The organism is Aeromicrobium phragmitis, from assembly GCF_003674095.1.
Taxonomy (GTDB): Bacteria; Actinomycetota; Actinomycetes; order Propionibacteriales; family Nocardioidaceae; genus Aeromicrobium; species Aeromicrobium phragmitis.
Genome location: NZ_RDBF01000008.1, coordinates 111,556 through 167,076, shown reverse-complemented (window position 1 = coordinate 167,076; position 55,521 = coordinate 111,556). Strand labels below are relative to the sequence as shown.

Annotated in this window: 58 protein-coding genes and 1 riboswitch (1 of these 59 only partly in view); of the genes, 2 read left to right on the top strand and 56 right to left on the bottom strand. The window is 70.1% G+C overall.

The features are described from left to right. Window positions 1–255 precede the first annotated feature (255 nt). Together tyrS and D9V41_RS11965 are read right to left on the bottom strand one after the other, a co-directional pair. Window positions 256–1,518 carry a tyrosine--tRNA ligase gene (gene tyrS, locus D9V41_RS11970; RefSeq protein ID WP_424922800.1) on the bottom strand — a complete coding sequence of 421 codons (1,263 nt, stop codon included), beginning with the start codon at window positions 1,516–1,518 and terminating at the stop codon, window positions 256–258. A gap of 32 nt (window positions 1,519–1,550) precedes the next feature. Then, on the bottom strand, window positions 1,551–1,931 hold the full coding sequence (locus D9V41_RS11965) for a universal stress protein (protein WP_121794801.1): 381 nt from the start codon (window positions 1,929–1,931) through the stop codon (window positions 1,551–1,553). Between the two features lie 62 nt (window positions 1,932–1,993). On the opposite strand from D9V41_RS11965, the gene D9V41_RS11960 reads away from it, so the two are divergent. Further along, a complete protein-coding gene (locus D9V41_RS11960; RefSeq protein WP_121794800.1) occupies window positions 1,994–2,641 on the top strand; it encodes a DsbA family oxidoreductase in 648 nt (215 codons plus the stop codon). Between the two features lie 70 nt (window positions 2,642–2,711). Here D9V41_RS11960 and D9V41_RS11955 read toward each other — a convergent pair whose 3' ends face one another. From D9V41_RS11955 to argG, 9 genes are read right to left on the bottom strand one after another with little or no spacing between them, the layout of a single operon-like run. Further along, window positions 2,712–3,287 (bottom strand): DNA-3-methyladenine glycosylase, encoded by a 576-nt coding sequence (locus D9V41_RS11955; RefSeq protein WP_121794799.1) that lies wholly within the window; start codon window positions 3,285–3,287, stop codon window positions 2,712–2,714. 25 nt (window positions 3,288–3,312) lie between these two features. Next, window positions 3,313–4,713 (bottom strand): argininosuccinate lyase, encoded by a 1,401-nt coding sequence (gene argH, locus D9V41_RS11950; protein ID WP_121794798.1) that lies wholly within the window; start codon window positions 4,711–4,713, stop codon window positions 3,313–3,315. 32 nt (window positions 4,714–4,745) lie between these two features. After that, entirely contained in the window at window positions 4,746–5,249 is a 504-nt protein-coding gene (locus D9V41_RS11945; protein ID WP_121794797.1) for an arginine repressor, read from the bottom strand. 1 nt (window position 5,250) lies between these two features. Next, on the bottom strand, window positions 5,251–6,192 hold the full coding sequence (gene argF / locus D9V41_RS11940; protein ID WP_121794796.1) for an ornithine carbamoyltransferase: 942 nt from the start codon (window positions 6,190–6,192) through the stop codon (window positions 5,251–5,253). After that, entirely contained in the window at window positions 6,189–7,343 is a 1,155-nt protein-coding gene (locus D9V41_RS11935; RefSeq protein WP_121794813.1) for an acetylornithine transaminase, read from the bottom strand. Before D9V41_RS11935 ends, argF begins: the two co-directional genes overlap by 4 nt. A gap of 47 nt (window positions 7,344–7,390) precedes the next feature. Then, window positions 7,391–8,371: an acetylglutamate kinase gene (argB, locus tag D9V41_RS11930; protein ID WP_121794795.1), complete on the bottom strand. Its 981-nt coding sequence runs from the start codon at window positions 8,369–8,371 to the stop codon at window positions 7,391–7,393. Further along, on the bottom strand, window positions 8,368–9,519 hold the full coding sequence (argJ, locus tag D9V41_RS11925; protein WP_121794794.1) for a bifunctional glutamate N-acetyltransferase/amino-acid acetyltransferase ArgJ: 1,152 nt from the start codon (window positions 9,517–9,519) through the stop codon (window positions 8,368–8,370). Before argJ ends, argB begins: the two co-directional genes overlap by 4 nt. Continuing rightward, window positions 9,516–10,541 carry an N-acetyl-gamma-glutamyl-phosphate reductase gene (gene argC, locus D9V41_RS11920; RefSeq protein WP_121794793.1) on the bottom strand — a complete coding sequence of 342 codons (1,026 nt, stop codon included), beginning with the start codon at window positions 10,539–10,541 and terminating at the stop codon, window positions 9,516–9,518. The genes argJ and argC overlap by 4 nt, the downstream gene beginning before the upstream one ends. Further along, window positions 10,541–11,968 (bottom strand): argininosuccinate synthase, encoded by a 1,428-nt coding sequence (gene argG / locus D9V41_RS11915; protein WP_121794792.1) that lies wholly within the window; start codon window positions 11,966–11,968, stop codon window positions 10,541–10,543. The genes argC and argG overlap by 1 nt, the downstream gene beginning before the upstream one ends. Before the next feature lie 62 nt (window positions 11,969–12,030). Here argG and D9V41_RS11910 point away from each other — a divergent pair, with 62 nt between their 5' ends. Then, a complete protein-coding gene (locus D9V41_RS11910) occupies window positions 12,031–12,474 on the top strand; it encodes a LemA family protein (RefSeq protein ID WP_121794791.1) in 444 nt (147 codons plus the stop codon). Window positions 12,475–12,661: 187 nt separating this feature from the next. On the opposite strand, the gene pheT is transcribed toward D9V41_RS11910, so the two are convergent. From pheT to ruvX, 45 genes are all read right to left on the bottom strand, one after another. Beyond that, a complete protein-coding gene (gene pheT / locus D9V41_RS11905) occupies window positions 12,662–15,160 on the bottom strand; it encodes a phenylalanine--tRNA ligase subunit beta (RefSeq protein ID WP_121794790.1) in 2,499 nt (832 codons plus the stop codon). A gap of 21 nt (window positions 15,161–15,181) precedes the next feature. Further along, entirely contained in the window at window positions 15,182–16,285 is a 1,104-nt protein-coding gene (gene pheS / locus D9V41_RS11900; protein WP_121794789.1) for a phenylalanine--tRNA ligase subunit alpha, read from the bottom strand. 9 nt (window positions 16,286–16,294) lie between these two features. Continuing rightward, entirely contained in the window at window positions 16,295–17,365 is a 1,071-nt protein-coding gene (locus tag D9V41_RS11895) for a sensor histidine kinase (protein WP_121794788.1), read from the bottom strand. Window positions 17,366–17,425: 60 nt separating this feature from the next. Beyond that, window positions 17,426–18,196, bottom strand: a complete 771-nt coding sequence (locus tag D9V41_RS11890; protein ID WP_243697249.1) for a TrmH family RNA methyltransferase — start codon at window positions 18,194–18,196, stop codon at window positions 17,426–17,428. A gap of 47 nt (window positions 18,197–18,243) precedes the next feature. After that, window positions 18,244–18,636: a 50S ribosomal protein L20 gene (gene rplT, locus D9V41_RS11885; RefSeq protein ID WP_121794786.1), complete on the bottom strand. Its 393-nt coding sequence runs from the start codon at window positions 18,634–18,636 to the stop codon at window positions 18,244–18,246. Window positions 18,637–18,669: 33 nt separating this feature from the next. Beyond that, a complete protein-coding gene (gene rpmI / locus D9V41_RS11880; protein ID WP_121794785.1) occupies window positions 18,670–18,864 on the bottom strand; it encodes a 50S ribosomal protein L35 in 195 nt (64 codons plus the stop codon). A 1-nt stretch (window position 18,865) separates the two neighbouring features. Next, entirely contained in the window at window positions 18,866–19,543 is a 678-nt protein-coding gene (gene infC, locus D9V41_RS11875) for a translation initiation factor IF-3 (RefSeq protein WP_121794784.1), read from the bottom strand. Window positions 19,544–19,890: 347 nt separating this feature from the next. After that, window positions 19,891–20,376 (bottom strand): SseB family protein, encoded by a 486-nt coding sequence (locus D9V41_RS11870; protein ID WP_121794783.1) that lies wholly within the window; start codon window positions 20,374–20,376, stop codon window positions 19,891–19,893. After that, on the bottom strand, window positions 20,373–20,789 hold the full coding sequence (locus D9V41_RS11865; RefSeq protein ID WP_121794782.1) for a PH domain-containing protein: 417 nt from the start codon (window positions 20,787–20,789) through the stop codon (window positions 20,373–20,375). Before D9V41_RS11865 ends, D9V41_RS11870 begins: the two co-directional genes overlap by 4 nt. Then, window positions 20,789–21,634 carry an ATP phosphoribosyltransferase gene (gene hisG, locus D9V41_RS11860; RefSeq protein WP_121794781.1) on the bottom strand — a complete coding sequence of 282 codons (846 nt, stop codon included), beginning with the start codon at window positions 21,632–21,634 and terminating at the stop codon, window positions 20,789–20,791. Before hisG ends, D9V41_RS11865 begins: the two co-directional genes overlap by 1 nt. A gap of 82 nt (window positions 21,635–21,716) precedes the next feature. After that, the gene (locus D9V41_RS11855; RefSeq protein WP_121794780.1) at window positions 21,717–21,980 is read right to left on the bottom strand and encodes a phosphoribosyl-ATP diphosphatase; all 264 of its coding nucleotides are present in this window, start codon (window positions 21,978–21,980) and stop codon (window positions 21,717–21,719) included. 36 nt (window positions 21,981–22,016) lie between these two features. Further along, a complete protein-coding gene (gene ribH / locus D9V41_RS11850; protein ID WP_121794779.1) occupies window positions 22,017–22,490 on the bottom strand; it encodes a 6,7-dimethyl-8-ribityllumazine synthase in 474 nt (157 codons plus the stop codon). 49 nt (window positions 22,491–22,539) lie between these two features. Next, the gene (locus tag D9V41_RS11845) at window positions 22,540–23,799 is read right to left on the bottom strand and encodes a bifunctional 3,4-dihydroxy-2-butanone-4-phosphate synthase/GTP cyclohydrolase II (RefSeq protein WP_121794778.1); all 1,260 of its coding nucleotides are present in this window, start codon (window positions 23,797–23,799) and stop codon (window positions 22,540–22,542) included. Then, a complete protein-coding gene (locus D9V41_RS11840) occupies window positions 23,792–24,403 on the bottom strand; it encodes a riboflavin synthase (protein WP_121794777.1) in 612 nt (203 codons plus the stop codon). Before D9V41_RS11840 ends, D9V41_RS11845 begins: the two co-directional genes overlap by 8 nt. Then, window positions 24,403–25,458 (bottom strand): bifunctional diaminohydroxyphosphoribosylaminopyrimidine deaminase/5-amino-6-(5-phosphoribosylamino)uracil reductase RibD, encoded by a 1,056-nt coding sequence (gene ribD / locus D9V41_RS11835; RefSeq protein ID WP_243697248.1) that lies wholly within the window; start codon window positions 25,456–25,458, stop codon window positions 24,403–24,405. Before ribD ends, D9V41_RS11840 begins: the two co-directional genes overlap by 1 nt. A gap of 69 nt (window positions 25,459–25,527) precedes the next feature. Beyond that, window positions 25,528–25,653: riboswitch (FMN riboswitch) on the bottom strand. A gap of 59 nt (window positions 25,654–25,712) precedes the next feature. Then, window positions 25,713–26,369 carry a ribulose-phosphate 3-epimerase gene (rpe, locus tag D9V41_RS11830; protein ID WP_121794811.1) on the bottom strand — a complete coding sequence of 219 codons (657 nt, stop codon included), beginning with the start codon at window positions 26,367–26,369 and terminating at the stop codon, window positions 25,713–25,715. A 371-nt stretch (window positions 26,370–26,740) separates the two neighbouring features. Continuing rightward, on the bottom strand, window positions 26,741–28,024 hold the full coding sequence (locus D9V41_RS11825) for an RsmB/NOP family class I SAM-dependent RNA methyltransferase (RefSeq protein ID WP_121794776.1): 1,284 nt from the start codon (window positions 28,022–28,024) through the stop codon (window positions 26,741–26,743). After that, complete coding sequence (gene fmt / locus D9V41_RS11820; protein ID WP_121794775.1) at window positions 28,021–28,944, bottom strand: methionyl-tRNA formyltransferase; 924 nt, start codon at window positions 28,942–28,944, stop codon at window positions 28,021–28,023. Before fmt ends, D9V41_RS11825 begins: the two co-directional genes overlap by 4 nt. 24 nt (window positions 28,945–28,968) lie before the next feature. After that, the gene (locus D9V41_RS11815) at window positions 28,969–30,903 is read right to left on the bottom strand and encodes a primosomal protein N' family DNA-binding protein (protein WP_208006841.1); all 1,935 of its coding nucleotides are present in this window, start codon (window positions 30,901–30,903) and stop codon (window positions 28,969–28,971) included. A 227-nt stretch (window positions 30,904–31,130) separates the two neighbouring features. Then, entirely contained in the window at window positions 31,131–32,318 is a 1,188-nt protein-coding gene (gene metK / locus D9V41_RS11810; RefSeq protein ID WP_121794774.1) for a methionine adenosyltransferase, read from the bottom strand. A gap of 64 nt (window positions 32,319–32,382) precedes the next feature. Next, on the bottom strand, window positions 32,383–33,591 hold the full coding sequence (gene coaBC / locus D9V41_RS11805; protein ID WP_121794773.1) for a bifunctional phosphopantothenoylcysteine decarboxylase/phosphopantothenate--cysteine ligase CoaBC: 1,209 nt from the start codon (window positions 33,589–33,591) through the stop codon (window positions 32,383–32,385). Window positions 33,592–33,621: 30 nt separating this feature from the next. Beyond that, window positions 33,622–33,939 (bottom strand): DNA-directed RNA polymerase subunit omega, encoded by a 318-nt coding sequence (gene rpoZ / locus D9V41_RS11800; RefSeq protein WP_121794772.1) that lies wholly within the window; start codon window positions 33,937–33,939, stop codon window positions 33,622–33,624. A 27-nt stretch (window positions 33,940–33,966) separates the two neighbouring features. Continuing rightward, complete coding sequence (gmk, locus tag D9V41_RS11795) at window positions 33,967–34,602, bottom strand: guanylate kinase (protein WP_166376018.1); 636 nt, start codon at window positions 34,600–34,602, stop codon at window positions 33,967–33,969. Continuing rightward, window positions 34,568–34,888 carry an integration host factor, actinobacterial type gene (mihF, locus tag D9V41_RS11790; protein WP_121794770.1) on the bottom strand — a complete coding sequence of 107 codons (321 nt, stop codon included), beginning with the start codon at window positions 34,886–34,888 and terminating at the stop codon, window positions 34,568–34,570. Before mihF ends, gmk begins: the two co-directional genes overlap by 35 nt. A gap of 2 nt (window positions 34,889–34,890) precedes the next feature. Further along, entirely contained in the window at window positions 34,891–35,340 is a 450-nt protein-coding gene (locus tag D9V41_RS11785) for a hypothetical protein (RefSeq protein WP_133434177.1), read from the bottom strand. Next, window positions 35,337–36,161, bottom strand: a complete 825-nt coding sequence (gene pyrF / locus D9V41_RS11780) for an orotidine-5'-phosphate decarboxylase (RefSeq protein WP_121794768.1) — start codon at window positions 36,159–36,161, stop codon at window positions 35,337–35,339. The genes D9V41_RS11785 and pyrF overlap by 4 nt, the downstream gene beginning before the upstream one ends. Then, entirely contained in the window at window positions 36,158–39,472 is a 3,315-nt protein-coding gene (carB, locus tag D9V41_RS11775; RefSeq protein ID WP_121794767.1) for a carbamoyl-phosphate synthase large subunit, read from the bottom strand. The genes pyrF and carB overlap by 4 nt, the downstream gene beginning before the upstream one ends. A gap of 1 nt (window position 39,473) precedes the next feature. Further along, the gene (carA, locus tag D9V41_RS11770; protein WP_121794766.1) at window positions 39,474–40,625 is read right to left on the bottom strand and encodes a glutamine-hydrolyzing carbamoyl-phosphate synthase small subunit; all 1,152 of its coding nucleotides are present in this window, start codon (window positions 40,623–40,625) and stop codon (window positions 39,474–39,476) included. After that, a complete protein-coding gene (locus D9V41_RS11765) occupies window positions 40,622–41,920 on the bottom strand; it encodes a dihydroorotase (protein WP_121794765.1) in 1,299 nt (432 codons plus the stop codon). The genes carA and D9V41_RS11765 overlap by 4 nt, the downstream gene beginning before the upstream one ends. Before the next feature lie 79 nt (window positions 41,921–41,999). Next, complete coding sequence (locus tag D9V41_RS11760; protein WP_121794764.1) at window positions 42,000–42,950, bottom strand: aspartate carbamoyltransferase catalytic subunit; 951 nt, start codon at window positions 42,948–42,950, stop codon at window positions 42,000–42,002. Beyond that, on the bottom strand, window positions 42,947–43,522 hold the full coding sequence (pyrR, locus tag D9V41_RS11755; protein WP_121794763.1) for a bifunctional pyr operon transcriptional regulator/uracil phosphoribosyltransferase PyrR: 576 nt from the start codon (window positions 43,520–43,522) through the stop codon (window positions 42,947–42,949). Before pyrR ends, D9V41_RS11760 begins: the two co-directional genes overlap by 4 nt. Window positions 43,523–43,895: 373 nt before the next feature. Then, entirely contained in the window at window positions 43,896–44,864 is a 969-nt protein-coding gene (locus D9V41_RS11750; RefSeq protein WP_121794762.1) for a glycine betaine ABC transporter substrate-binding protein, read from the bottom strand. A 1-nt stretch (window position 44,865) separates the two neighbouring features. Further along, window positions 44,866–45,639, bottom strand: a complete 774-nt coding sequence (locus D9V41_RS11745; RefSeq protein ID WP_121794761.1) for an ABC transporter permease — start codon at window positions 45,637–45,639, stop codon at window positions 44,866–44,868. Next, window positions 45,636–46,826 (bottom strand): ABC transporter ATP-binding protein, encoded by a 1,191-nt coding sequence (locus D9V41_RS11740; protein ID WP_121794760.1) that lies wholly within the window; start codon window positions 46,824–46,826, stop codon window positions 45,636–45,638. The genes D9V41_RS11745 and D9V41_RS11740 overlap by 4 nt, the downstream gene beginning before the upstream one ends. Further along, window positions 46,819–47,481 (bottom strand): ABC transporter permease, encoded by a 663-nt coding sequence (locus tag D9V41_RS11735; RefSeq protein WP_121794759.1) that lies wholly within the window; start codon window positions 47,479–47,481, stop codon window positions 46,819–46,821. Before D9V41_RS11735 ends, D9V41_RS11740 begins: the two co-directional genes overlap by 8 nt. 393 nt (window positions 47,482–47,874) lie before the next feature. Next, window positions 47,875–48,285, bottom strand: a complete 411-nt coding sequence (nusB, locus tag D9V41_RS11730) for a transcription antitermination factor NusB (protein ID WP_121794758.1) — start codon at window positions 48,283–48,285, stop codon at window positions 47,875–47,877. Further along, window positions 48,285–48,851 (bottom strand): elongation factor P, encoded by a 567-nt coding sequence (gene efp / locus D9V41_RS11725; RefSeq protein ID WP_121794809.1) that lies wholly within the window; start codon window positions 48,849–48,851, stop codon window positions 48,285–48,287. The genes nusB and efp overlap by 1 nt, the downstream gene beginning before the upstream one ends. Next, window positions 48,848–49,894 (bottom strand): M24 family metallopeptidase, encoded by a 1,047-nt coding sequence (locus D9V41_RS11720; RefSeq protein WP_121794757.1) that lies wholly within the window; start codon window positions 49,892–49,894, stop codon window positions 48,848–48,850. The genes efp and D9V41_RS11720 overlap by 4 nt, the downstream gene beginning before the upstream one ends. Further along, window positions 49,891–50,973 (bottom strand): 3-dehydroquinate synthase, encoded by a 1,083-nt coding sequence (gene aroB, locus D9V41_RS11715; RefSeq protein WP_121794756.1) that lies wholly within the window; start codon window positions 50,971–50,973, stop codon window positions 49,891–49,893. The genes D9V41_RS11720 and aroB overlap by 4 nt, the downstream gene beginning before the upstream one ends. Then, window positions 50,970–51,479, bottom strand: a complete 510-nt coding sequence (locus D9V41_RS11710) for a shikimate kinase (RefSeq protein WP_121794755.1) — start codon at window positions 51,477–51,479, stop codon at window positions 50,970–50,972. The genes aroB and D9V41_RS11710 overlap by 4 nt, the downstream gene beginning before the upstream one ends. Further along, entirely contained in the window at window positions 51,476–52,654 is a 1,179-nt protein-coding gene (gene aroC, locus D9V41_RS11705) for a chorismate synthase (protein ID WP_121794754.1), read from the bottom strand. The genes D9V41_RS11710 and aroC overlap by 4 nt, the downstream gene beginning before the upstream one ends. A gap of 46 nt (window positions 52,655–52,700) precedes the next feature. Continuing rightward, the gene (locus tag D9V41_RS11700; RefSeq protein ID WP_121794753.1) at window positions 52,701–53,366 is read right to left on the bottom strand and encodes a prepilin peptidase; all 666 of its coding nucleotides are present in this window, start codon (window positions 53,364–53,366) and stop codon (window positions 52,701–52,703) included. 9 nt (window positions 53,367–53,375) lie between these two features. After that, complete coding sequence (locus D9V41_RS11695; RefSeq protein WP_121794752.1) at window positions 53,376–54,191, bottom strand: shikimate dehydrogenase; 816 nt, start codon at window positions 54,189–54,191, stop codon at window positions 53,376–53,378. Next, window positions 54,191–55,339, bottom strand: a complete 1,149-nt coding sequence (gene mltG / locus D9V41_RS11690) for an endolytic transglycosylase MltG (protein ID WP_121794751.1) — start codon at window positions 55,337–55,339, stop codon at window positions 54,191–54,193. The genes D9V41_RS11695 and mltG overlap by 1 nt, the downstream gene beginning before the upstream one ends. Further along, window positions 55,336–55,521, bottom strand: the end of a protein-coding gene (ruvX, locus tag D9V41_RS11685) for a Holliday junction resolvase RuvX (RefSeq protein WP_121794750.1). Its footprint extends 285 nt past the window's final position; only the last 186 of its 471 coding nucleotides appear in the window; its start codon lies off the right edge, out of view; its stop codon occupies window positions 55,336–55,338. The genes mltG and ruvX overlap by 4 nt, the downstream gene beginning before the upstream one ends.

Below are 55,521 nucleotides of genomic sequence, written 5' to 3'. Positions count from 1 at the left end.
ACCCCCAGCCAAGCAGGACCAAACCCGCCCAACCAGACAGCCCCACCCCCCGTTTTCAGCGGCCAGTCTCCAGCAACACGCCAGCATTAACCGTTTCGGTAGAGGTGGCTCCCGAGGCCGAGCGCCCCGCCTTCCGGCCTTGCGCTCCGTCACCCTCAGCAACAAGAACTACATTAGCCACCCACTCCTGACGGGGTCAAACCGGGGTCGCGGTGTCCTGCGTCACACGCTGGAAATGCAGCGTTTTCCGGGTGTTCACACGAGCTGGACCCCGGATACGGACCGCTTGCCCTTGCGCAGCACGACCCAGCGTCCGTGGAGGGCCGCCGTGGCATCGAGTGCGAGCTCGGGATCCTCGGCGCGTTCGTTGTTGACGTAGGCGCCGCCCTCAACGACGGCACGGCGTCCGGCGGACTTCGAATCGACCAGCCCGGACGCCACGAGGGCGTCGACGAGGCTGGTGCCCTTGGGCACCTCCCCTGCGCCGGCCTCGGTGAGCGCCGCGGCGAGCGTCGTCTCCGGCAGTTCGCGCAACTCCCCCCGTCCGAACAACGCCGACGACGCCAGCTCCGCAGCGTCCGCTTCGGCGTGCCCGTGCACGAGCGTCGTGACCTCACGCGCCAGCCGCCGCTGTGCGGCGCGCAGTCCCGGCTTGGTCTGGTGCTCGGCCTCGATCGCCGCGATCTCGTCGACGTCGAGGAAGGTCAGCAACCGCAGGTACTCCGCTACCTTCGCGTCCTCGGCTTGAATCCAGAACTGGTAGAAGGCGTACGGGCTCGTCAGCGTCGCATCGAGCCAGACCGCTCCGCCCTCGGTCTTGCCGAACTTCGTGCCGTCAGCCTTGGTGATGAGCGGTGTGACGAGGCCGTTGACGCGGCGGCCGTCGGCGCGACGGACGAGTTCGACGCCGGCGGACACGTTGCCCCACTGGTCTCCGCCACCCATCTGCAGCCGGCAGTCGTACCGGCGCGACAACTCGAGGTAGTCCATCGACTGCAGGAGGACGTAGCTGAACTCGGTGTAGCTGATGCCCGACTCCAGCCGGCTCGCTACGACGTCGCGGGCCAGCATCCGGTTGACCGGGAAGTGCTTGCCGATGTCGCGCAGGAAGTCGATGACGTTGACGTCGCGCGTCCAATCGAGATTGTTGACCAACTGCGCGCCGTTGGGTCCTTCGACGTCGAGGAACGGCGAGGCCTGGTTGGCGATCGACTCGACCCATCCGGCGACCGTGTCCTTCGTGTTCATCGACCGCTCGCCGCTCTGCTTCGGGTCGCCGATGAGCCCCGTCGCGCCACCGACGAGCAGCAGCGGCCGGTGGCCGGCGAGCTGCAGACGGCGCATCGTCAGCAGCTGCAGCAGGTGGCCGATGTGCAGACTGGGCGCCGTGGGGTCGAAGCCCGTGTAATACGTCAGCGAGCCCTCCGACAGGTCGGCGCGCAGAGCGTCGAGGTCGGTCGACTGTCCGATGAGACCACGTGCGACGAGGTCGTCGAGAACATGCTGGGTCACGGGGATTCCTTTCGTTTCGCCGCGACCGAGCCTAGTCGTCAGGGTTTGACGGCGATGACCGGCATCGGAGCGTCCAGCAGGATCATCTGCGTCACGCGGCCCATGAGCATCTTGCCGACGGGCGTGCGCTTGCGCACTCCGATCACGAGCCGTTCGGCGCCGGCCTTGGTCGCCTCCTCGATCACGACGTCGGCGACGTCGAGCGACGCTGCGCGTCGCACCTCGTACGGCAGGTCCTCGAGGTCGAAGCGCTCGGTGAACTCCGAGAGGTCGATCTCGTGCGGTTCTTCGAACTCCGGGTCGATCTCGTCGACGGTGATGATGACGAGCTTCTGCCCCGTGCCCTGCGCCTCCGCGGCGGCCCAGCGGAGCGCACCCTTGCCGTAGTCGTCGGGACGGTAGGCCACAGCGATCGTCATGCTTCGAGGTTACCGGGGATCGGCGATGGAATAGCGGTGAGGCTGATCGCGTTCTCACCAGCGTGAGTGCTCCGATCAAGGTCGACATCTGGTCCGACATCGCGTGCCCCTGGTGCTTCATCGGGAAGCGGCGGTTCGAGAAGGCGGTGGCGGACTTCGACGGCGACGTCGAGGTCGAGTTCCACAGCTTCGAACTCGCTCCCGACACGCCGGTGGACTTCTCCGGCTCCGAGGTCGACTTCCTCGCGACGCACAAGGGCATGCCCGAAACCCAGGTGCGGCAGATGCTCGACCAGATGACCCAGCTGGCGGCGACCGAAGGTCTGGAGTACGACTTCGACGCGCTCCAGCACACGAACACGTTGCTCGCGCACCAGGCCCTGCATCACGCCAAGCAGCACGGCCTGCAGCACGAGCTCAAGGAGCGCCTCCTCTCGGCCTACTTCGAGCAGGGCCGGCACGTGGGACGCGTCGACGACCTCGTCGAGCTCGGTTCCGAGGTCGGACTCGATCCCGAGGGCATGCGCGACGCGCTCGAGTCCGGAAGGTACCGCGACGCGGTGCAGGCGGACATCGCCCAGGCACGCGAGTACGGCATCAGTGGCGTCCCGTTCTTCGTCGTGGAGGGCAAGTGGGGCGTGTCCGGGGCGCAGGACCCGCAGATCTTCACCCAGGTGCTCGAGCGCGCCGCGAGCGAGGGAGCCGTCTGATGACCGGCCCGTTCGAACTCGTGGGTGACGACGCGGGGATGTGCGCCGACGGCATCTGCGCCCTGCCCGATCAGCCGGCGGAGACCTCCGACGACGACTCCGCCCTGGGGTGACGGCGGTATGCCGACACCGTCGGATCGCCCGTGACCCACAAACGCCAGGGACGGTCGGCCGCACGTCGAACGCCCACGCGCGGCCCGGCGCTCACCGGCGGCTGATTCGCCGGCTCGGGCCCCAGCACGACCGCCGGACCCACCCGGACGTCCGTGCCGAGGTCGGCCGTCGTGATGCCGAGGACGCGCGCGAGATTGCCCGGGCCCCGGCCGAGAGCGTCGGAACGGACCTGGCCACGCCGTTCGTGGGCGAGATCGTGTCCGTCGACGACCTCACCGGCGCGCAACAGCACCGCAGCCGCCTGCTCGGTGGGCCCGGTGACGATGTTGGCGCAGTGGTGACCGTGAATGCGGTACACGTACAGCCGCCACGACGGTCCGTACATGATCTCCGAGCGCGGTGTGCGGGTGAAGGCGTGCGAGGCCGGATCGGTGACGCCGCCGTACGCCTCGACCTCCGTGATGCGCACGGTGACGCCGTGCGCCGTCAGCTCGCGTCCGAGCAGACTCCTCGCGCGTTCTAGGACCGACACGGAGCCACGGTAGCGGTCGCCACCCTCAGTGCAGACGGGTGCGGATCTCCTTGAGCTGGTCGTGGACCCGGGCCGGCGCCGTGCCGCCGCGGGCGTCGCGCGAGGCGAGCGACCCTTCCACGGAGAGGACGTCCCGGACCGCCGGCGAGAGACGCGGTGAGATCTGCGCGAAGTCCTCGTCCGTGAGATCCCACAGCTCGACGCCGCGCTGCTCGCAGACCTGCACGCACGCACCGGAGATCTCGTGCGCCTCGCGGAACGGCACCCCTTGACGCACGAGCCACTCGGCGATGTCGGTCGCGAGGGCGAAGCCCTGAGGGGCGAGTGCGGCGAGGCGGGCGGTATCGAAGGTCAGCGTGGCGACCATGCCGGTGAACGCCGGCAGCAGAACCTCCAGCGTGTCGATGGAGTCGAAGACCGGCTCCTTGTCCTCCTGGAGGTCGCGGTTGTAGGCCAACGGCAGTGCCTTGAGGGTCGTCAAGAGACCGGTCAGGTTGCCGACGAGCCGGCCGGACTTGCCGCGGGCGAGCTCGGCGATGTCGGGGTTCTTCTTCTGCGGCATGATGCTCGACCCCGTGGAGTAGCCGTCGTGCAGCGTGACGAAGCCGAACTCCTTGGTGTTCCAGATGATGATCTCCTCGGCCAGCCGGGAGACGTCGATGCCGATCTGTGCGGTCACGAAGGCGAACTCTGCGACGAAATCGCGCGAGGCCGTGCCGTCGATCGAGTTCGGGGTGGAGCCGGTGAAGCCGAGGTCGGCTGCGACCGCCTCCGGGTCGAGACCGAGCGACGAACCGGCCAGCGCACCACTGCCGTAGGGCGACTCGGCCGCGACGCGAGCGTCCCACTGGGCGAGGCGGTCCAAGTCGCGCACGAGCGGCCACGCATGCGCGAGCAGGTGGTGCGACAGGAGCACGGGCTGCGCGTGCTGCAGGTGGGTGCGGCCCGGCATCGGAACGCCGAGGTGGTGCTCGGCCTGCGACGTGATGGCCAGCGCCAGTTCGCGAACGAGCTGGGCGATCTGCCGTCCATGATCACGCAGATAGGCGCGGAACAGCGTGGCCACCTGGTCGTTGCGCGAGCGTCCGGCTCGAAGGCGCCCGCCGAGTTCGGCTCCGGCGCGCTCCATCAGCCCCCGTTCGAGCGCGGTGTGCACGTCCTCGTCGTCCGGCTCGGGGAGGAACTCCCCCGACCGGACGTCGGCGTCGAGCTGGTCGATCGCGGCCAGCATCGCGTCCAGGTCCGCCTCGGAGAGCAGGCCGGCGCGATGCAAGACCCGGGCGTGCGCCCGCGACCCCGCGAGGTCGTACGGCGCCAGCCGCCAGTCGAAGTGCGTCGAGCGCGACAGCTCGGTCAACTCCGACGAAGGGCCGGACGCGAACCGCCCGCCCCACAGGCGGCTGGACTCCTGGGTCTCTTCGGACACGACTTTCCTCTCGTCGATGCTCGGCAGGCCGCTCAGGCGGGCTGTCCGGCGAGCTGGGTGAAGTACTCGGCGACCGCCGGGCCGCCGTCGGGATCGCGACAGATCAGCAGCACGGTGTCGTCGCCCGCGATCGTACCGAGGGTGCCGACCGACCCCGCATGGTCGATCGCCGAGGCGAGGAACTGGGCCGCGCCCGGTGGCGTCCGCAGGACGACCAGGTTCGCGGTGGCGTCGGCGGTGACCATCAGCTCGCGCACGAGCCGCTGCAGACGGGCTACCGCGGCAGCGCCTTCGCCCGCCCGTGGGGTCGGATCGCCGCCTTCGGCCGGCACGGCGTAGACGAGCGTCCCGTCGGCTTGCCGGACCCGGACGGCACCGAGCTCGTCGAGGTCGCGCGACACGGTAGAGACCGTGGCGGTGACGCCCCGTTCGGCCAACAGTGCGAGCAGATCGCTTTGCGACCGCACGTTGTGGCGGGTCAGCACATCCACGATCAACTGCTGACGCGCGGCCTTGGTGGCGGGGATGCGCGTCATGTCAGCGCTCCGGCTGGTCGGGCTGCGAGAGCAGCCACGCGAGCACCGCCTTCTGCGCGTGCAGCCGATTCTCCGCCTCGTCCCACACCACACTCTGCGGGCCGTCGAGGACCTCGGCGGCGATCTCGAGTCCGCGGTAGGCAGGAAGGCAGTGCAGCACGATGGCGTCGGGAGCCGCCTGGGCGAGCCGCTCGGGCGTGACGGCGTAGTCGCCGAAGATCGCGATCCGCTCGGCCTTCTCGTCCTCCTGGCCCATCGAGACCCAGGAGTCGGTCATGACGACGTCCGCTCCCGCCACCGCGGCCTGCGGATCATCGGTCACCAGGATCGAGCCGCCGGTCTGTTCGGCGATGCGTTCGGCGTCGGCGACGATCGTCACGTCCGGCTGGTAACCGAACGGCGCACCGACGCGCACGTGCATCCCCGCCGTCGCACCGCCGAGCAGGTACGAGTGGCCCATGTTGTTGGCCCCGTCCCCGACGTACGCGACGGTCAAGCCGGCGAGCCGACCCTTGTGCTCGAGCACCGTCAACCAGTCGGCGAGGATCTGGCACGGGTGGAAATCGTCACTCAGCGCATTGACGACCGGAACACCGGCGTGCTCCGCCATCTCCTCGAGCCCGGACTGGGCGTACGTGCGCCAGACGATCGCGCTCACCATCCGACCGAAGACGCGGGCGGTGTCGGCGATCGACTCGCCCCGGCCGATCTGCGTGTCGCCGGCGTCGAGCACGAGCGACTGACCGCCGAGATCGGCGATGCCGACCGCGAACGACACGCGCGTGCGGGTCGACGACTTGTCGAAGAGCACCGCGACCGTCTGCGGACCCTCGAGCGGACGGTGCGCGTACGGGTTCGCCTTCATCTCCAGGGCGAGCTGGAGCACCGCGGCCTGCTCCGAGGGGCTGAGGTCGTCGTCGCGGAGGAAGTGCCGGATGGTCATGCTTCGCGCACCTCCGCAAGGACCGACCGCAGCGTCGCGATCGCGTCACGCGCCTGATCGGGGGTCAGCACGAACGGCGGCGCGAGACGCAGCCGATCGGCGGTCGGTGCGTTCACGATGAGCCCGGCGTCCAACGCCGCGTGCATCACCGCTGCCGCGATCGGCTGGTCCAGCACCACGCCGAGGAGCAGCCCACGTCCCGTGATCTCGACGACGCCCGGTGCGTCGCCGAGCCCGGTCCGGAACATCTGCTCGAGGTCCGATACCGCCGCCAGCAGCCCCTCGCCCTCGATCGTGTCGATGACGGCGAGGGCGGCCCGCGTGGACACCGGATTTCCGCCGAAGGTCGTCCCGTGGTTGCCCGGTCCGAGCAACGCTCCGGCGTCGCCCAGTCCGATGCACGCGCCGATCGGCATGCCGCCGCCCAGGCCCTTGGCCAGAGTCACCAGGTCGGGGGTCACCCCCGATGACGTGTGAGCGAACCAGTCGCCCGTGCGCCCCATACCGGTCTGCACCTCGTCGATCCACAGCAGCGCGCCGTGGCGCGACGTGATCTCACGCGCCGCGGACAGATAGTCGGCTGGCGGCACCACCACGCCCGCTTCGCCCTGGATCGGCTCGAGCACCACCGCGGCGACGCTGTCGTCGACCGCGGCAGCGAGCGCGGCCTCGTCGCCGTACGGCACCCAGGTGACGTCGCCCGGCAACGGCTCGAAGGGCGTCCGGTACGCCTCCTTCGAGGTCAGCGCGAGAGCGCCCATGGTGCGGCCGTGGAAACTACCCTCGGCGACGACCAGCCGCGTACGTCCGGTCCGCCGGGTCGCCTTGAGCGCCGCCTCGTTCGCCTCGGTGCCGGAGTTGGCGAAGAACACCCGGCCGGGCGATGCGAGCAGTTCCAGCAGGCGCTCCGCGAGCTCGACCTGCGGAATCGACGTGAAGAAGTTGCTGATGTGCCCCAGCGCGCTCAGCTGCTCGCTGACCGCCGTGACCAGCGCGGGATGCGCGTGGCCGAGCGCGTTGACCGCGATGCCTGCCAGGAGGTCGATGTAGCGGTTGCCGTCGGCGTCCCACACGAGCGCGCCCTCGCCGTGGACGAGGACACGCTGGGGGTCGCCGAAGGTGTTCATGAGCGAGCCGCGGTATCGGTCCATCCACTCGGGACCGCCGGGGCGTGGTTCACGACCGTGGATCGGGGCGTTCACGACTTCTCCTTCGAGCTGCTGGTGGAGTACAGGGCGGTGCGGATGCGGGTCTCTACGCCCGGCAGGACCTGCGTGCCGACGCCTTCGTCGGTGAACAGCTCGAGCAGGACGGCATGGGGCTCTCGTCCGTCGATGACGGTCGCCCGCTGCACCCCGCCCCGCAGGGCGTTGAGGCACGCGCTCATCTTCGGGATCATGCCGCTCGCGAGCGTCGGCAGCAGCTCCTCGAGCGCCTCGGGACCGATTTCGCCGATGACATCGCTGCTGTTCGGCCAGTCGGCGTACAGCCCCTCGACGTCGGTGAGCACCAGCAGCTTCTCGGCCTTGAGCGCCACGGCGAGGGCGGACGCGGCGGTGTCGGCGTTGACGTTGTGCACCTGCCCGTCGGCATCGGGCGCGACCGTCGAGACCACCGGGATGCGGCCGGCCTCGATGAGGTCGAGCACCGGTTCGGGCCGCACGCCGGTCACCTCGCCGACGAGGCCGACGTCGACCGGCTCGCCGTCCACGAGGGGCATCGTGCGCGTCGCGGTGAACAGCCCGCCGTCCTCACCGGACATTCCCACGGCGAGGTCGCCGTGCTGGTTGAGCAGCCCGACGAGTTCGCGGCCCACCTGACCGGTCAGCACCATCCGCACGACGTCCATCGCCTCGGGAGTCGTGACCCGCAGACCGCCGCGGAACTCCGACTCGATGCCGAGCCGGTCGAGCATCGCGTTGATCTGCGGCCCGCCGCCGTGCACGACGACCGGCTTGAAGCCGGCCAGCCGCAGGAAGACGACGTCCTCGGCGAACGCCTGCTTGAGCTTGTCGTCGGTCATGGCGTTGCCGCCGTACTTCACGACGATGATCTTGCCGTGGTACTTCTTCAACCACGGCAGGGCGCCGGCGAGCGTCGCCGCCTTGTCCGTGGCCTCGCGCCACGAGGTTTCGTCCCAGATCTCGTCGGGATCGCTTGCATCGATGTGGTCTGTCATGTCGAGTAGGCCGAATTCTCGTGAACGTAGGCGTGGGTGAGGTCGTTGGTCCAGACGGTCGCCGCGGCGTCGCCGGACTTGAGGTCGATCGTGACGGTGACGTGGCGCGGCGTGAGGTCGACGAGATCGATCGACTCCCCCACTCCGCTGTCGCGGCACACCCAGACGCCGTTGACCGCGACGTCCAGGTCGGCCGGGTCGAAGACCGCGTCCGAGGTGCCGACCGAGGCCAGGATGCGGCCCCAGTTCGGGTCCTTGCCGAAGATCGCCGTCTTGAAGAGGTTGCTGCGGGCCACTTCGCGCCCGACCGACAACGCATCGGTCTCGCTCGCGGCGTTGATCGTCTCGATCGCGATCTCGTGGTCCGCGCCCTCGGCGTCGGCCAGCAGTTGCAGGGCGAGATCGTGGCACACCTCGGTGAGGACCGTGGTGAACTCCTCGACGTCGGGAGTCGCCCCGGACGCGCCGGACGCCATCAGCAGCACCGTGTCGTTGGTGGACTGGCAGCCGTCGGAGTCGAGCCGGTCGAACGTGCGGGCGGTGGCGCGGCGCAGCGCGGCGTCGAGGTCCGCGGACGGAAGGTCGGCGTCGGTCGTGATGACGACGAGCATCGTGGCCAGCGCGGGTGCGAGCATGCCCGCGCCCTTCGCCATGCCGCCGATGGTCCATCCGCCGACCGACCGCGCGGCCTGCTTGCTGACCGTGTCGGTGGTCATGATCGCCGTCGCGGCGTCGCTCCCGCCCTCGGCCGACAACGCGGCCGCCGCCGCCTCGACACCGGGAAGCAGCTTGTCCTCGTCCAGCAACCGTCCGATGAGACCGGTGCTGCAGACCTGCACGTCGACGGCGCCGATGCCGAGTCGCTCCGCGGCCAGCTCCGCGGTGCGGTGCGTGGTGGCGAACCCGTCGGCGCCCGTGTAGCAGTTGGCGCCGCCGGAGTTCAGGACGACGGCCCGCGCCGTGCCGCCCTTGATCGCCTCGCGGCTCCAGATCACCGGGTTGGCCTGGCAGCGATTCGACGTGAAGACGGCCGCGGCCGCGTCCGACGGCCCGTCGTTGACCACGAGGGCCACGTCGGGCTTGCCGCTGTCCTTGAGCCCCGCGGTGACTCCCGCGGCGCGGAACCCCTGAGCTGCGGTGACACTCATGGCGCTACTCCGATCGTCGTCAGGCCGGTCGTCTCGGGAAGACCGAGCGCGAGGTTCATGGACTGGATGGCGCCGCCCGCCGTGCCCTTCGCGAGGTTGTCCATCGCGCCGATGGCGACGACTCGGCCGGCACGCTCGTCGAGCGTGGCCTGCACGTGAACGGTGTTCGCGCCGACCGTGCCCTGCGTCTGCGGCCACTGGCCCTCCGGCAGCAGATGGACGAACGGCTCGTCGGCATAGGCCTCGACGTAGGCGCCGCGCACGTCCGCCGCCGTCACGCCCGCCCCGGCCGGGGCGGAGACAACGGCCAGGATGCCGCGCGACATCGGCACCAGCACCGGGGTGAAGCTCACCACCGGCCGCTCGGCACCGGCGGCGCGCAGGTTCTGCTCGATCTCCGGCGTGTGGCGGTGTGTGCCGCCGACGCCGTAGGCGCTGGCCTGGCCGAGCACCTCCGAGCCGAGGAAGGTCGTGGCGAGCTTCTTGCCCGCTCCCGAGGGCGCCGTCGGCGCCACGATGGTGAGCGCCGAATCGTCGACGAGCGGGAGCGCGGGCATGATCGCCAGCGTGGAGACGGTCGGAAAGCATCCGGGGCCGGCGATGCGGCGCGTACCCGCCAGTCGTTCGCGTTGCCCAGGCAGCTCCGGCAGGCCGTAGGGCCATGTACCGGCGTGGTCGCCGCCGTAGAAGCGCGACCAGTCGTCGGAGCTCTGCAGCCGGAAATCCGCACCGCAGTCGATCACGAGCACGTCGTCGCCCAGTTCGGCAGCGACGGGTGCCGACGTGCCGTGCGGCAGAGCGAGGAACACGACGTCGTGGCCCGCCAGGTTATCGGTCGTCGTGGCCAGCACCTCGCGGTCGGCCAGAGGGACCAGATGCGCGTGGTGCTCGCCCAGTCGGGAGCCGGCGCTCGATCCCGCGGTGAGCGCGCCGATCTCCACCTCCGGGTGGGCCAGCAGCATGCGGAGCAGTTCGCCACCGACGTACCCGGTGGCGCCGGTGACAGCGACGGAGATGGGCATCAGTCGGTCCCGAATTCCATCGCGGCCGCATCGAGGGCCTGCTCGTCGGCTTCGACCGCCGGGTTCGCCTCGATCTGCTCGGCGCCGCCGGCCGGCAAGGTCCCGAACAACGTGCCGTTCTCGACGAGCACCTGGCCCTGATCGAGCGGCTGCGCTGCGTACATCTCGAGCTTGGCGCGCGAGTCGGCGATGTCGAGGTTGCGCATCGTGAGCTGACCGATGCGGTCGGCCGGGCCGAAGACGGCGTTGTCGGTGCGCTCCATCGAGAGCTTCTCGGGATGATAGGAGAACGCCGGTCCCTGGGTGTCGAGGATCGTGTAGTCCTCGCCGCGCCGCAGTCGCAGCGTGACGTCGCCACTCACCACCGACGCGATCCAGCGCTGGATCGACTCGCGCAACATCATCGCCTGCGGGTCGAGCCACCGCCCCTCGTACATGAGGCGGCCCAGTCGGCGGCCGTGCTGATGGTAGTTGGCGATCGTGTCTTCGTTGTGGATCGCATTGACGAGCCGCTCGTAGGCGATCCACAGCAGCGCCATGCCGGGCGCCTCGTAGATCCCCCGGCTCTTGGCCTCGATGATGCGGTTCTCGATCTGATCGGACATGCCCAGGCCGTGCCGGCCGCCGATCGTGTTCGCCTGATGCACCAGTGCGACCGGGTCGTCGTACCGCGTGCCGTTGATCGCGACGGGCAGCCCCGCCTCGAACGAGATCGTGACGTCCTCGCTGTCGATGTCGACCGACGGGTCCCAGAACTTGACGCCCATGATGGGCTCGACCGTCTCGAGCGAGACGTCGAGATGCTCGAGTGTCTTCGCCTCGTGCGTGGCGCCCCAGATGTTGGCGTCGGTGGAGTAGGCCTTCTCCGTGCTGTCGCGATACGGCAGGTCGTGCGCGACGAGCCACTCGCTCATCTCCTTGCGCCCGCCCAACTCGCTGACGAAGGCCGCGTCCAACCAGGGCTTGTAGATGCGCAAGTGCGGGTTCGCGAGCAGCCCGTAACGGTAGAACCGCTCGATGTCGTTGCCCTTGAAGGTCGAGCCGTCCCCCCAGATGTTGACGTCGTCCTCGTGCATCGCCCGCACCAGCAAGGTGCCGGTCACTGCCCGGCCCAGCGGCGTCGTGTTGAAGTACGTCCGTCCCGCGCTCGTGATGTGGAACGCGCCGCACGAGAGCGCGGCCAGACCCTCGTCGACGAGCGGCCGCTTGCAGTCGAGAAGCCGCGCGATCTCGGCCCCGTACTCGAGCGCGCGCCCGGGCACCGAGTCGATGTCGGGCTCGTCGTACTGGCCGATGTCGGCCGTGTACGTGCAGGGAACCGCTCCCTTGTCGCGCATCCAGGCGACGGCGACGGAGGTGTCGAGGCCGCCGGAGAACGCGATGCCGACGCGTTCGCCGACCGGCAGGTCAGTCAGGACTTTGGACATAACTGCAATTATTGCATGAGTCTGCAAATGCTTGCACCGCGGGGTGCTGCCACACTCAGGATATGGAATTCCTCGTGGCCGCGCTGGCCCTCGCACTAGCGTTCGTTCTGCTCGTCGCGACCTCGCTGCGCCGCCGGTCGCGCCGCCGGCTCGCGATCCGCGAGGGCGCGACCGAGCTGCGAGCCGCGCTCGAACGTGCGGCGGCCCCCGTGCCGGAGTTGCTGGACGCGATCGGTGAGTACGCCTCCTGGGAACGGGCGGTCTTCGCCGAGGCGCGGGCCGCTGCGGACCAGGCCGCTGCGGCCGATTCGGCGACGGAGTGCGTCGCCGCCTACGACCGTTTCGTGATGGCGACGAACGACCTGTTCGCGATCGTGGAGGTGTACCCCGATCTCAGCGCCGACGAGGACACCGCCGGTCGCCTCCAGGAACTCGAGCGAGCGACCGAGCAGGCCGCGACGGCCCGCGCCCGACTCGCGCCGCTGCTGGCCGGGCGCGCCGGCTAGGCGCGCCCGTCGATCGACCGCCCCGCTGGCGACGGTGCGACATCAACCTCACCCAGCCAGTAGCGGTGCGACATCAACCTCACGCCATCGGTGACGGTGCACCATCAACGCTTCAGCGCGCCCAATACGTTGCCCACGCACCGCCCACGCGCTCGATACGTTGCCCACGCACCGCCCAGGGCGTGGGTCAGCGCAAGGTGGCGCCGAACCGCGACGCGGTCTCCACTGCGGCGGCACGGGCCTCGGTGATCTCCGCGTCCGTCAGGGTGTGATCGGCGGCGCGGAGCCGGACGTTGAAGGCCAACGACTTCTTGCCCGTCGGAACCTGGTCGCCCGCATAGATGTCGAACAGCCGCACGGATTCCACGAGCGGTCCCGAGCCGGCCAGGGCGTCCTGGAGGTCGCCGGCGCGCACCGACTGGTCGACGACGAACGCGAGGTCCTCCTTGGCCACCGGGTACGCGGAGAAGACCGGACGCGGACCGAGGTCGGGAGCGGCACCGATGAGCGCATCGAGGTTCACCTCACCGGCGACCCCGCGCGCCGGAAGGCCGTACGCCTCGAGCACCTTGGGATGCAATTCGCCGGCATGGCCGACCACCTCGCCGTCGAGCAGGAAGGCTGCGCACCGCCCCGGATGGAACGGTGCGAGCGCCACCGCCTCGACCGCGAGATCGACGTGGAGGGCCTCGGCGAGACGCGTGGCGACCGCGATGGCGTCGGCCCAGGTCGCGTCCCGGCCGGGACCGGCCCAGCCGCGCTTCTCGCGCTGACCGAGCATCGTCCATGCGGCCATGAGCGGCTGATCGGGCAACGCAGCGTCGAGCACCGCGAGCTCGTCGTCGGTGGGCCGGCGGTCCACGCCGTAGATCGGAGCATGCGGCGAGTCGTCTCGTATGCGGAAGACCCGCCCCATCTCGGTGAGCGCGACGTCGTCGTGTCCGCGCCCGACGTTGAGGCCGGCCGCCCGCAACAGCCCGGTCAGCAGCGTCGTGGTGAGGCCGGGCTCCTGGGCGGACAGCGGGTTCTCCAGCAGTACCTGGCGGCGCCGCTCGTCATCGGCGGGCAGCCCGAGCTTGTCGAAGTCCTCCTCACCGGCGAACGGGAAGGTCTTCACCTCGACGAGGCCGGCACCGGCGAGCGCGTAGCCGACGCGACGACGGAGCTCCTGGGCCCGGGTCAGGCCCCGGCCGCCGGGGGCCTGCGGGAGTACGGAGGGAACCTGGTCGTACCCCACGACCCGCAGCACCTCCTCGACGACGTCGTAGGGGTCGTTGAGGTCGAACCGCCATGACGGCGGGGTGACCACGAGCTGGTCCCCCTGCACCTGGACCTCGCAGTCGTTGCCGCGCAGCGCGGCGACCGAGACATCCACGTCGATCGAGGGAACGCCGGCGATGCGGCGGGGCAGGTCGACCGGGAGCGTGACGGCAGGACGTGCCCCGACCTCCCCGACGACCGTCAGACCCGGCTCGATGCGTCCGCCGCCATGCTCCACGAGGAGTTCGGCGACCCGCTGTGCGACACGGGCCTGCAGCGCCGGGTCGACCCCGCGCTCGAAGCGGCGGGCGGCCTCGGACGAGAGCTTGTGCCGGCGCGCGGCACGAGCGACGGTCGAGCGGTCGAAGTACGCCGCCTCGATGACGACGTCCGTCGTGGTGTCGTCGATCTCGACGTGGGCGGCGCCCATGATCCCGGCGAGGCCGACGGGGCCCTCGTCGTCGCAGATCAGCAGGTCGGCGGGATCCAGCTCGCGCTCGACGTCGTCGAGGGTCGTGAGCCGCTCCCCCGCCCGCGCGCGGCGCACGGTGATGGGGCCGCTCAGTTTGGCCGCGTCGTAGGCGTGGTTGGGCTGGCCGAGCTCGAGCATCACGTAGTTGCTGATGTCGACCGTCAGCGAGATCGAGCGCATGCCGGCCTGCACGAGCCGCCGCGCCATCCACTCGGGGGTGGGCCGGGTCGGGTCGATGCCGGTCACGCGGCGGGTGACGAAGACGGGGCAGGCCTGAGGGTCCTCGACGACGACCGGGTAGCCCTCGCCCTCGACGTCGGTGACCGCGATGTCCGCCGGGTCGCGGAAGGCCAGACCGAACGCGAGCGCGGCGTCGCGCCCCACCCCGCGAAGCGACCACGCGTACCCGCGGTCGGGGTTGACTTCGAGATCGAGCGTCTCGTCGTTGAGTCCCAACAAGGCGATCGCGTCGTCACCAGGTTCGGCGAGGCCGGGTTCGAGCACGAGGATCCCGCCCTGGTCGCCACCGGGCAAGCCCAACTCGGCGGTCGAGCAGATCATGCCGTCGGACACGTGTCCGTACGTCTTCCGGGCACTGATCTCGAAGCCCAGCGACGGCAGGAACGTGCCGGGCAGCGACACGACGACGAGGTCGCCGGGGCCGAAGTTGTGCGCGCCGCACACGATGCCACGGCCGGCGGGCACGTCGCCGGTGGCCGGGTCGTTGTGCTCGGGACCGACGTCCACCCGGCACCAGTTGATCGTCTTGCCGTTCTTCTGCGGCTCGGGGACGGCGGACAGGACCCGACCGACGACGAGGGGGCCGCTGAGCTGCCCGCCGGCGATCTCCTCGAGCTTGAGGTCGAAGGCGGTGAGCCGCGCGGCCAGCTCCTCGGTGGTGACCGAGTCAGGCAGGCCGACGAGCTCGCGCAGCCAGGGAACAGGGACCTTCATCTCGTGCGTTACCTCTCGAACTCACAGACCGATGCCGAAGGGCTCGGTGAAGCGGATGTCGCCGTCCCACAGATCGCGCAGATCCGCGATGTCGTAACGGCTGGTGATCGTGCGGTCGAGACCCATGCCGAAGGCGAAGCCGGAGTACCGCTCCGGGTCGACGCCGCAGGCGATCAGCACGCGCGGGTTGACCACGCCGCACCCGCCCCACTCGACCCAGCCCTCACCGCGGCAGGTCGGGCAGTCGGCCACCTGAGCCGGATCGTTGCGGCAGACGTAGCACAGCAGGTCGACCTCGGCGCTGGGCTCGGTGAACGGGAAGTACGACGGCCGGAAGCGCGTCGTGGTGCCCTCGCCGTAGATCGCGGTCGCGAGGTGATCGAGCGTGCCCTTGAGGTGCGCCATCGACAGCCCCTCGTCGATCGCGAGGCCCTCGACCTGGTGGAAGACCGGGGCGTGCGTGGCGTCGGGCTCATCCGTGCGGAAGACCCGACCCGGGCATGCGATGTAGATGGGCGGCTTGCGGGTGAGCATCGTGCGCGCCTGCACCGGCGACGTGTGCGTACGCAGCACCATCGCCGCCTCCGCGGGCGCGACCCAGAAGGTGTCCATCATCGTGCGGGCCGGGTGGTCCGGCCCGAGGTTGAGCGCGTCGAAGTTCAGCCACTCGGCCTCCACCTCGGGGCCTTCGGCGATCTCCCAGCCCATCGCCACGAAGATGTCGGCGACGTGGTCCTGAATCGTGGTGAGCGGGTGCCGTGCGCCGACCGGCTCCATGTCGACCGGCACCGTGACGTCCACCGCCTCCTCGGCGAGGCGTCGATCGAACTCGGCGGCTTCGACCTGCGCGGTGCGCTCGGCGAGTGCTTTGTTCACCGCGCCGCGCGCCTGCCCCACCCGCTGTCCGGCCTCCTTGCGGGCCTGCGGCGGCAGCGCACCGATCTCGCGATTGGCCAACGCGAGCGGAGAGCGATCCCCGACGTGGTCGATCTTGACCTGCTTGAGCGCCTCGACGGAATCGGCGGCGGCGATCGCCGCGAGGGCCGCGTCGCGCATGCGCTCGACCTCGTCGGCGCGCAGTGGGGTCACTTCGACGGGGTCGTAGTCGGAGTTGGGCGCGGACATGACGACCTTTCAGTGACGGATCGAGGGGCCTTCGGTCGAGTTTATCGACGGGGCCTCCGCCGTCAGCGACGCGGGCTCGTTGATCGGCAGCCGCACCCGGATGCGCGCTCCCCCGGACTCACCGGTACCGATGTCGATCGTGCCGTGATGCTGCTGCACCACGCCCCGCACGATGAACATACCCAGGCCGCTGCCGGCGCCGGGTCCGCTCTTCCAGAACCGGCTGAAGACGCGCTGACGCAGCTCCACGGGGATGCCGCTGCCGTGGTCGCTGACCTCCACGACGACGCCGTCACCGTCGCGCCGGACGGCGAGTTCCCGCAGCCCGTCGCCGTGCCGGATCGCGTTCTCGACGAGGTTCGTCACGACCTGCGTGATGCGGTCCTCGTCGCCCCAGATCACCGGGATCTCCCCCTCGACGGTCGGCGCCGGCTGGTCGTCGGCGGCCGCGAAGGCACTGGCGAGCACCCGGGCGGCGAGCGCGTCGAGCTGAACCGGGCCGGTGCGCAGCGTGAGCCGCCCGGAGTCGATCCGCGCCGCATCCAAGAGTTCGGCGATCAGCCTGCTGAGCCGGTCGGCGTCGGCGTCCACCGTCGAGAGCATGAACTTGCGCTGCTCCTCGCTGAACTGCTCCCAGCGGCTGAGCAGGGTGGCAGTGAAGCCTTTGATCCCGGTGAGCGGGGATCGCAGCTCGTGCGCGACGGTGGCGACCATGTCCGAACGTTCCCGGTCGCGCTGGTTGCGGATGCGCGCGTTGCGGATCGAGACGATGACCTGGACGACGCGTCCGGCCGGCCGCTCCCGGATCAACGAGGCGGTGATGAGGTACTCACTCCCCCGCGGCGACCACCACGAGTGTTCGGAGATGCGCTTGCGCAGCTCGAAGCCGTCATAGGGGCGAACCACGTCGAACCAGGAGTTGCCGTTCAGGTCGTCGAACGGCACGGCCTCCGAGAGGTGCATCCCGAGCATCTCGTCACCGACGGCCCGCGCCATCTCGCGGACCCGTTCGTTGACGTACTCGACGACGCCGTCGGCATCGGCGACGATCACGCCGTCGGGGAAGTTCTCGAAGGACACGCAGGCGAGGATAGTCCGACGGGAGGGTCTCCTCCTAGTCAGATGAGCGAGCTCAGATGATCATCTATGCATGGCACCGGCTGACGCGTAGACGCAGACGGCGGCCGCGGTGGCGAGATTGAGGCTCTCAGCACGCCCGTACATGGGCACGCCGACGACCTCGTCGGCCAGCTCGCGCACCTGCGTCGGCAGCCCGTGCGCTTCGTTGCCCATCACCCACGCCGTGGGGGCAGACAGGTCGAGCGCCGCGTCGTCGAGCAGCCGTCCGCCGCCGTCGGCGCCGAAGACCTGCAGCCCGGCGCCCTGGAGCGTCTCGACGGCGCGGACGAGGTCGCGCTCCAGCAGGACCGGGAGATGGAAGAGCGAGCCCGCGGTGGACCGGACCACCTTGGGGTTCAGCGGATCGACGCTGTCACCGGCCACGATCACGGCGTCGGCACCGGCGGCGTCGGCACAGCGGATCACGGCGCCCAGATTGCCGGGGTCGCGGATCTGCGCGCACACGACCACGAGTCGTGCCTGAGCGGGCAGTGCGTCCAGCGTGACCGTGACGTCGTGACAGCGCGCCACGATCCCCTGGGGCTGCACCGCATCGGCGATCTCGGCGAGGACGTCGCCGGACACCACGTGCCAGGGCAGGACCGGATGCGCATCGCGCCAGGCGCCGTGGCGGGCGGTGGCCTCCGCGGTGGCGAACACCTCGATGACGACCTCGGGCTCGGCGAGCGCCTCGCGGACGGCTTGCGGCCCCTCGGCGAGGAACTCGCCCGTCTTGGCCCGGAACGCACGAGTGGCGAGCCGCCGGGCGTGCTTGACGCGTGCGGAACGCACGGTCAGCTCGCCGGGCTGGCTCGCCACTGGTGGTGGAGTCGAGGGACTCAGGCCGCGGACTCGGCCTTGGGCGCGTTGACGTCCTCGGGAAGGTTGGCCTTGGCCACCTCGACGAGGGCGTTGAACGCCGCGATGTCGTTGACCGCGAGATCGGCGAGGATCTTGCGGTCGACCTCGACCTCGGCGGCCTTCAGGCCCTGGATGAAACGGTTGTAGGTCAGACCCTGCGCACGCGCCGCGGCGTTGATGCGCTGGATCCAGAGGCGCCGGAAGTCGCCCTTCTTCGCGCGGCGGTCGTTGTAGGAGTAGACCAGCGAGTGAGTGACCTGCTCCTTGGCCTTGCGGTACAGGCGCGAACGCTGTCCACGGTAGCCCGAGGCCCGCTCGAGGACCTCACGGCGCTTCTTCTGTGCGTTCACGGAACGCTTGACGCGTGCCATCGGTGTCTCCTTAGAAAATCAGTGGGGCGCGGCTCAGAGTCCGAGCAGCTTCTTGACCTGCTTGGTGTCGGCCTTCGACACCTCGGTGGTGCCGTCGAGGCGACGGGTGCGGGTCGAGGACTTGTGCTCGAGCAGGTGGTAACGGTTCGCCTGCTGGCGGCGCAGCTTGCCCTTGCCGCTGAGCTTGACGCGCTTCTTCATGCCCGAGTGGGGCTTGAACTTCGGCATGTTAGGCCTCCATGTCTGGGTCGAGGTTCTCGGAGCGACGCCGCGGCTTCTTGGGCGTCGCATTCTTCTGCTGGGCCTCGCGGTAGGCCTTCTCGGCCTCCGCCTCGGCTTCGCGGTCGGCGACACGCTGCGCGGTGTTCTCGGCCTTCTCGGCCTTGACCTGCGCCTGCGCCTCCGACTTCTTCTTGTGAGGAGCGAGCACCATCGTCATGTTGCGACCGTCCTGACGGGCGTTCGACTCGATGAATCCGAGATCCTCCACGTCGGCGGCCAGCTTCTGCAGCAGCCGGAACCCGAGCTCGGGTCGGTGCTGCTCGCGGCCGCGGAACATGATCGTGATCTTGACCTTGTCGCCCGCGCGAAGGAATCGCACGACGTGACCCTTCTTGGTGTCGTAGTCGTGCTGGTCGATCTTCGGGCGGAGCTTCATCTCCTTGATGATCGTGTTCGACTGGTTGCGTCGGGACTCACGGGCCTTCTGGGCAGCCTCGTACTTGAATTTGCCGTAGTCCATGAGACGGCACACCGGCGGGCGGGCCTGCGGCGCGACCTCGACGAGGTCGAGGTCGGCTTCGGCAGCCAGGCGCAGGGCATCGTCGATGCGGACGATGCCCACCTGCTCACCGCTCGGTCCGACGAGACGTACTTCGGGAACGCGAATCCGCTCGTTGACGCGCAGCTCTGTGCTGATGGGTCCTCCTGATGGTCGTGGATGGAGGACATGAAAAATGGCCTCCGCGAAACGAAGGCCACCATCGCGACACGCGCGCGGCGTATCGGGCGCGACGACACGTGTACGCCGCGCAGAACCTCAAGGTCCGAGAACCAGGCAGGTGGGAGGTGACCTCCACTTCGATCAACCATGTTAGCAGGTTGGTTGTTCCCGGCGCCAATCCGACCCGCGCCCCAGCGAGCAGTGCAACGCTCGCGTCGTGGCGCGGTGGCGGTGAGCCAGCACGCACCGCGAGCCCGCACGTGCGGGACAACTCACCGCTCGCCTCGGGTGAGGGCCGGTCACCCGGCCGACTAGTCGACGGGCGCGACCCAGGCCGTGCCGGCCGGGGTGCGGACCAGCACGTGCTCCTGGGCGAGGTGCTCGACGTCCTCGGTCTCGACGACGCGGAATCGCGGGCTTCCGAGGTCCACGAGCATGGCCGAGGCGCCCTCGGCGAGCGCCGCGCGGGCAGCGTCGCGCCCGTACACCGGGACCGGACGCGCCTGCGGGTTCCACTGGTGCATCGCGTCGACGCTGGTGAACGTCAGCAACGCTTGCCGTCCGTCGGCTCCTTGCATCAGCACCGCGGCCATGTCGGCGTTCTTGTCGCCCTCGATCGCGGCGACGTCGGCATCGCCGGATAGCACTGCGACGACGGCCACGAAGATCCGGGCGCCGCCGAGACGGCCCAGGACGTCGACGTCACTGCCGTCAATGACTTCCGCCAGCGCCGGATCGAGCCGGCCGTCGTCGTCGGGGAACGCGGGTTCGGCGAGCGTCGGTCCGTGCCCGCTCATCGCAGCCGCTCCTGAAGCCATGCGACCGCCTCGCGCGCCGCGGCCCCGTCGCTGCCTTGGATGGCGAACAGGATGACCCGTTCGTCCTCGCGGGTCACGAGCGTCGGCCAGGGCGCACCCTCGCGCATGGCGATGGACCCGACCTCGTCCCAGCGGAGACGTCGTCTGCGGAAGCCGTTCACGACCGTGAGCCCCTCGTCGTCGGCGTGCACCCGGCTGCGGCTCACCGCATACGCGAGCAGGGCCACCAGCGCGACGAACGCCCACAGCGTCGCGGCCTGCGAGACCGTGAACACGACATCCTCGGGCAGCGCGCGACCGATGACGATCATGAGCACCACGAGGATCGCCGTGGAGAGCCACATGATGAGCGAGACCGCAACGGGCCGGAAGCTCCTGCGCGTGGCGTCCATCAGATTCGGCAGGACAGGATGTCGGTGACGAGGATGCCGCGAGCGCCGATCGCGTAGAGGTCGTCCATGACGCGCTGGGCAGTGTCGCGCGGCACCATCGAGCGCACGGCCACCCACCCTTCGCGATGCAGCGGCGACACTGTCGGGGACTCGATACCCGGGGTGAGCCGCACGGCCTCCTCCACCCGGTCCACGCGGATGTCGTAGTCCATCATCACGTAGGTGCGCGCCACGAGAACGCTCTCGAGCCGGCGACGGAACACCGCCAAGCCCTCGGGTTCGGCTCCCTCGTGGCGAGTGACGACGACCGCCTCGGAGGAGAGGATCGGCTCGCCGAAGACCTCCAGTCCGGCCTGGCGCAGCGTGGTGCCGGTCTCGACGACGTCCGCGATCGCGTCGGCGACGCCGAGGCGGATCGACGTCTCGACCGCCCCGTCGAGGCGGACGACGTCGGCCTCGACGCCGAGCGTCGACAAGTGGGACCGCACGATGCCGGGGTAGGACGTGGCGATGCGACGACCCGCGAGCTCGCGCTCGGAGGTCAGCGTGCCGGCGGGAGCGGCGAAACGGAACGTCGACTCGCCGAAGCCCAGCGCCATCGCCTCGTCGGCCTTGGCGCCGGAGTCGAGCAGCAGATCACGTCCGGTGATCCCGACGTCGAGCGTGCCCTCCCCCACGTAGATCGCGATGTCGCGGGGACGCAGGTAGAAGAACTCGACCTGATTGTCGGCGTCGACACTGACCAGGTCCTTGGCGTTGCGGCGCTGCCGGTACCCGGCTTCCGCCAGGATCAGCGCGGCGGCGTCGGACAGCGCACCCTTGTTGGGGACGGCGACCTTGAGCATGGTGCATCTCTTTTCGTCCGGTCGGGCTCGGGTCACGACAGCGGCTGAACCCGGGGCGTTCGGTGGGTGGGATCCGCTGCCGTCACAGATGCGCGTAGACGTCGTCGAGCGTGATGCCGGCGGCGATCATCATGACCTGGGCGTGGTAGAGCAGCTGGCTCAGCTCCTCGGCCGCGCGCTCACGTCCCTCGTGCTCGGCGGCCATCCACGACTCGGCCGCCTCCTCCACCAGCTTCTTGCCGATGGTGTGCACGCCGGCGTCGAGCTCAGCGACTGTGCGCGAACCCTCGGGGCGGGTGGCGGCCTTGTCGCTCAGCTCGGCGAACAGACCCTCGAACGTCTTCATCGTGCGCCAGTCTATCGTCCCGCCCGGACCGCCCGGTCAGCCCCGCAGCGCGCTCAGCGTCGCCCACGTGGCAAGCGCTGCCTCAGCTGCCTCGCGACCCTTGTCCTCGTGGCTGTCGGCGAGGCCGGCGCGGTCCAGCGCCTGCTCCTCGGTGTCACAGGTCAACAGGCCGAACCCGACCGGAACGCCGGTGTCGAGCGCCACCCGCGAGAGACCGTCGGTCGCCGCCGCGCACACGTAGTCGAAGTGCGGCGTCCCGCCGCGGATGACGACACCGAGCGCCACGACCGCGTCGTAGCCCTGCTCGGCGCAGGCCTTCGCGACGAGCGGCAACTCGAACGAGCCCGCGGTTCGCACGAGGTCGACCTGAGCGGCCCGGGCGTCGGCGAGTGCGAGCTGCGCGCCCGCGATCAATCCGTCCATCACCGTGGTGTGCCAGCTCGAGGCGACGATGGCGACCTTCGCGCCGCTCGCGTCGGTGGTCAGGTTCGGTGCTCCGTGTCCGCTCATGCCGACACCTCCTTGACGTGCTGCCTCATGCTCGCTCGCTGGCGCTCGCTCATGCGGGTGCTCCTTCATCGAGATCGGCGTCGTCGAGGGCGACCAGGTCGGGCAGGTCGTGCCCCATCCGTTCGGCCTTGGACTGTAGATACCGCAGGTTGTGTCGTGTCGGCCGGACCGCGATCGGCACGCGCTCGTCGACCTTCACACCGTACGTGGCCAGCTGGGCGGCCTTGTCGGGGTTGTTCGTCAGCAGCCGCACCGAGTCCACTCCCAGATCGCGCAGGATCTGGGCGCCGGCGGCGTAATCGCGTTCGTCCTCGCCGAACCCGAGTTCGAGGTTCGCGTCGACCGTGTCACGTCCGCGTTCCTGGAGCGCGTAGGCCTGGAGCTTGTGGAGCAGCCCGATGCCACGGCCCTCATGACCGCGCAGGTAGACCACGATCCCGGCGCCCGCCGCGGTGATGTCGGCCATGGAGGCTTGCAGCTGCGGACCGCAGTCGCACCGCTGCGAGCCGAACACGTCACCGGTCAGGCACTCCGAGTGCAGTCGGGTGAGGACGTTCGCGGTCCCCGGCTCTCCGTATACCAGCGCGATGTGCTCGCCGCCGTCGATGCGATTGCGGTACCCATGCGCGACGAAATCGCCGAACTCGGTGGGCAACTGCGTGGTGGCGAGGCGGTCGACCTGGCTCTCGTGGAGGCGGCGGTAGACCTGAAGGTCCTCGATCGACACGAGCGCGAGGCCGTGCTCGTCGGCGAACTCCCGCAGCTCCGGCAGCCGCTTGAGGGTGCCATCGTCGTTCATGACCTCGCCGATCACCCCGGCCGGGGTCAGCCCGGCCAGCCGGGCGAAGTCGACGGCCGCCTCGGTGTGGCCGGGGCGTTCGAGCACGCCACCGGGCTTGGCCCGCAGCGGCACGATGTGGCCGGGCTGGACCAGCTCGAACGGTTCCGTGGCCGAGTCGGCCAGCACACGGCAGGTCCGCGCCCGGTCGGCGGCCGAGATGCCCGTGGTCACGCCGTCCCGCGCGTCGACCGAGACCGTGTACGCCGTGCGCAATCGGTCACGGTTGTGCGGTGTCATGAGCGGAATCGCGAGGCGGTCGAGGATCTCGCCCACGACCGGGGCGCAGATCAGCCCGCTGGAGTACCGGACGAGGAACGCCATGAGTTCGGGTGTGGCCTTCGAGGCGGCGAAGATGATGTCGCCCTCGTTCTCACGGTTCTCGTCGTCGACGACGACGATCGCCTTGCCGGCGGCGATGTCGGCGATGGCGCGCTCGACCGGGTCGAGTCGCACAGCAGGGTCAGCCATGCATGGCTCCTTTCGCGAGCAGACGCTCGACGTACTTGGCGAGGACGTCGACCTCGAGATTGACGCGAGCGCCGGTCGGCAGAGCGCCGAGCGTGGTCTCGGCGAGGGTGGTGGGGATGAGCGAGACGGTGAACGACGATTCAGACCCGTCGATGACGTCGACGACGGTCAACGAGGTGCCGTTGATCGTGATCGAGCCCTTCTCGACGAGGTACCGGGTGAGGGACCCGGGAACACCGAAGCGCAGGACCTCCCAGTGCTCGCTCGGTGTCCGGTCGAGCAGCGTGCCGGTGCCGTCGACGTGGCCCTGCACGATGTGCCCGCCGAACCGGGTCTGCGGGGTCATGGCTCGTTCGAGATTGACCGGTGAGCCGGCCACGAGGTCGCCCAGCGACGAGCGCTTGAGCGACTCGGCCATGACGTCAGCGCCGAACACGTCGCCGTCCAGCGTGGTGACGGTCAGGCAGACACCGTCGACCGCGATCGAGTCGCCGTGGCGGGCATCCGCCGCGACGCGTGGGCCGCGGACGAGCAGGCGCACCGCGTCCTCCTGCGGCTCGACGGCGACGATCTCGCCGACTTCCTCAACCAGTCCGGTGAACATCAGTACCCCTCTCCTTTGCCCATCGCCTCGCGCGGCGGCGGTCCGGGCGTGCCGACGATGCGGATATCCGGACCGATCCGCCGCACGTCGGTGATCGTGATCGGACGCAGGTCGGCGAGGGTGGTGGCCTCGCCTTCCAGCGCCGCTCTGCCGGACCCGAGCATGGCCGGCGCGAGGTAGCCGATGAAGCGGTCGATGAGCCCGGCGTTCCAGAAGGCACCGGCAAGTCGCGGTCCGCCCTCCAGCCACACGTGGTGGATGTCGTTCTCCATGAGCTTGGCCAGCACCTCGTGCGGCTCGCGAGTTTGAATGAGCAGGGTCGGCGCGACCCGGTCGAAGACGCGGTAGTAGTTGGGAATCGTGGTCTCGCCGACGACGATGCGCATGGGCTGCTGCGCGTACGGCAACGGCATGTCGTCGGCGTCGCGCACGGTCAGCCGGGGATCGTCGGCGAGGACGGCGCCGGTTCCGGCCATGATCGCGTCGCACTCGGCGCGGAAGTGCTGGACGTCGCGGCGCGCCTCCGGGCCGGTGATCCACTTGCTGGTGCCGTCGGGCGCGGCGCTCAACCCGTCGAGCGTCGCCGCGTACTTCCAGGTCACGAACGGCCGGTTGTGCCAGTAGCGCGTGGCCCACGGCGCGAGCAGCTCTTTGGCCTCGTCGGCCAGGACGCCGGTCGTCACCGTGATTCCTGCGTCGAGCAGGGTCCGCGCTCCCCCCGCACCGACCGGATTCGGGTCCTCCACCGCGTACACCACCTCAGCGACACCGGCCGCGATGAGCGCCTGAGTGCACGGTCCGGTGCGACCGGTGTGATCGCACGGCTCGAGGGTCACGACGGCGGTGGCGCCTCGGGCGGCGGCTCCCGCCTGCTGCAGCGCGTCCACCTCGGCATGGGGCGTGCCCGGACCCCGGTGGGCCCCCACGGCGAGTGCGCGGCCGTCGGGGTCCAGCAGGACGCAGCCGACCGGCGGATTGGGCAACGTGCGCGGCACGGCGCGGGCGGCATCGAGAGCACGACGCATCGCCGTCTCGAGGTGCTCGGTGGTGGGCACTGCTTCGCTCTCCCGCGGTCGGGTGCCCGCACGACCGGGGTAGCGCCCACGGCCGACGGCCGAGGACGTGGCGTGCGCCTCCCATCCGGACTTTCACCGTCGGTCCTGGAGTTCCACCAGGTCAACCGGTCCCGAAGGACCGGGTCGCGGACTGTCACCGCCGGCTCGGACTTTCACCGACCCCGGGCACGCGAGCACGTGGCTCGTATGTCCCCATCGTAACGGAGCGCGGGTGGGGAATGCGGCCGGCTCGGTCAGTGGGTGCAGGACAGCGCGCGATCGCGCAACGCCTGGACCATCGCGTCGGGGTCGTCGGCGCCGAACACGGCGGACCCGGCGACGAAGGTGTCGGCACCCGCTTCGGCGCACCGTTCGATCGTCTCCAGCGACACTCCGCCATCGACTTGCAGCCAGATGTCGCCACCTGTCGCGGCGATGAGCTCACGGGTGCGCCGGATCTTGGGCACGCACAGATCGAGGAACTTCTGGCCGCCGAACCCTGGCTCGACGGTCATCACGAGCACCATGTCCAGCTCGGGCAGCAGATCGGCGTAGGGCTCGATCGGCGTCGCGGGCTTGAGCGCCATCGACGCACGCGCCCCGAGAGCCCGGATCTCGCGGGCGAGCCGCACGGGGGCCCGTACGGCCTCAGCGTGGAAGGTCACGCTGGCCGCACCGGCCTCGACGAATTGAGGTGCCCAGCGGTCGGGGTCCTCGATCATCAGATGGGCGTCGATGGGCTGAGCGACCGCCTTGGACAGGGCCTCGATGACCGGGGCGCCGAGCGTGAGGTTGGGCACGAAGTGGTTGTCCATGACGTCCATGTGCAGGAAGTCCGCACCAGCGATCCGGGCGGCCTCGGTCGCGAGGTTGGCGAAGTCGGCGTTCAGCAGGCTCGGGGTGATGCGCACGTCGGACACGCCGTCAGCCTAGCGGCGGATCGCCGGCGGACCACCTACCCCCGGAACCCGGTGGTCGAGTAGCGACGAGCTCGCTGTTTGAGCTGGTCGAGTAGCGGCGAGCTCTGCGAGCCGCAATGGAGCCGTGGCGCCCCGGTCTCGATACGGTCGGTCGCTGAGCGACCTCCCTACTCGACCACCGAGTTGTGGCTGGTCGAGTAGCGGCGAGCTCTGCGAGCCGCATATCGAGACCACACGAGACGACGTGGTCTCGCTCCAGCGCGGCTACGCCCCTCCTGCGCTGGCTCCATCGTCGGTCGCTGAGCGACCTCCCTACTCGACCACCGATGGGCTCACTCGGCACACCGGCCTCGACTAGGCCGCTAGCGGCGGCGCAGCAGCGCCAGGAACATCGCGTCGGTGCCGTCGATATGGGGCCACCACTGCTGCATCGACTCCAGGACCAGTCCCTCGTGCTCCTGCAAAGCGGCATCGACGACCGCGCGGGTCTCGGCCACGACGGGTGAACACGTCGCGTAGGCCACGACGCCGCCGGGACGGGTCAGTTCGATGGCGCGCGCGAGCAACTGGCCCTGCAACGCGACGAGGTCGTCGAGGTCTGCGGTCGTGCGGCGCCAGCGCGATTCCGGACGCCTTCGCAAGGCGCCGAGTCCCGTGCACGGGGCGTCGACGAGGACCCGGTCGAAGCTGCCCGGCTCCCACGGGCCGCGACGTCCGTCGTGCACGGTGACCTCGACATTGTCCAGCGCCCGGACCGCTTGACGCACGAGGTCGGCGCGATGCCGCTGCAGTTCGTTGGCGACGACGCGGGCTCCCCGCCCGGCGGCGAGCGCCGCCCAGAGCGCGGATTTGCCACCCGGGCCCGCGCACAGGTCGAGCCAGCGCTCGTCGCGGCCTTCGACCGGCGAGGCCGCCGAGGTGATGGCGACCAGCTGCGACCCCTCGTCCTGGACCCCGGCGCGCCCGTCGCGCACCGCGGGGATGTCCCCGGGCATGCCGCCGCTTTCGAGGATGCGGGCGTACGGCGACAGCTTCCCGGGAACCCCCGGGAGTTCCTCGGGATCGGCGAGGCCCGGCCGGGCGACGAGCGTGACCTTGGGGGCCGCGTTGTCCGCGGCGAGCAGGTCCACGAGCTGCGCGGGGTCCGGCAGCGCCTCGCGCAGCTCCCGCACGATCCACCGCGGATGGGAGAACCGAACCGCAAGTGCGTCGTCGTCGTCAAGCCCCTTCGTCACCTCGCTCAGCCAGGTGTCGAGGTCGCGTCGGCCGATCCGGCGCAGGATCGCGTTCGTGAAGCCGACCGGCTTGTGCCCCACGTGCCGTCGGACGAGTTCCACAGTGGTGGTGACGGCAGCATGGTCGGGCACCCGCATGCTGAGCAGCTGATGCGCGCCGAGGCGCAGCGCGTCGAGGACCGGCGGGTCGATCCGCTCGATCCCGTGGCTGGCCAGGGAATCGATGATGGCGTCGTAGGTGCCGCGAAGGCGCACCGCACCACTGACCAACTCGGTGACGAACGCGGCGTCCCGCCCGGACAGCTGATGCTCGCGGAGCACCCGCGGGATCACGAGGTTGACGTACGCGCCATCGTCACTGACCTGCCGGACGATGTCGTAGGCCGCGGTGCGCGCGGCGTCGACACTCATCGCAGCACCGCCGTCGTCGCACCCCCGAGGCCGCGGCCCCAGTCGGCGGCAGGCATGGACTTCTTGCCGTGCGGCTGGACCTGCCCGAGCCGCACGTCCGTCGTGCCGGTGCCCACGCGGACCTCCCGTTTGCCGATCGACACCTCCCCCGGTGCCAAGGTCGACTCCTCCAGCACGTCGAGCGGGCCCAGCTTCAACCGGTTCTCCTCGTGCGTCGTCCAGGCGCCGGGAGCCGGAGTGCACCCGCGGATCTGGCGGTCGATCGCGAAGGCGGGGCGGGTCCAGTCCACGCGCGCGTCCTCGGTCGTGAGCTTGGCGGCGTAGGAGACGCCGTCCTCGGGCTGCTCGATGGCGCCGATGTCGCCGTCCTCGATGTGGTCGAGCGCGTCGACGAGCAGGCCGGCGCCCGCGTCGGCGAGCCGCTCCAGGAGCGTGCCGGCGGTGTCGTCGGGACGGATGCGCTCGGTGAGTGTTCCGAGCACCGGGCCGGCGTCGAGCTCCTCGACGAGGCTGAACACGGTGGCTCCGGTGACTTCGTCACCGGCCATGATCGAGCGCTGCACGGGCGCTGCCCCGCGCCATGCGGGCAACACGGAGAAGTGCAGGTTGATCCACCCGTACTCGGGCAGGTCCAGGAGGTCGCGGCGCAGCAGCGCTCCGTAGGCGACGATGGCACCGCAGTCCGGTTCGAGCGCCCGGAGGGTGGCGAGGAACTCAGGATCCGATGCGGATGCGGGCTTGAGCACCGTCAGGCCGGCCTCCTCCGCCGCCACGGCCACCGCCGAGGGCTCGAGCCGGCGTCCCCGGCCTACCCGGGCGTCGGGGCGGGTCACGACCGCCACGACCTCGTGCCGGCTGGCGATCAGCGCACGCAGCGACGGGACGGCGGTGTCAGGGGTGCCCGCGAAGACGACTCTCACGAGGGTCGAGTCTAGGTGGCGACCTCAGAAGTCGATCGGGTCGATCTGGATTCGCCAGGGCGGCAGCTTGGCCGCGCTCCGCTCAGCGGCGGCCTGTTTGAGGGCGGCGGCCAGCGCCGACCCCTCGCGTCGCGGGGCTCGCAGAATGAGCCGCTCGCGCTGCTCATCGACCGGAACGGGCCCGAGGATCTCGGTGTGCGGAGTCCAGGAACGCTGCATCAGCGGCGCGATCTCGGCGGTCGGACCCTCGACCGTCGCGAGTCGGCCGACGGGTGGCAGGTGCGTCTCGGCGCGCTCGGCGAGCTCCCGGTGGGCGAGTCCCACGGGGTCGGCGCGGACGAGCGCCTGCAGCGTGGGCGAGTCGCCGACCGCGACGGCGCGCCCGTGGTGGGCGGCGAGCGCCAGCGCGTTGAACCAGCGCCGGTGCGCCTCCTCGGCCACCCGCACGTCATCGCGCGCGAGCATGAGCCAGGTGTCCAGCAGCACGACGACGGCGTACCCGCCGACCACGGTCGGTTCGGCGCCCGGCGTGGCGAGCACGAGGACTCGCTCGTCCGCGTCCGGCTCGACGTGGTCGAGCACCGACGCGCCTCCGGAGGTGACGATTCGGTGGTCGGTGAACGCCTGGGCGAACTCCTCGGCCGTTCGCAGCTGTCCCACGACGGGGGCGCGCAGGCGGTCGTCGCCGCAGTGCGGACACCGCCAGTGCTCGACCGTGGTGCCGCACCATCGGCAGCCGAGCGGCGCCCGCGCTGAACGCTGCACGAGCGGGCCGGAGCAGGCTGGGCACTCGGCGCGCTCGCGACATCGCTGACACGCGACGGAGGCCCGGTAACCGCGCCGCGGCACCTGGACGAGCACGTGTCCATCGGCCTGCCGGACGGCCGTGAACACGGCGTGCGGCAGGCGGACCGGCGCCGCTCCGGTCTCGGTGCCGTCGGTGACGGTGAGCTGGGGCCACTCCCGCCGCCGTGCCGCTTGGTCGCCGCTGAGACTGACGCACCACCCGGACTCGACCAGGGACTGCGCTTCCGCGGTGCGGCCGTATGCCGCCAGCAGCACCCCGGCCGACTGCTGCGCGGCGCGCAGGAGCAGCACCTCGCGGGCGTGCGGATAAGGCGCCCTCGGCTCCGCGTAGAGGTCGTCGCCGTCGTCCCACATCGCGACGAGCCCCAGATCGCGAACCGGGGCATACGCCGCCGCGCGCGTGCCGAGCACGACCGGAACCTCGCCTCGCGACACTCGCAGGAACGACCGATAGCGGGCGGCTGGCTTCTGTGCACCGGTCAGGACGACGTGGCGGCCCTCTCCCAGGACCTCGGTGAAGATGGCGTCCCAGCGAGCCACGTCCCGGACGTCGGGAACGCAGACGACGGCGCCGCGGCCGGACCGCACCGCGGCAGCGACGGCTTGCGCGACGGCGCGCTCGGGCTCATGGCGCGGCAGGACCGACAGCACCGCCCGGGGACTTCGTCCAGCCGCGAGCGCCTCGATGAAGGCCGGGCCGTCCAGATAGGGGTACCAGGCGTCGGAGCCCGGATCCTCCGGCGGCGGCGCCTGGTCCTCGCGCGGATGTGCCTCCGCCCGGGCGTGCCGCGGCGGGATGGCCAGGCGAAGGACGTCGGCGAGCGTGCCCGCATAACGGTCGGCCACAGCCCGGGCGAGCGTCAAGACCTCCGGCGCGAGCACCGGCTCGGGTGACACCAGCTTGTGCAGCGGGGCGAGTCGCCCCTCGTGGGCGGTGTCGTCGACCAGCTCGGCGATGACACCGTCGGTGAGCTTGCCGGCGAAGCGAACCTTGACCCGGCACCCGGCGCCGGCCTCGGCGAGGAGGTCGTCGGGCACCCGGTAGTCGAAGGGGCGGTCCAGGTGCGGCAGCGGGGTGTCGATCAGCACGCGTGCCACCGACGCCGAGGGCGCGCCCGCCTCGGCCCCGGGAAACGCCAGCTGATCGGTCACGCGTCGATTCTCCCAGCCGCCGCCGACAGCATCGACACGTGGAACGCCGAGTGGTCAGCGCGATCGAGTAGCGGCCGCGGAAGGAGCCCGCACGGAGCCCAAGTGATCTCGATATGCGGCTCGCAGAGCTCGCTGCTACTCGACCACCAACGACATGCGCTACACCCACGTGGTCTCGATACGCCGCTCGCAGAGCTCGCTGCTACTCGACCGCCGCTGACCCCGGCTCAGAGACCGGCGGCGGCCCGCAGCGCGTCGGCGCGGTCGGTGTTCTCCCAGGGAAGGCCGGGGCGCCCGAAGTGGCCGTAGGCGGCCGTCTGGGCGTAGATGGGACGCAGCAGGTCCAGATCACGCACGATGGCCGCGGGGCGCAGGTCGAAGACCTCGAGCACCGCGTCGCGGATCGTGTCGACCGGAACCGTCTCGGTGCCGTAGGTGTCGACGTAGAAACCGACCGGGTGCGCGACGCCGATCGCGTACGCGACCTGCACCTCGGCCTTGGTGGCAAGCCCGGCGGCGACGATGTTCTTGGCGACCCAGCGCATCGCGTAGGCGGCCGAGCGGTCCACCTTGCTCGGGTCCTTGCCCGAGAAGGCTCCGCCACCGTGACGGGCGTAGCCGCCGTAGGTGTCGACGATGATCTTGCGGCCGGTCAGCCCGGCGTCGCCCATCGGCCCGCCGATGACGAACTTGCCGGTCGGGTTGATGTGCAGCTGGTAGTCGCTGGCGTCGATGTCGTACTCGGCCAGCACGACGTCGATGACGTGCTTCTTGAGGTCGGTCGGGAGCTGGTGCTCCAGGTCGACGCCGTCCTCGTGCTGCGTGGAGACGACGATCGCCTCGACGCGCTTGGGACGGTCGTCGTCGCCGTACTCGATCGTGACCTGCGTCTTGCCGTCCGGGCGCAGATACGGCAGCGTGCCGTCCTTGCGGACGCGGGTCAACTGCTCGGCGAGCCGGTGCGCGATGGTGATCGGCAGCGGCATGAGTTCGGGCGTCTCATCGATCGCGAAGCCGAACATGAGGCCCTGGTCGCCGGCGCCCTGGCGGTCCAGCGGGTCGGCCGACTCGCCGGTGCGATCCTCGTAGGCGGTGTCGACGCCCTGCGCGATGTCCGGGGACTGCGCGTCGAGGGTGACCTGCACGGCGCAGGACTCGCCGTCGAAGCCCTTGATGGAGGAGTCGTAGCCGATCTCGAGGACACGGTCTCGGGCGATGCGCGCGATGTCGACGTACGCCTCGGTCGTGACCTCACCACCCACGAGCACCATGCCGGTGGTCACGAACGTCTCCGCCGCGACCCGGCTCTTGGGGTCGGCGGCGAGCAGTGCGTCGAGGATGCTGTCGCTGATCTGGTCGGCGATCTTGTCCGGGTGGCCCTCGGTGACAGACTCCGAGGTGAACAAACGGCTCACGGTATGAATTCTCCTGTGGGTGGACGTCGTTAGCACTGTACTCGGCCTCGCCAGGCCGGCCCGGTCATCCCAATCGTTGGACGATCGTGTCCCAGATGACGTGCGCGACCTCGGCCTTGGGGCGACGTCCGACCGGCGCGGCGGCTCCGTCGGCGGTCAGCAGGAGCACGTCGTTGTCGTCCTGACCGAACACTCCTCCCCCGCTGACGTCGTTGACGACCAGCAGGTCGCATCCCTTGCGGGCGAGTTTGGCGCGGGCGTGGTCGAGCACGCTGCCGTTCGCGTCGCCGGTCTCGGCGGCGAAGCCGGCGATGAACGGTTCGGCGGCACCCGCCGGGCGGCTGCGGACGAGTTCGGCAAGGACGTCGGGGTTCTCGACCAACTCGATCGTCGGCGCGGCACCGTCGGTCCGCTTCTTGATCTTGGCGTCGGCGTACGTCGCCGGGCGGAAGTCGGCGGGGGCCGCCGCCATGACGACGGCGTCCGCGCCGACGGACGATTTCAGCACGGCGTCGCGGAGTTCGGCGGTGGTGGTGACGTCGATGCGCTCCACTCCGGCCGGTGTCGGCAGTGCCACGTTGGCAGCGACGAGGGTGACCTCTGCGCCGCGGGCCGCGGCCGCTTCGGCGAGGGCGAGGCCTTGCCGGCCCGACGAGCGGTTGCCCAGGAACCGCACCGGATCGAGGAACTCCCGGGTGCCGCCGGCGCTGACGACGACCCGCCGTCCGGCGAGGTCACGCGGGCGCCCGGCCAACACGTTCACGCATACCGCGTGAATATCCTCGGGATCGGGAAGACGTCCGGCGCCGGAGTCGGCACCGGTGAGGCGGCCGACCGCCGGATCGATGACGATCGCCCCGCGCTCACGCAACGTCGCGACGTTGGCCTGGGTGGCCGGGTGCTCCCACATCTCGGTGTGCATCGCCGGCGCGAACACCACCGGACACCGGGCGGTGAGCAGGGTGTTGGTGAGCAGATCGTCGGCCAGGCCTTGCGCCGCCCGGGCGAGCGTGTTGGCAGTGGCGGGTGCGACCACGACGAGATCGGCGCTCTGGCCGATCCGCACGTGCGGCACCTCGGGAACGTTGTCGAAGGTCGCGGTCTGCACCGGGTGCCCCGACAAGGCCTCCCACGTCGCGGCGCCCACGAAGTTCAGCGCCGACTCGGTCGGCACCACGCGGACCTCGTGACCGGACTCGGTGAACAGGCGCAGCAGGAGGGCGGCCTTGTAGGCGGCCACTCCCCCGCTGACACCCAGGACGATCGCGCTCATGCGAGAGTCATGCGACGCTCGGCGGCTGGCTCAGGCGTCGCCGGAAGCGGCGTCGCGCGCGGCCTGAGCCGCGGCAGCCTCGGCCTCGGGGTCGATGTCCTCGACGGTCAGCAGGCCCTCGTTGATCTCGCGCAGCGCGATCGACAGGGGCTTCTCCTGGACCTCGGTCTCCAGCAGCGGGCCGACGTACTCGAGCAGGCCCTCACCGAGCTGCGAGTAGTAGGCGTTGATCTGGCGGGCGCGCTTGGCGCTGTACAGGACCAACTTGTACTTGGAGTCGGTCTTCTCCAGCAGGTCGTCGATCGGGGGGTTGGTGATGCCCTCGGCAGCCGAACGGGTGGTGGACACGGTGATCCGCCCTCTCGTGATGTGGGATTACTGAAACGGGGTTGAGGGAATCTCGGTGATTCCCGATCTGAACAAGTCTACCAAGGCCGCGCACGCTTCCTCGACTTCGGTGTTGACGATGGTCACATCGAACTCGGCTTGAGCGGCGAGTTCGTCGCGCGCGGTACTCAAGCGGCGCTCGCGTTCCTCCTCGCTCTCCGTGCCGCGGCCCACCAGACGACGCACCAACTCCTCCCAGCTCGGCGGGGCGAGGAACACCATGAGCGCCTGCGGCATGCGCTGCCGTACCTGGCGGGCGCCCTGCAGATCGATCTCCAACAGGGCCGGCCGGCCGTGGGCCAGTCGTTCCTCGACTTCCGCCCGCGGCGTGCCGTAGCGGTACCGGCCGTGGACCGTGGCCCACTCGAGCAGCCCGTCGGCGGCGACGAGTCGGTCGAACTCCTCGTCGCTCACGAAGTGATAGTGGTGGCCGTCGATCTCGCCCGGGCGCGGAGGCCGAGTGGTGACCGAGACCGAGATCCAGATCTCGGGATGGTGTTCGCGGATGCACGCAGCGACGGTTCCCTTGCCGACGGCGGTGGGTCCGGCAAGGACGACGAGCCGCGAGCGATGTGTGCCGGCCCCCACGTCAGCCGCGACGACCGAACTCGGCGATGAGGTCACGCTCCTGCTTGGGACCGAGCCCGCGGAGCCGGCGCGATTCGGCGATGCCGAGCCGTGCCATGATCTCCTGGGCCGTCACCTTGCCGACTCCGGGCATCGCCTGGAGAAGATCGAGCACCTTGAGCTTGGCGATCGCCTCGTTGGTCTTGGCTTGCTCCAGGACGTCGGCGATCGACGCGCCAGAGTGCTTGAGACGGTTCTTGACCTCGGCTCGCACGAGGCGTGCCTCGGCAGCCTTCGCCAGAGCCTCGCGCCGCTGCTCGTCGGTCAACTTCGGCAGAGCCACGCCTACTCCTTCGCCTCGGGTTGCTCGAGCGTCACTCCGCACTGGTCGTCGATGTCGGCGACGACCGCCTTGCGCTGCTCGACCGTGTCGTTGAACGCCCGATAAGCCTCGTTGAGGGAGTCGCGCTGCTCCTGCGAGAGCGCCGCGACGGTCGCCGAGTCGCCCATCTCCTCCAACGGTACGCCGGCGGCTTCCTGCGCGGCGATGACGCCGTCGGTGACGGCGGCGATGGTGACCCAGTCGGGCTGGATCCGCTCAGGTGCTGCCTCCGCGATCTGCCGCGCCGCACTGGCATACTCCGCGTAGGCGGCATCGGTGCGCTCGGCGCCGAAGGAGTTCAGGACCTCCTCGTTCTCCTCCACCGCGGAGCAGTACGGATCACTGCCCAGACACCCGGCCAGCGAGCCCGCCGCGAGGACTGCGACGGCGGCCGAAACCCACTGCTTCCTCACGACCACGACCCTACAAGGTCGTCGTTGAGCCGCAGGACGGACTCGCGGAGGGCCGCGACGTCCGGGCCCGCGCTCAGCACCCCGCGCGAGGTGGACACGATGATCGCGTCCCGGACGTCCCCGAAGATCCTGCCGAGGTCGGCCAGCGTGCCCCCTTGCGCGCCATACCCGGGCACGAGCAGCGGGCCGTTGATGTCGAGGTCCTCGGCCGTATGCCCGATCGTCGCTCCGACGACCGCACCGAGCGGCCCCATCGGCTCGATACCGGCGTTCGCGGCCCGTAACTGGGCCAGGATCGAGCCGGCGACCGTGTCGCCGGTGCCGGTGAGCGCGTGCTGGACCTGCGGTGCCTCGGGGTTCGACGTCAGTGCGAGCACGAAGACGCCGGCGTCGTTCTGCTCGGCCGCGGTGAAGAACGGCGCGAGCGTCCCGAACCCGAGGTACGGGCTGACGGTGATCGCGTCCGCCGCCATCGGCGAGTCGTCGTCGAGGTAGGCCGTGGCATACGCCGCGGCCGTCGAACCGATGTCACCGCGCTTGGCGTCGAGGATGACGAGGCTGCCGGTGTGCCGCAGGTCGGCGATCGTGCGTTCGAGCACCGCCACGCCGCGCGCGCCGAACCGCTCGAAGAACGCCGATTGCGGCTTGACGAACGCAGCTCTCCCGGCGAACGCCTCGACGCAAGTCGCCGCGAAGCGTTCGAGTCCGTCGATCGAGTCGCCCACGCCCCACTCCTCGAGGAGTCCGGGGTGCGGATCGATGCCGACGCAGGCCGGGCCGTACGCCTGCATCGCCGCGAGCGCCCGCGACCCGAAGCTCATCGGGCCTCCGTCACAGCGGCGCCCCAGGACTGGAGGGACCGCACACCGATCGACTCCGCACGCTGCGCCTCGATGCCCTGGACGGCGGCCGCGAGGCCCTGCACGGTGGTGATGCAGCCGATCCCCTCGGCCACCGCGGCGGTGCGGATCTCGTAGCCGTCGATGCGCGGGCTGCCGCCACGGGTGTTGCCGTGCGGGGTGTTGATGACGAGCTGGACCTCCTGCGCGTGGATGCGGTCGACGATCGAACCACCGTCCGCACCGTCGCCGGGCGCCTCGTGGAGCTTGCGCACCACGGTGGCGGGAACGCCGTTGCGGTGCAGCACCTCGGCCGTACCGCGCGTCGCGAGGATCTCGAAGCCGAGATCGGCCAGCCGCTTGACCGGGAAGATCATGTGCCGCTTGTCCCGGTTGGCGACCGACACGAACACCGCGCCCGACGTGGGCAGGCCGTTCTGTGCGCCCGCCTGACTCTTGGCGAAGGCCGCGCCGTAGTGCGCGTCGATGCCCATGACCTCACCGGTCGAGCGCATCTCCGGGCCGAGCACCGTGTCGACGTAACGGCCCTCATAGGTCCGGAAGCGACTGAACGGCATGACCGCTTCCTTGACCGCGACGGGCGCGGCCGACGGCAGCTGCCCGCCGTCGCCGAACGCCGGCAGCACTCCGGCGGCGCGGAGCTCGGCGATCGACTCGCCGAGCATGAGCCGGGCGGCGGCCTTCGCCAGCGGCGTCGCCGTCGCCTTGGACACGAACGGCACGGTCCGCGAGGCCCGCGGATTGGCCTCGAGCACGTACAGCGTGTCCGAGCTCAGCGCGAACTGGATGTTGATGAGGCCGCGGACGCCGACGCCGGCGGCGATCGCCTCGGTCGACTCCCGGATCCGCTCGATCTCGCTCTGGCCGAGCGTGATCGGCGGCAAGACGCACGCGGAGTCGCCGGAGTGGACCCCGGCCTCCTCGATGTGCTCCATGATGCCGCCGAGGAACAGCTCCGAACCGTCGTACAGCGCGTCGACGTCGATCTCGACCGCGTCGTCGAGGAAGCGGTCGACGAGCACCGGACGCTCCGGGGAGATCTCGGTGGCGGTCCGGATGTAGTTCTTGAGCGCCTCCTCGTCGTACACGATCTCCATGCCGCGGCCGCCGAGCACGTACGACGGCCGGACGAGCACCGGGTAGCCGATCTCGTCGGCGATGCGCTTGGCCCCCTCGAAGGTCGTCGCGGTGCCGTGCTTCGGAGCGGGCAGCCCGGCATCGGCGAGCACCTGTCCGAACGCGCCACGCTCCTCGGCGAGGTCGATCGCGGCCGGCGGCGTGCCCACGATCGGGACACCGGCCGCCTCGAGGCCCGCGGCGAGACCGAGTGGCGTCTGCCCGCCGAGCTGCACGATGACACCCGCGACGGGACCGGCCTGCTGCTCGGCGTGCACGACTTCGAGGACGTCCTCGAGGGTGAGCGGCTCGAAGTAGAGCCGGTCGCTCGTGTCGTAGTCGGTCGAGACCGTCTCGGGGTTGCAGTTGACCATGACCGTCTCGTAGCCGGCCTCGCTCAGCGCGAGCGCGGCGTGGACGCACGAGTAGTCGAACTCGATGCCCTGGCCGATGCGGTTGGGGCCGCTGCCGAGGATCAGCACCGCCGGGCGCTCCCGCGGCGTCACCTCGGTCTCCTCGTCGTAGGAGGAGTAGTGGTACGGCGTCCGGGCGGCGAACTCGGCGGCACAGGTGTCGACGGTCTTGTAGACCGGCCGCACGCCCAGTGCGTGCCGGACACCACGGACGACGTCCTCGCGCATGTCGCGCAGCTCGCCGATCTGGGCGTCGCTGAAGCCGTGCCGCTTGGCCAGCCGGAGGAGCTCCGGGGTAAGGTTCTCCGCCTCCTGGACGCGCTGGGCGACCTCGTGCACCAGGAAGAGCTGATCGACGAACCACGGATCGATCGAGGTGTGCTCGTGGATCTGCTCGGGCGTCGCGCCCGCACGGATCGCGTTCATGACCAGCCGCAGCCGTCCGTCCTGGGGGCGCTCGATCTCAGTGAGCAGGACGTCCTTGTCCCCCGGGTCTCCCATCCAGTCGAACGTGGCACCCACGCGCTCGAGCGAGCGCAGCGACTTGCCCAGCGCCTCGGTGAAGTTGCGGCCGATGGCCATCGCCTCGCCGACCGACTTCATGTGCGTGGTGAGCGTCGAGTCCGCCGCGGGGAACTTCTCGAACGCGAAGCGCGGCACCTTGACGACGACGTAGTCGAGCGTCGGCTCGAAGCTGGCCGGCGTCTCGGCGGTGATGTCGTTGGGGATCTCGTCCAGCGTGTACCCGATGGCGACCTTCGCGGCGATCTTGGCGATCGGGAAACCGGTCGCCTTCGACGCCAGCGCGCTCGAGCGGGACACGCGCGGGTTCATCTCGATGACGACGATGCGCCCGTTCTCGGGGTTCACGGCGAACTGGATGTTGCAGCCCCCGGTGTCCACGCCGACCTCGCGGATGACGCCGATCGAGATGTCGCGCAGTCGCTGGTACTCCACGTCGGTCAGCGTCATGGCCGGAGCGACGGTGATGGAGTCGCCGGTGTGGACGCCCATGGGGTCGAGGTTCTCGATCGAGCAGACGATGACGACGTTGTCGGCCTGATCGCGCATGACCTCGAGCTCGTACTCCTTCCAGCCGAGGATCGACTCCTCGAGGAGCACCTCGGTGGTGGGACTGAGCGCGAGCCCGCTGCCGGCGATGCGGTGCAGGTCGGCCTCGTCGTAGGCCAGGCCCGAGCCGGAGCCTCCCATCGTGAAGGACGGGCGCACGACGACCGGGTAGCCGAGATCCTCGACGGCCGCAAGGCACTCCTCCATCGAGTGGCAGATCGCGCTGCGGGCGACCTCCGCTCCCCACTGACTCGGCAGCGACTCGACGATCGACTTGAAGATCTCGCGGTTCTCGCCCTTCTCGATCGCCTCGACGGAGGCGCCGATGAGCTCGACGCCGTATTTGTCCAGCACGCCGTTGTCGTGCAGCGCGATGGCGGCGTTGAGGGCGGTCTGCCCGCCCAGCGTCGCCAGCAGCGCGTCCGGGCGCTCGGCGGCGATGACCTTCTCGACGAATTCGGGAGTGATGGGCTCGACGTACGTGGCGTCGGCGAACTCCGGGTCGGTCATGATCGTGGCCGGGTTGGAGTTGACGAGGATCACCCGGATGCCCTCGTCGCGCAGCACGCGGCAGGCCTGGGTGCCCGAGTAGTCGAACTCGCAGGCCTGGCCGATGACGATGGGGCCCGAGCCGATGACGAGGACCGAGCTGATGTCTTCCCGCTTTGGCATGTCAGCGGTTCCCTTCCTGCGTGGTGCTGTCGGCGAACTCACCGGTCATGGCGTCGACGAAGCGGTCGAAGAGGTACGCGGCGTCGTGGGGACCGGCCGCGGCCTCGGGATGGTACTGGACGCTGAACGCGGTCTGGTCGAGCAGCGCGAGTCCTTCGACGACGTCGTCGTTGAGACCGACGTGCGTCACGCGTGCCGGCCCGAAGGGGGTGTCGAAGTTGCTGTCGAGCGGCGCGTCGACGGCGAAGCCGTGGTTGTGCGCCGTGACCTCGACGCGTCCGGTGGTGCGGTCCTGGACCGGCTGGTTGATGCCGCGGTGGCCGTACTTGAGCTTGTACGTACCGCGGCCGAGCGCGCGTCCGAACAGCTGGTTGCCCAGGCAGATGCCGAAGAACGGGATCTTGCGCTCCAGCACCCCCTGGATGACCTCGACCGCGTGGTCGGCGGTCGCCGGGTCGCCCGGGCCGTTGGACACGAAGACGCCGTCCGGCTCGGCGGCCAAGACGTCGTCGAGGCTGGACGTGGCGGGCAGGACGTGCACCTCGATGCCGCGTTCGGCCATGCGGCGAGGGGTCATGCCCTTGATGCCGAGGTCGAGCGCGGCGACGGTCAACCGCTTCTCACCCTGAGCCGGCACCACGTACGCCTCCTGCGTCGTGACGTCGGCGAGGAAGTTCGAGCCGGCCATCTCGGGCGCGGCGTTGGCCTGCGCGACGAGTGCCTCGACGTCGGCGGTCTCGGTGCTGATGACGGCGCGCATCGAGCCGCGCTCACGGAGGTGACGGGTGAGCGCGCGGGTGTCGACCCCGCTGATGCCGACGACGCCCTGGGCGCGGAGCAGGTCGTCGAGCGACTCCGTCGAGCGCCAGTTGCTCGGCACCCGCGCGGGATCGCGGACGACGTAACCGCTCACCCAGACCCGGCGGGATTCGAAGTCTTCGAGGTTGGCGCCGGTGTTGCCGATGTGCGGCGCTGTCATCACGACGATCTGGCCGCGGTACGAGGGGTCGGTGAGCGTCTCCTGGTAGCCGGTCATGCCGGTGTTGAAGACGATCTCGGCGACCGTCGTGCCCGTCGCACCGTACGACTCTCCGCGGAACACCCGGCCGTCCTCGAGGACGAGGAGGGCGGGGACAAGCTGGCGGTCGGTCATGACAGGGCTCCTTCAGAGAACAACGCACCGTCGAGCACCGTCGCACGCCCGCGCAGGAACGTGGCGACGACCCGGCCGGGAAGCTCGAGGCCGGCGTAGGGGGTGTTGCGGGACAGGGAGGCGCTGGCGGCAGCTTCGACGGTGCGCCGCGCGGTGGGGTCGTACACCACCAGGTTGGCAGGCTCGCCCACGGCGAGCGGGCGACCGTGGCCGCTGACCCGGCCGATCCGGGCCGGCGCGGCGGACATCGCCTCCGCGACGCGCTCCCAGCCGATCGCTCCGGTGTCGACCATCGTCTGCTGCACCACTGAGAGCGCCGTTTCCAGGCCGAGCATGCCGAACGCCGCGACGTTCCACTCGCACTCCTTGTCCTCCATCGGATGAGGAGCGTGGTCGGTGGCGACGATGTCGATCGTGCCGTCGGCCAGACCTTCGCGGACCGCCTGCACGTCGTCAGGACTGCGCAGCGGCGGGTTGACCTTGTAGATCGGGTCGTAGCTGCGCACGAGGTCGTCGGTCAGCAGCAGGTGATGGGGGGTGACCTCGGCGGTGACGTCGATTCCGCGGCTCTTGGCCCACCGGACGATCTCGACCGAACCTCGCGTCGAGAGGTGGCAGACGTGCAGGCGCGAACCGACATGCTCGGCGAGCAGGACGTCGCGCGCGATGATCGCCTCCTCGGCGACCGCGGGCCAGCCGGTGAGACCGAGCTCACCGGACAGCGGCCCCTCGTTCATCTGGGCGCCCTCGGTGAGCCGCGGCTCCTGGGCATGCTGGGCGATGACGCCGTCGAAGGCCTTGACGTACTCGAGCGCGCGGCGCATCAGCACGGCGTCGGACACGCATTTGCCGTCGTCGGAGAACACGCGCACTCCGGCGGCTGAGGTGGCCATCGCACCGAGTTCGGCGAGCCGCTCGCCGGCCAGACCGACCGTGACCGCGCCGACGGGCTGGACGTCGCAGTAGCCGTGCTCGACGCCGAGCCGGTAGACCTGCTCGACGACACCCGCGGTGTCGGCGACCGGGTCGGTGTTGGCCATCGCGTGGACGCAGGTGAATCCGCCGAGCGCGGCAGCCTGCGATCCGGTGCGGACGGTCTCGGCGTCCTCGCGGCCCGGCTCGCGCAGGTGGGTGTGCAGGTCGACGAGTCCGGGGAGGACGAGGTGGCCGCCGCCGTCGACGACCTCCTCGCCGGACAGGCCGGTGCCGATCTCGGTGATCAGGCCGTCGGTGACGGCGATGTCGACGGCGTCGCCGCCGAACGGGCGGACATTACGGAGGATGAAGGTGCTCATGCCGGCACCTGCCAGAAGAACCCACGATACGCAGGTCCCGGCATGAGACCCTCCTGAGGATTCACTCGCTCGCGCTCGCTCATGCGTTTCCTTCCGGGGAGTCGGCGTCGGCGGCACCGCCGAGCAGCAGATAGAGGACGGCCATGCGGACGGCGACGCCGTTCGTGACCTGCTCGACGATGACCGAGCGCGGGGAGTCGGCGACGTCGGCGGTGATCTCCATGCCCCGGTTCATCGGCCCGGGGTGCATGACGATCGCGTGCTCGGGCATGCGGTTCATCCGCGCGGTGTCCAGGCCGAATCGGCGGCTGTACTCGCGCGCGCTCGGGAAGTACGAGGCGTTCATGCGCTCGCGCTGCACGCGCAGCATCATCACCGCATCGGCCTTCTCGAGGTTCGCGTCGAGGTCGTACGCATGGGCGACCGGCCAGGTCTCCACGCCCACCGGCAACAGCGTCGGCGGCGCGACCAGCGTGACCTCGGCGCCGAGCGTATGCAGCAGCAGTGCGTTCGAGCGCGCGACCCGGCTGTGCAGCACGTCGCCGACGATCGTGATGCTCTTGCCCTCGAGGTCGCCGAGGTGCCGGCGCATCGTGAAGGCGTCGAGCAGCGCCTGCGTGGGGTGCTCGTGGGTGCCGTCTCCGGCGTTGACCACCGAGCCGCTCATCCACCGGCTCGTTGCGAGCCGGTGCGGAGCGCCCGAGGCGGAGTGCCGGATCACGACGGCGTCGGCGCCCATCGCCTGCAAGGTCAGCGCGGTGTCCTTGAGGCTCTCGCCCTTGCTCACGCTGGAGCCCTTGGCGGAGAAGTTGATGACGTCGGCGCTGAGCCGTTTGGCCGCGGCCTCGAAGGAAATCCGGGTCCGGGTCGAGTCTTCGAAGAAGAGGTTGACCACGGTGCGGCCACGCAAGGTCGGCAGTTTCTTGATCGGGCGCTGGGCGACCGACAGCAACTCCTCGGCGGTGTCGAGGATGCGCAGCGCGTCGTCACGGTCGAGGTCGGCGGCCGACAGCAGGTGCGAGGACTTCACGAGGCACCTCCCACGATCGTGACGGAGTCGGGCTCGCCGTCAGCCTCGGTCAGGCGGACTTTGACCTTCTCGGCCAGCGAGGTCGGCAGGTTCTTGCCGACGAAGTCGGCGCGGATCGGCAGCTCGCGGTGGCCTCGGTCGACGAGGACTGCCAGCTGCACGGCCTTCGGGCGGCCGAGATCACCGAGCGCGTCGAGCGCGGCGCGGATGGTGCGGCCGCTGAACAGCACGTCATCGACCAGGACCACGGTCTTGCCGTCGACGTCCTCGGGGATCGAGGTGTGTTCGAGCGCGCGGGCGGGACGCATCCGCAGGTCGTCGCGGTACATCGTGACGTCGAGCGAGCCGGGAGTGATCGGCCGGCCTTCCACCTCACTCATCCGGGCGGCGATGCGCCGGGCGAGGTCGACGCCGCGGGTGGGGATACCGAGCAGCAGCACGCCGTCGGCGTCACGGTTGCGCTCGAGGATCTCGTGAGTGATGCGAGTGAGTGCGCGAGAGATGTCCTGTTCGTCGAGGACGGTGCGCGCGGGCATGTCGTCAGGTCTGGGAGCGTCGCTGGACACCACCATGCTGACCTCCTTCTCCGCCTCACGGGACGGTGGTTAAAGGATGTCGTCGGTCAGCTCAGTCTAGCAGCGCGAGGCGGCGCTCATGACGGCGGGAAACGCCCTGTGTCGTGCGTCGCATCCGCGCTGCCGAGCGGTGATTTATCCCGCAGCCGTGGGGCCCAGCGGTGGCTGATCCCACACCCGCGGTCCGGGCGGTGGCTGATCCCACACCCAACGACCGAATGTGCGTGATAGCTCACCGCCCGAGGCGCGCGTGGGCAGCCGCGTGCCGAGCGGTGAGTTATCCCGCGCTCAACGACCAAATGTGCGTGATAGCTCACCGCCTGAGGCGCGTGGGCCGACCGGTGCGTGATAGGTCACCGCCCGGGGGCGGTCAGGGCATGGCGACGAGGCCCTCGTCGACGAGCCAGTCGCGCGCCACGATGGCAGGATCCTGCCCCTCGGAGTCCACGCGCGCATTGAGCTCCTGCAGCACCTCGTTGGTGAGGCGCGGGGTGATCTGCCCGAGGATCTCCTCGATCGCGGGGTACTCCTCCAGCACCTCGGTGCGCACGACCATGGAGAGGTTGTAGAGCGGGAAGAACTGCCGGTCGTCCTCGAGCACGCGCAGGTTCAGGCCGGGGATGCGGCCGTCGGTCGTGAACACCTCGCCGAAGTTGCAGCGGCCGTTGGCCGTCGCGGTGTAGACGACGCCGGTGTCGAGCGTGAGCACCTCGCCGAGCTGGTTCGGCGCAAGTCCGTACGTGGCGAGCATCGGCTCGAACCCGTCGTTGCGGCTGGCGAACTCCGGCTCGACGCAGAAGGTCAGCTCCTGCGGTGGCAGCTCGGTGAGCTGGGAGAACTTCGTGACGCCGAGCTCCTCGGCCTTCTCCTCGCGGATCGCGAAGGCATAGGTGTTGTTGGCCGGCGCGGGAGGGAGCCACACCAGCCCGTTCTCGGCGTCCGCCTCCTTGACGGCCTGCCACTGCTCCTCCTCCCCCGGGATCGGCTCGTCGTTGCCGAGGTAGTTGATCCAGCCGGTGCCGGTGTACTCCGGCGACACGTCCGCATCACCGTCGATGAGCGCAGCGCGCGCGCCGAAGGAACCCGGGGTGTTGCTGAGATTGGTGACGTCCGCGCCCGCGGTGCTGAGCGCGATCGAGATCATGTTGCCGAGGATCAGCTGTTCGGTGAAGTTCTTCGCCACGACCGTCAGCTCGGCGTCCTCCAGCTGCTCGTACCGCTCGATGGCAGCTGGTTCGGCGGGCAGCACCCGGCCCGAGGAGGACTCCAGGCCGCAGCCGGCGGCGAGGACGGCGACGGCGGCGGTCGCGATGAGGGCCCGAAGTCGGCGAGCGACCACGTCACACTCCCTTCGGCGACGCCACGAGCTCCACGAGCCGGGCGAGCCAGTCGATGAACAGGGCGAGGGCGGCGATCAGCAGGGCCCCGACGATCAGCACGACGTTCTGACGCAGGTTGATGCCCGAGGTGATGAGCTCCCCCAGTCCCCCGCCGCCGGTGAACGTCACCAACGCCGCGGTGCCGACGATGAGCACGAGCGCGGTGCGGACGCCCGCGACGATGATCGGCAGGGCGAGCGGGAGCTCGACCCGCAGCAGGGTCATGAATCCCGACATCCCCATACCGCGGGCCGCCTCGACGAGCTTGGGGTCCACCGAGTCGAGCCCGGTGACCGTGTTCGCGATGATCGGCAGCAGCCCGTAGACCACGAGCGCGATGGTGGCTCCCACGGTGCCGATGCCGAAGATCGCGGCGCCGAGCGCGATGAGTCCGATCGCCGGAGCGGCCTGACCGAAGCCGGCGACCGTGATGATCGGGCGGCTGAACCGGCGCAGCGCCCCGCGGGTCAGCAGCACGCCGATCGGGATGGCCAACACGACGGTGACGACGGTGGCGATGAGGCTCACCGTGAGGTGCTCACGGACCAAGGTCAGCAGGTTCGGGACCGAGAGTGACCGGGCCTCGCTCGCCGAGACGTCGGCGAGCCGCACGTAGCCGAGGCATGCAGCGACGACGAGCACGCACAACAGCGGCTGGGTGACGTACCGGCCGATGCCCGCGCGGTCCGCGACCGTCGCGGCCTGCGTGGTGTCAGTGGCGGTCAGCGAACTCATGGCTGCGGATCACCCACCGGTTCCTCCATCGTGGCCGCCTCCGCTGCGGCGGACTGGATACCCTGCATCGCCTCCATCACCGTCTCCACGCGCACGACCCCCTGGTAGGTGTTGCGGCGCCCGGTGACCACGACGACCCCGTGCGAGGAGGTGAGCATCTCGTCGAGCGCGTCGTTGAGGGTCGACCCCAGGCTCACCACCTCGAGTTCGGCATCACGCCTCACGTTCTCCAGCGCGCCGGGCCGAGCCAGCTCGCGCAGCGACATCCAGCGCAGCGGGCGCTCGTTCTTGTCCAGCACGATGACGTGCTCGCGGTCGATCGCCTTGGCGCCGGCGACCGCCTCGTGCGCGTCGTCGCCGACGTGCGCGACCGCGGCCTCGTGGAGTTCGATGTCGCGGACGCGGGTGAGGGTGAGCTGCTTGAGCGCGGCACCGCGGCCGACGAAGCCCTCGACGAACTCGTCGGCGGGATTGGCGAGGATCTGCTCGGGGGTGTCGTATTGCACGACCTGTGAGCCGGTCTGCAGGATCGCGATGCGGTCGCCGAGCTTCACGGCCTCGTCGAAGTCGTGGGTGACGAAGACGATCGTCTTGTGCAGCTCCTCCTGGAGCCGCAGCAGCTCGTCCTGCAGTCGTTGTCGGGTGATCGGGTCCACGGCGCCGAACGGCTCGTCCATGAGCAGCACGGGCGGGTCGGCGGCGAGGGCGCGGGCCACGCCCACGCGCTGTTGCTGCCCGCCGGACAGCTCACGCGGGTAGCGGTCCCGGTACTCCTCGGGGTCGAGGCCGACGAGATCGAGCAGCTCGTCCACCCGGTCGACGATCCGCTGCTTGTCCCACTTGAGCATCCGCGGCACGAGGGCGATGTTGTCGCCGACCGTGAAGTGCGGGAACAGACCGGCGCCCTGGATGACGTAACCGATGCGGCGGCGCAGCTCATCGGGGTTCGCGTCGGTGACGTCCTCGTCGCCGATCAGGATGCGACCCGAGGAGGGCTCGATGAGCCGATTGATCATCTTCATCGTCGTCGTCTTGCCGCAGCCCGACGGGCCGACGAGCATGATGATCTCGCCGGCGGGAAACTCGATCGTGATGTCGTCGACGGCGGGCGTCGACTGGCCCGGGTAGCGCTTGGTGATGTGTTCGAGCAGGATGCGCTCGCCGGCCTTGCTGGTGGTCTCAGACACGGGAGATCCCCTTGGAGGTGGTGAAGCGGGTCAACAGGTTCAGAGCGACGTCGAGGATCACGGCCAGAATCAGGATCCCGATCGTGCCGGCGACGATCGCGTTCGTGGCATTCGCGCCTCCCATGCGCGAGATACCCGAGAAGATGTAGCCGCCGAGTCCCGGCCCGAGGGCGTAGGCGGCGATGGCGGCGATGCCCATGAGCATCTGCGCGGACACCCGGACCCCGGTCATGATGACCGGCCAGGCGAGCGGGAGCTCGAGACGCACGAGCGTGCTGAGCCGGCTCATCCCCATGCCTCGTGCGGATTCGATGAGGGCGGGATCGACGCCGTTCAGCCCCACGACGACGTTGCGCAGGATCGGCAGGAAGCCGAAGAACACCAGCGCGATGACCGACGGGAGGACACCGATGCTGACGATGCCGACGAGCAGTCCGAGCAGGGCGTACGAGGGCACGGTGAGGCCGATCGCGGAGAACGCCTGGGCCACGTTGACACCCCAGCTGGTGCGGGATGCGAGCACTCCCACGACGATCGCGAGGACCGTCGCCAGGAGGAGCGTCTGCACCACGAGGCTCACATGCTGGTAGGCCAGGAACGACAGAATCGACCATCGTTCGGCGACGAAGGTGAAGAAGTCGGAGACCGCTGTCATGCACCGTCCCGTCATTGCGACGACCGCGACTCTCACGGCCAGCAAGCGAGGGTAACGGCCTTCTGGCGTTCCCGCGACCCGGTGGTGGCACCCCGAATCGGGAATAGGACTGCGATCCCAGGGCGAGGAAAAAGTTGAAATTCGTCCCGTTTCGAGCCCGGTTCGGAGTCCGTGCCCCTCCCTCGGGTGCGCGTAACGTGTGGCCGGTTTGCGCCCTTTCGCGGCGCCCGGAGCGGCCACAACTGGCCGAAAGTCGGACTGACCCCGCCGCTGCGTCCGCAAGCTGAGACACCCGGGCCCCGGGCCCGAGAAGTGGTCAGTTTCGGGTCATCGAGACACCCCTGAGTGACCCGAAAGCGACCACATCTCGCGCGGTCTCGCGCCTTGGCCCGGCTAGAGGGAGAGGGTGGGTTTGAGGTCGATGAGCCGACTCAGCAGGCCGTTGACGAAGCGGGGCGACTCGTCGGTCGAGAGGTCGGTGGCCAGGTCGACGGCCTCGCTCACGGCGACGGGGTCGGGAACGTCCTCGCAGTAGAGGATCTCGTAGGCCCCGATGCGCAGGAGGTTGCGGTCGACCGCCGGCATGCGGTCGAGGGTCCAGCCGCGCGAATGCTCACCGAGCAGCGCGTCGATACGCTCCTGATGCGCCACGACGCCCTCGACGAGCTGCACGGTGTAGGCATTGATCGGCGGATCGTTGACCGCCAACCGGTCCGCGAGCGTCGCGCTCAGGTCACCGCCGCGCGCCTCGGACTCGAAGAGGATGTCCAAGGCGCGTTTGCGGTAGCGGGTGCGTGCGCCCATCAGGACTGCACGCGGCCGAGGTAGCTGCCGTCGCGCGTGTCGACCTTGATCTTCTCGCCGTTGGTGATGAACAGCGGGACCTGGATCTCCTTGCCGGTCTGCAGGCGCGCGGGCTTGGTGCCGCCGCTGGAACGGTCGCCCTGCAGGCCCGGCTCCGTGTACTCGACGACGAGCTCGACCGACGCCGGGAGCTCGATGTACAGCGGGGTGCCCTCGTTCACCGCCACGACGGCGCTCTGGTTCTCCAGCATGTAGTCCTTGGCATCACCCACGACCGCCTCGTTCAGTTCGAGTTGGTCGTACGTGCTGTTGTCCATAAACACGTAGGACGTGCCGTCGTGGTACAGGTACTGCATGTCGCGCTTGTCGACGTTGGCGACCTCGACCTTGACGTCGGCGTTGAACGTCTTGTCCACGACCTTGCCGCTGGTCACGTTCTTGAGCTTCGTGCGCACGACCGCGCCGCCCTTGCCGGGCTTGTGGTGCTGGAACCACACGACGGACCACAGCTGTCCGTCGAGGTTGAGCACCATGCCGTTCTTCAGGTCGTTCGTGGTGGCCATCAGGCGATCTCCATGAGGTCTTTGGTCGTCGTGGTCAGGACCTCGGGGCCGGAGTCGGTCACGAGGACGGTGTCTTCGATGCGCACTCCCCCGCGACCCGGCAGATAAATCCCCGGTTCCATCGTCAGAACAGTGCGACGAGTCAGTGTACTCGGGTGACCAGGACCGAGAAACGGGTCCTCGTGGATCTGCAGCCCCACCCCGTGTCCGAGACCGGTGGTGAAGGCGTGCAGCCAACCGGCTTCCTCGAGGCTGTCGACGGCGGCCGCGTGCGCTTCCGGAACCGGGACACCGTCGCGCAGCCGCTCGACGCCCGCGGCCTGCGATGCGCGGACCGCCGCGTAGATCTCGCGCTGCCAGTCCGCAGCCGCGCCCACGACGACGGTTCGTGTGCAATCGGCGTGGTAACCGTCGACTCGCGCACCGAAGTCGATCTTGAGCAGATCGCCCTCCTGCACCGTCCGCTCCGTGGGGCGATGATGCGGGATCGAGGTGTGGTCGCCGGCCGCGAGGATCGTGTCGAACGCCTTGTCCTCGGCCCCGACTTCCAGCATGCGCCACTCGAGGTCGCGGGCGAGCTCGCGCTCACTGCGTCCCAGGAGCGGGCCGGCGAGGAGCTGCTCGAGCGCCGTGGTCGAGACCGTGCAGGCCCGGCGGAGCGCGTCGATCTCGTCGTCGTCCTTGGTCTCCCGCAGTCCCTCGACGAGGCGCCCGGCCGCCCCCGGCCGGCCGAGTTGCTCCCAGGCGTCCACGGCGAGCAGGTGCGTCTCCGCCACGAGCGTCCCCGCGGTGCGGGCACGGACCTCGTCGAGGATCCGGCGGGTGATGACGCGCTCGACGCCGGGGACCTCGACGGCCGCCTGGTCCTGGTAGCGCCCGTCGGTGAAGAACACGGTCGTACCGTCCGCGTGGACGAGGACCGCGCCGTTGGAGCCGGTGAAACCGGTGAGATAGCGGACGTTGACGAGGTCGCCGACGTACATCGCATCGGCGTCGCGCTCCCGCAGCAGCGTGGCGAGCCGCTCTCGGCGGTCCGCGGCGCTCACTCGACGATCGCCTCGTAGCTGCCACGCAGCAGGGCCGCGTCCGGCCCGGCGAGGATCGCCGGCGCAGCGAGGCCGTGCAACACGACGAACCGCAAGGTCGAACCGCGCGACTTCTTGTCCAGGCGCATGCCGTCGAGCAACGCGTCGAAGAGCCCGTCGCGGTACGTGGTGGGCAGGCCGAGGACGTCGAGCACCCTGCGGTGGCGGGCGAGCAAGCGCGAGTCGATGTGTCCCGACCGGTGCGCCAACTCGGCCACGAACACCATGCCGATGCTGATCGCCTCGCCGTGCCGGACCCGGTACTGCTCGTGACGCTCGATCGCATGGCCGAGCGTGTGGCCGTAGTTGAGGGCCTCACGGCCGATGAGGCCCCCGGGGCCGCGCTCGGTGAGATCACCGGCGACCGTCGCGGCCTTGACCGCGATCCCGCGGGCGATGAGGTCGGCGAGCACCGCGTCGTGCGGATCGGCTGCCGCCGCTGGATCGGCCTCGACGACGTCGAGGATCTGCGGATCGGCGATGAACCCGCACTTGACGATCTCGGCCAGCCCGCTGCGGATCTCGGCCGCCGGAAGGGTCGCCAGCGCCTCCAGGTCGCAGAGCACGCCGATGGGCTCGTGGAACGCTCCGACGAGGTTCTTGCCCTCGCGAAGATTGATCCCGGTCTTGCCGCCCACGGCGGCGTCGACCATCCCCAGGACGGTCGTCGGCACGGTGACGAACCGCACCCCGCGCAGCCAGCTGGCCGCGAGGAAACCGGCGAGGTCGGTGGTGGCCCCGCCGCCGACACCGACGACGAGGTCCGAGCGGGTGTAGCCGTGCTGGGCCAGTCGGCTCCAGCAATGGGCCAGAAACTCGGGGGTCTTGGCCTGTTCGCCGTCGGGCGTCTCGATGAGCAGCACCTGCTGATGCGACAGCGTGCCGGCGAGCCGCTCGGCGCGATCGGTGACCGCCGGACTGTGCACGATCGCGACGCGCTCGGTGTCCTGCGGGACGAGTCCGGGCAACTGCGCATCGGCGCCGTGCTCAACGTGGACGTCATACGGATGCGCCGTCGCGACGTGCAACCGGCGGCTCATCGGCTCTCCTTCACCACGTCGACGACGGCCTCGGCGACCTCCTCGGGCGTGCGACCGTCGGTGTCGATCCTGACCGATGCGACCTCGGTGTAGACCGGGCGGCGTTCGTCCATGAGCCGCTTGAGCTGCCCGCGGACGTTGCCGAGGAGCAACGGGCGGCCGGAATTCAGTCCGACTCGGGCTGCGGCCTGGGCGAGTCCGACGTCGAGGAAGACCACTCGGTGGTCGCGCAGCAACTGCCGGGTCTGCGGGTGCAGGGGGGCGCCACCGCCGAGCGACACCACGCCGTCGTGCTCGGAGAGGGCGCGCGCCACGGCCCGGTGCTCGAGCTCGCGGAACCGCGGCTCACCGGCCTCCACGAAGATGTCCTGCACCGAGATCCCCTGCTCGGCCTCGATGTCGTCGTCGGTGTCCCGGACGGCGAGTCCGAGGCGCGACGCGACGATGGCCGCGACCGTGGACTTGCCGGCGCCGGGCGGTCCGACCAGGACGACGGCGGGCTTCACCGGAACCTCAGGTGGTTCAGGTAGGACTCCACGTTGCGGCAGGTCTCCCCCACCGAGTCGCCGCCGAACTTCTCCAGCACCGCGCCTGCGACGACCAGCGCGACCATGGCTTCCGCCACGATGCCCGCGGCCGGCACGGCGCATACGTCGGAACGCTGGTGATGCGCGACGGCTTCCTCGCCGGTCGCGACGTCGACGGTGCGCAGCGCGCGCGGCACCGTGGCGATCGGCTTCATCGCCGCGCGGACGCGAAGCACCTCGCCCGTGGTCATGCCGCCCTCGGTGCCGCCGGAACGACCGCTCGCCCGGCGGATGCCCTCCGGCGTCGGGACGATCTCGTCGTGCGCTGCCGAACCCCGGGTGCGGGCCAGCTCGAATCCGTCGCCGAGCTCGACGCCCTTGATCGCCTGAATGCCCATGAGGGCGCCGGCCAGCCGGCTGTCGAGCCTGCGGTCCCACTGGGTGTGCGAGCCGAGGCCCGGCGGGAGACCGTCGACGAGCACCTCGACCACGCCGCCGAGCGTGTCACCGTCTTTGTGCGCCGCGTCGATCTCGGCGACCATGGCCTCCGAGGCCGCAGCGTCGAAGCATCGCACGGGATCGGCATCGAGACGCTCGACGTCGGCGTGCGTGGGCAGGTGACCCGCCGGCGCCGCCACGCTGCCGATCTGGACGACGTGACTGACGATCGTCGCTCCCGCGGCCTGCTCGAGGAATCGGGCGGCGATCTCGCCGAGCGCGACCCGAGCCGCCGTTTCACGCGCACTCGCACGTTCCAGAATCGGCCGCGCCTCATCGAAGTCGTACTTCTGCATGCCCGCGAGGTCAGCGTGACCGGGCCGAGGCCGGGTGAGCGGGGCGTTGCGTTTGAGGCCGGCCAGCTCGTCGGCGTCGACCGGGTCGGCCGCCATGACGCGCTCCCACTTGGGCCATTCGCTGTTGCCGATGCGCAGCGCGATCGGGCTGCCGAGGGTGCGACCGTGGCGGATCCCGCCGATGATCTCGAGCTCATCGGCCTCGAAGTTCATGCGCGCGCCGCGGCCGTAGCCGAGACGTCGCCGCGCGAGCGCCGCCTGGATCTCCTTGCTCGCGACCTGGACTCCGGCCGGGAGTCCGTCGAGGGTGGCCACCAGCGCAGGGCCGTGGGATTCCCCGGCCGTCAACCAACGAAGCATGGGGCCGATTCTTCCACGGGGGCGGCGTCGCCCCCGAACGCGCCCGTCACACGAACGTGCCGACGAAGGCGCCCAGCAGCATCGCCGGTCCGAACGCGATCGGCGGGCCCCCGCGGACGCGCCCGCGGTTGCGCACGATCCCGACCACGGCGGCGATGACGAAGCCCGCGTAGAGGCCGACGAATGACGCCGTGAGACCCAACGGCCCGAGTGCCACGCCGAGGACCGCCGAGAGCCGAACGTCGCCGTAGCCGAAGCCACCGGCGAAGAAGCGACCGGCGACGACGTACAGGAGGACGAACGTCGCGAACACGGCGACGTTGCCGACCAGCGCATCGCGAGCGATCGACCAGTCGTCGCCGGCCCACGCGACGGCGAGGGTGAGCAGCCACGTGCCGACGTAGAGCGGGGCCACCATCAGGAACGGCAGCAGATGCGTTCGGGCGTCGACGTAGGCGAGGACCGGTGTCATCGCCGCCAGCAGGGTCCAGACCGGGACGAGCGGCTCCGGCAGTTGCCAGACCGCACATGCCGCGAGTACCGCGCCCGCGACCGCGCACGCCAGGGCGAGGAACGGCGGCTGAGCGAGTTGCGCGTACGCCACCTTGTCCTCGTCGGGCTCGTCCGGCTCAGGTAAGCGAGCGAGCCACCACCGGGTGAGTGCCGCGAAGACGGCGGCGACGACGACGGCGAGCGAGGCGGCGGGCGGCACGTCGCGAGACTATCGCGCCGCGACCGCGTCGAACGCGGGCGCGCGAAGCACCTGTGGATCGACGACCTGACCGGTCATCGCCACGACTTGGAGCACGGCCTGGTGCACCAGGAGGTCGAGGCCCGAGCACGCCGGGAGGCCCTCTTCCTCCGCGGCCCGCAGCAGGGGCGAGGGCCACGGGTCGTAGAGCGCCTCGAAGACCGCGCCCGAGGCTTCGACGAGTTCGTGTGACCGGCCGGCGGTGGCCGTCGGCGGGATGGTGTTGACCAGGAGGTCCACGGGGTCGAGGACCGGCGTCTCGAGGCCGACGACGTCGACCTCCATGCCGAGAGCACGGGCGACCTCGAGCGTCTCCGCCGCTCGTGCCGGCTCACGCAGGTGCAGGCTGACGCGGGACGCACCGAGCCGATGAGCGGCGAGCACGAGCGACGCAGCCGTGGCTCCGCCGCCGAGCACGCGCACGTGACGGACGCACTCGACGCCCGCCTCGCGCAAGGCGGTCAAGGCACCGGGGACGTCGGTGTTGCTGGCGTGCCAGCCGTCGTGCTCGCGCACCAGCGTGTTCGCGACTCCCAGGAACGTCACGTCGTCGCTGCGATGCACGGCGAGCTCGGCGGCCTCGCGCTTCAGCGGCATCGTGACCGAGAGCCCGCGCCATGCCTCGTCGAGGTGCTCGGTGAACGCGGTGAGCCCGCCCGGACCCACGTCGAGCGCTTCGTAGCTCCAGTCGAGCCCGAGGGCGTCGTACGCGGCCCGGTGCATGACCGGGGACAGCGAATGCGTGATGGGGCGACCGACGACGGCGCACCGGCGTGGCGCGGCCATCAGCACTCGAAACCGGCGTCGCGACACGCCTGCTGGTGCTCGGCATAGGTGTTCGTGAACGTCGTCTCACCGGTCTCGACGTCGGCGACGAAGTACATCCACTCTCCCTCCGCCGGGTTCAATGCCGCCTCGATGGCCGCCTTACCCGGCGAGCCGATCGGTCCGGGCGGCAGGCCCGGGTAACGGTAGGTGTTGTACGGCGAGTCGGCGTTGCGCTCCTCGTCGGTGGTGAACGCGTCACCGCGACGGCCGCTCACGTAGTGGACGGTGGAGTCCATCCGCAGGGCCTCGCCCACGTCGAGTCGGTTGTAGATCACCCGCGCCGCCTTGCGGAAGTCCTCCTCGTTGTTGACCTCCCACTCGAGGATGCTGGCGATCGTCATGATCTCCTCGGCGTTGTAGCCGAGGGCTGCGGCCCGCTCCTCGATGCCCAGCTCATCGGTGACCTGCACGGTCTGCTGCACCATCTGGCTGAGCAGCTGCGTGGCGGTGGTGTCGGGCTCCACGAAGTACGTCTCGGGGAAGAGATACCCCTCCGGATTGCCCTGGGCCACCTCGGGCAGCCCGATACCGGCCGGATCGGCGAGCGCCGCTTCGAGGTCCTCAGCGGTGATGTCGGTGTTCTCGGCGATCAGCTGCACGATGTCGTCGACCCGAGTGCCTTCGGGCACCGTCACCCGCGATTCGACGCGATTGGCGCGGTCCACGAGCGCATCGAGCGCCGCCTTGGCGGACATCTTCTGCCGAAGCTGATACGTGCCGGGTTGAATCGTCTGGGCTCGCTGATCAGACATCGACAAGCGGTAGAACGCCTCCGTGGACGCGACGACGTCGTTCTCATACAGCGTCTGGGCGATCTGGGCGCCGTTCGCGCCCTCGGCGATCTGCACCGTGACCTCGCCCGATCCCTCGCCGCTGTAGTCGTCCGGAGCGCCGAACCGGTCCCGGACCTCACCGAAAGCCCAGAAGCCTCCCGCGCACAGCACCACGATCACCACGAGCGCCGCGAGGAGTTTGCCGCGTCCGGAGCGCCGTGGCGGCTCCGCGCGGCGGCGGCCGCCCCGGCCGTTGCCGTTGCCGTTGCCGTCGTCCCCCGAACCGTCCGCGCCGCCTCCGGTCAGCAGATCCAGCCCGCTGTCGTTGCTCATGTCGTCTCGATCCCATCGTCGAGGAGTTCCCCCGGGGCCGCTCCCCGGGTCCGTTCGGCGTCGAGCGCCGTCTGCAAGATCACGGTCGCCGCGGCCTGATCGATGACCGAGCGCGAGGACTTCGCCGTGCGCCCCGACGCTCGCAACTGCGAGCTCGCCGTGACCGTGGACATCCGTTCGTC

Coding starts and splice junctions, on each gene's coding strand:
- D9V41_RS11965 (WP_121794801.1), bottom strand. CDS start 1,931: ATGACGATCGCTGTGGCCTACCGTCCCGACGACTACGGCAAGGGTGCG.
- pyrR (WP_121794763.1), bottom strand. CDS start 43,522: ATGGTGGTGTCCAGCGACGCTCCCAGACCTGACGACATGCCCGCGCGC.
- pyrF (WP_121794768.1), bottom strand. CDS start 36,161: ATGAGCTTCGGGTCGCGGGCGCTCGCGGCGATGCAGGCGTACGGCCCG.
- D9V41_RS11870 (WP_121794783.1), bottom strand. CDS start 20,376: ATGAGCGGGCACGGACCGACGCTCGCCGAACCCGCGTTCCCCGACGAC.
- aroB (WP_121794756.1), bottom strand. CDS start 50,973: ATGAGCCGCCGGTTGCACGTCGCGACGGCGCATCCGTATGACGTCCAC.
- coaBC (WP_121794773.1), bottom strand. CDS start 33,591: ATGAGCGCGATCGTCCTGGGTGTCAGCGGGGGAGTGGCCGCCTACAAG.
- argJ (WP_121794794.1), bottom strand. CDS start 9,519: ATGAGTGTCACCGCAGCTCAGGGGTTCCGCGCCGCGGGAGTCACCGCG.
- D9V41_RS11855 (WP_121794780.1), bottom strand. CDS start 21,980: ATGAAGACGTTCGAGGGTCTGTTCGCCGAGCTGAGCGACAAGGCCGCC.
- pheS (WP_121794789.1), bottom strand. CDS start 16,285: ATGTCCGCGCCCAACTCCGACTACGACCCCGTCGAAGTGACCCCACTG.
- D9V41_RS11910 (WP_121794791.1), top strand. CDS start 12,031: ATGGAATTCCTCGTGGCCGCGCTGGCCCTCGCACTAGCGTTCGTTCTG.
- D9V41_RS11735 (WP_121794759.1), bottom strand. CDS start 47,481: ATGACAGCGGTCTCCGACTTCTTCACCTTCGTCGCCGAACGATGGTCG.
- nusB (WP_121794758.1), bottom strand. CDS start 48,285: ATGGGCGCACGCACCCGCTACCGCAAACGCGCCTTGGACATCCTCTTC.
- D9V41_RS11825 (WP_121794776.1), bottom strand. CDS start 28,024: ATGAGTGTCGACGCCGCGCGCACCGCGGCCTACGACATCGTCCGGCAG.
- D9V41_RS11945 (WP_121794797.1), bottom strand. CDS start 5,249: ATGACGCGCATCCCCGCCACCAAGGCCGCGCGTCAGCAGTTGATCGTG.
- mltG (WP_121794751.1), bottom strand. CDS start 55,339: ATGAGCAACGACAGCGGGCTGGATCTGCTGACCGGAGGCGGCGCGGAC.
- aroC (WP_121794754.1), bottom strand. CDS start 52,654: ATGCTTCGTTGGTTGACGGCCGGGGAATCCCACGGCCCTGCGCTGGTG.
- ribH (WP_121794779.1), bottom strand. CDS start 22,490: ATGAGCGGACACGGAGCACCGAACCTGACCACCGACGCGAGCGGCGCG.
- D9V41_RS11745 (WP_121794761.1), bottom strand. CDS start 45,639: ATGAGTTCGCTGACCGCCACTGACACCACGCAGGCCGCGACGGTCGCG.
- rpmI (WP_121794785.1), bottom strand. CDS start 18,864: ATGCCGAAGTTCAAGCCCCACTCGGGCATGAAGAAGCGCGTCAAGCTC.
- carA (WP_121794766.1), bottom strand. CDS start 40,625: ATGACCGACCGCCAGCTTGTCCCCGCCCTCCTCGTCCTCGAGGACGGC.
- D9V41_RS11765 (WP_121794765.1), bottom strand. CDS start 41,920: ATGAGCACCTTCATCCTCCGTAATGTCCGCCCGTTCGGCGGCGACGCC.
- D9V41_RS11840 (WP_121794777.1), bottom strand. CDS start 24,403: ATGTTCACCGGACTGGTTGAGGAAGTCGGCGAGATCGTCGCCGTCGAG.
- pheT (WP_121794790.1), bottom strand. CDS start 15,160: ATGAAGGTCCCTGTTCCCTGGCTGCGCGAGCTCGTCGGCCTGCCTGAC.
- argC (WP_121794793.1), bottom strand. CDS start 10,541: ATGCCCATCTCCGTCGCTGTCACCGGCGCCACCGGGTACGTCGGTGGC.
- hisG (WP_121794781.1), bottom strand. CDS start 21,634: ATGCTCAAGGTCGCCGTCCCCAACAAGGGTGCGCTGTCCGACGCCGCC.
- rplT (WP_121794786.1), bottom strand. CDS start 18,636: ATGGCACGCGTCAAGCGTTCCGTGAACGCACAGAAGAAGCGCCGTGAG.
- D9V41_RS11865 (WP_121794782.1), bottom strand. CDS start 20,789: ATGGACGCCACGCGCAGGAGCTTCCGGCCCGTTGCGGTCTCGCTCATC.
- carB (WP_121794767.1), bottom strand. CDS start 39,472: ATGCCAAAGCGGGAAGACATCAGCTCGGTCCTCGTCATCGGCTCGGGC.
- argF (WP_121794796.1), bottom strand. CDS start 6,192: ATGACCATCCGGCACTTCCTCCGCGACGACGACCTCAGCCCCTCGGAG.
- D9V41_RS11695 (WP_121794752.1), bottom strand. CDS start 54,191: ATGGCCGCGCCACGCCGGTGCGCCGTCGTCGGTCGCCCCATCACGCAT.
- argB (WP_121794795.1), bottom strand. CDS start 8,371: ATGACAGACCACATCGATGCAAGCGATCCCGACGAGATCTGGGACGAA.
- D9V41_RS11935 (WP_121794813.1), bottom strand. CDS start 7,343: ATGGACCGATACCGCGGCTCGCTCATGAACACCTTCGGCGACCCCCAG.
- D9V41_RS11845 (WP_121794778.1), bottom strand. CDS start 23,799: ATGGCTGACCCTGCTGTGCGACTCGACCCGGTCGAGCGCGCCATCGCC.
- argG (WP_121794792.1), bottom strand. CDS start 11,968: ATGTCCAAAGTCCTGACTGACCTGCCGGTCGGCGAACGCGTCGGCATC.